This is a genomic window from Streptomyces lusitanus, from assembly GCF_042647945.1.
Lineage (GTDB): Bacteria > Actinomycetota > Actinomycetes > Streptomycetales > Streptomycetaceae > Streptomyces > Streptomyces pseudogriseolus.
The window spans coordinates 1-55,672 of the sequence record NZ_JBHRWL010000016.1 but is presented as its reverse complement, the minus strand read 5'-3'; the positions used below and the strand labels follow the sequence as shown (position 1 = coordinate 55,672).

Sequence of the window (55,672 nt, the reverse complement as noted above, 5' to 3'; positions counted from 1 at the left end):
GACGGCGGGCGGGGCGACCGTCAGGACCGCCGCGTTCTGCGCCTGGGTGTTGAGGCCGGGCTGGTCGAAGGTGTCCGGGACGGGCAGGTTGGTCCAGCGGTTGATCGGCCAGGCGATGACGACGGCGCGGCCGACGACCTTGTCGACGGGGACGAAGCCCTGGTTCTTGTCGGCCGTGTTGTAGCGGGAGTCCCGGGAGTTCTGCCGGTGGTCGCCCATGACCCAGATGTGGCCCTCGGGGACCTTCACCTTGAACTGGCCGCCCTGGTCGTCCTGGCTGCACGGGGTGTTGCCCGGGTAGACGTACGGCTCGTTGAGCGCCTTGCCGTTGACCTTCAGCGGGCCGGTGCCCTTGCACTCGATCGTGTCGCCTCCGACGCCGATGACCCGCTTGATCAGGTCCTTCTCCTCCGCGGACGGCATCAGGCCGATCCAGCTGAGGACCTTCTGGAGCGCGTTGGGGTCGGGCGTGGGCTCGCCGGCCAGCCAGTTGTCGGGGTCGTGGAAGACGACGACCTCGCCGCGCTCGGGCTCGGAGCCGAACCACGGCGTCAGCTTGTCGACCAGGACGCGGTCACCCTGCTGGAGGGTGTTCTGCATCGAGTCGGAGGGGATCGAGAACGCCTGGACGAGGAACGTCTTGATCAGCAGCGCCAGGACGAGCGCGATGCCGATGAGGATCGGCAGCTCCTTCCAGAAGGAGCGCTGCTGCTTCTTCGGCCGGTCCTTGTCCGTACCGTCCGGCGCCTGGCCGCCGGTCCGCGTCCCGTCCTCGTTCACTCCGCCGTCCTCGACCGCACGCTCGTCACTCCCGGAGAACGCGGCGTGGCCCGCGTCCGGGGCGCCCGGCCCCGCGGAGCCTCCGCGGTGCTCCTCGCCTCCCTGACCGGACCGTGCGCCTACCGCCACATCCCCCACGCCGACTCCTCACTCTCTGCCGCCGCCCGCGCCATGCCCGGCGCAGGCCCACCACTCCCATAACGAGCGGGAGTTCCGCAGGGCTCGGGAGCTGGACCATCTCTTCGGGTTGACCGGGATCGTCCGGGGCAACCCTATGCGACGACGGGGCGCGGGCGATCGACCCCGGCGCCGAGTCGGACACGGAGGCGTACGTCGTGGGCTCGTCGAGCGTGTTCCAGTGGCCGAGCGGCCAGGCGATGACCATGGCGCGGCCGACCACCTCGTCCTCGGAGACGGTGCCTCCGTAGTCGGTGTCCTGGTGGGAGCGGGAGTCCGCGGAGTTGGCGCGGTGGTCGCCCATCACCCACAGGCGGCCCTCCGGCACGGTGACGTCGAAGGGCGTCAGCGAGGGGGCGTTGCCGGGGAAGAGGTAGTCCTCGTCCAGCGGGACGCCGTTGACGGTGACGCGGCCCTGGGCGTCGCAGCACTGGACGCGGTCGCCGCCGACCCCCACGACCCGCTTGATCAGGTCCTTCTCGTTCTCCGACGGCAGCAGACCGATGAAGGTGAGGCCCTCCTTGATCTGCTTGATGCCGACCGGGTCCTCCTTCTTCACCGTGGTCCGCTCGTCCTGGAGCCAGCCGCCGGGGTCCTTGAACACGACGACGTCCCCGCGCTGCGGCTTGGAGCCGAACCAGGGGGTGAGCTTGTCGACGAGGACGCGGTCGCCGATCTGGATCGTCTGCTCCATGGAGCCGGACGGGATGACGAACGCCTGCACGAGGAACGTCTTCAGCACCAGCGCGATCAGGACGGCGACGCCGATGAGGAGGGGGATCTCCTTGACGGCGCTGCGCCTGCGGCGGCGCTTGACCTTGCGCTGGAGCTTGCGCCGCTCGGCGCGGGTGCGGCCGGACGAGGGGGAGATGGCCCGGCGGGCCCCGGTGGGCAGCAGGTTCTCGGCGGCGCTCGCCGGCACGCCGCGGGGCTTGCCGCGGTTACCCATGGCCGCCTCCCGTCGGAGCGGCCGCGTGCGCGGACACCTCCTGGGCCGGCACTCTCGCGTACGCGTCCGTGGGCTCCAGGCGGCCGGCGCGGCCGAACGGCCACACGACGCCTTCCGCGCGTCCGACGACCTTCTCCACCGGCACCATCCCGCCGCCGGGCGATCCGAGACGGTCACGTGAGTCGCTGGAGGCGGCGCGGTGGTCGCCGAGGACGAACAGCCGCCCTTCGGGCACGACGACGTCGAACCGCACCGTGGAGGGGCTGTCGCCGGGGAACAGGAAGCCCGACTCGTCGACCGACCGGCCGTTCACCCGGATCCTCCCCTCCCCGTCACAGCAGACGACATGGTCCCCGCCCACCCCCACCACCCGTTTGATGTAGTCGGCGTCACCGAAATACCCGGTGCCGTCGAACACAATCACGTCGCCGCGGGCCGGCCCGTCGCCGAAGGCGTATGCCAACTTGTTTACGAGAACGCGGTCCCCGACCCTCAATCCCTTCTCCATCGATCCGCTCGGGATCTCGAAGGGCCGCGCCACGAACAGGTTGACCGCCAGCAGGAACAGCAGGCAGAGCAGCAGGGTCGCCGTGACCCGCCCGCCGGGCAGCCGGTCCGTGATGCGCGACACCAACGCGGAACGCGACCGCCCCTCCGGCCCCGGCGTGCCCGAGGGGTCCTCGGGGGGCGGGGGGAGGGAGCGGTCGCGCTCCGTCGGCTGTGCTTCGGTGTCCATCGGGGCCAGATGCTATCCGGCCGCGATATGACGCCGGTAAAGCGCTCAGTTCTCGCGCTTCTCCTTGATCTTCGCGGCCTTGCCGCGCAGCTCACGGAGGTAGTACAGCTTGGCGCGGCGGACGTCACCCTTGGTGACGAGCTCGATCTTCTCCACGATCGGGGTGTGCACCGGGAAGGTGCGCTCGACGCCGACGGAGAAGGAGACCTTGCGGACCGTGAAGGTCTCGCGCACGCCGGAACCCTGGCGGCGGATCACCACGCCCTTGAACTGCTGCACACGGGAGCGGTTGCCCTCGATGACGCGCACGTGGACGTTGACGGTGTCGCCGGGACGGAAGTCCGGGACGTCGCTGCGGAGCGACGCGGTGTCGACGGAGTCGAGCAGGTGAGACATGTCGTCTGCTTTCTTCGCTGATGCCGCAGGTCATCAACGGCACTAGGGATCGGATCGGGCTGTGCGGTGCGGGGCGGGCGTCGTGTCCCCCTGCGGCAGGGGCGCTCGCCGGACGGCGCACAACAGCGGCCTATTCTTCCACGCCGCCGGTCCTGCGCCAAAATCGGCCGTACGGCTCCCCCGCGGGGTCCGGTTCCCAGCCGAGGATGGACAGCATCTCGCGGTCCTTCTTGTCGAAGGCCTTGGGATCGCAGCGCTCGATGAGGTCGGGGCGGTGCACGGTGGTCCGCCGCAGCGCCTCGTCGCGCCGCCAGCGGGCGATCTTCCCGTGGTGGCCGCTGAGCAGCACGTCCGGGATGTCCCGGCCGCGCCAGGACGGCGGCTTGGTGTAGACGGGGCCCTCCAGCAGGTTGGCCATGGCGCCGGGGGCGAAGGAGTCGTCGCGGTGCGACTCGGCGTTGCCGAGGACGCCCGGGAGCAGCCGCGCCACCGCCTCGGTGACGACCAGGACCGCGGCCTCGCCGCCGGCCAGGACGTAGTCGCCGATGGACACCTCGAAGACCGGCATGCGGGTGGCGTACTCGTCGACGACGCGGCGGTCGATGCCCTCGTAGCGGGCCGGGGTGAAGATCAGCCAGGGCCGTTCGGAGAGGTGGACGGCGAGTTCCTGGGTGAAGGGGCGGCCGCTCGGGGTGGGGACGATCAGGGCGGGCTCGTGCGAGCCGCGCTCGTACCCGTCCGCCAGGACCGAGTCCAGCGCGTCCCCCCACGGCTCGGTCTTCATGACCATGCCGGGGCCGCCGCCGTACGGGGTGTCGTCGACGGTGTTGTGCCGGTCGTACGTCCAGTCACGCAGGTCGTGGACGTGCACGTCGAGCTGTCCGCGGGCGCGCGCCTTGCCGACCAGGGAGACGTTCAGCGGGTCGAGGTACTCGGGGAAGATCGTGACGACGTCGAGCCGCATCAGGCGTCGTCCCCGGTCTCGGCGGCGGCGTCACGGGAGGAGGCGACCTCGGCGCGGTCGTCGATCAGACCGGGCGGCGGGTCGATGACCGCGCGCTGCTCCTCGAGGTCGATCTCGGTGACGATCTCCTCGACGAACGGCACGTACACCTCGGTGCCGTCCGGGCGTTCGACGACGAAGAGGTCCTGGGTGGGCAGGTGGGAGATCTCGGTGATGCGGCCGACCGGCTCGCCGTCCTTGGTGACGACGTCGAGGTCGATCAGCTGATGGTCGTAGTACTCGTCCTCGCCCTCGGGCAGTTCCTCGGGGTCGACGTCGGCGATCAGCAGGGTGTTGCGCAGCGCCTCGGCGCCGGTGCGGTCGTGGACGCCCTCGAAGCGCAGCAGCAGGCGGCCGCTGTGCACCCGGCCGCTCGCGATGGTGAGCGGCCCGGTGGAGGCCGGGTCGGTGGCCAGCACGGCGCCGCGGCCGAGCCTCAGCTCGGGCTCGTCGGTGCGGACCTCGACGGTGACCTCGCCCTTGATGCCGTGGGCGCGGCCGATGCGCGCGACTACCAGCTGCACGGTGTTCGTTCTCCTGTCGTGTGCCTACGGCATCACTTGATATACGACTGCGGGCCGGGGACGGCCCAGTGGCCCTCCCCGGCCCGAGCCGGTGCTGCTTACGGCGTCAGCGGACGTGGTCCACGTCGACAAGGTCGACACGGACACCGCGGCCGCCGATGGCGCCCACGACGGTGCGCAGAGCGCGTGCGGTGCGGCCGTTGCGGCCGATCACCTTGCCGAGGTCGTCCGGGTGGACCCGGACCTCGAGCACGCGCCCGCGGCGCAGGTTGCGCGAGGCGACCTGCACATCGTCAGGGTTGTCGACGATGCCCTTCACGAGGTGCTCGAGAGCCTCCTCGAGCATGCTCAGGCCTCGGTCGACGCAGACGAAGAGGACTCAGCGGAGGCCTCGTCCTTCTTCTCAGCCTTCTTCTTCTGGGTGATCGCCTCACCCTTGCCCTCGTCGTCGCCGCCGATCGCCTCGAAGGACGGGCGGGCGGGCTTCTCGGGCTGCTGCAGCAGAGGCGCCGGGGCGGGCTCGCCCTTGAACTTCTGCCAGTCGCCGGTCTTCTTCAGGATGGCGAGCACGGGCTCGGTCGGCTGGGCGCCGACGGAGAGCCAGTACGCCACGCGATCGGCGTCGACCTCGATCACCGACGGGTTGTACGTCGGGTGGTACTTGCCGATCTCCTCGATGGCCCGGCCGTCACGGCGGGTACGGGAGTCGGCGACGACGATGCGGTAGTGAGGCGAACGGATCTTGCCCAGACGCTTCAGCTTGATCTTGACTGCCACGGGAGTGGGTTCTCCTGGATTTGACGTGGTTGGGCACGGCGGGAAGGCCGCGTGGGGTTGCGGTACCCGAGTGCCCGATGGACGCGTCAGCCGGAGGAGAGAGGGGTCCTGTGCGGCTGTCGAGTACAGCTGACCATTGTGCCACACCCCGCGGGGCCGGACGGCCGCGGGGCGAGGGCACATGGGCACGACGAAGCGGCACCCGGCGCATGCTGCTGTTCGCGTCGGGTGCGCCCGGTGGTCGGCGGGGCTGGGACCCCGGCACCCACGAGGTGCCGGGGCCTCAGCTCGCCGCGACGACTTCCGGGATCCGGAACGGCTTTCCGCAGCCGCCGCAGACGATCGGCGCCTGCGCCAGCACGGACGGGACGACGCGCACGTTGCGGCCGCAGTCGCAGACCGCCTTCACGCGCACGCCGCCGCCGGACGAGCCGTGCCGCGCGGCCGGCCCGCGGAAGCTCCGGGCGGTGTCGCCCGCGGTCGCCGCCGTGTGCGCCTTGAGGGCGCGCTGGAGACGCTCCGTCGTCGGGCGGTAGCGGCGCTTCGCCTCGGGGGTGAGCGTGACCAGCGAGAAGCCGCTGCTCGGGTGCGGCTCCTCGGGGTGGTCCAGGCCCAGCTCCTCGGCGATGGCCAGGAACCTGCGGTTGTGGTACCGCCCGGCTCGGGACGTGTCGCGCACGCCGCGCGCGGCGGCGATGCCGTGGACTGCCTCGTGCAGCAGTCGCTCGAAGGAGAGTTCGTGCCCGCACGCGGACGACGACTCTCCGATCAGGGACTCGGGCGCGGCGAGATCGGGCAGTTCGGGGTGGTACCGCTGAATGTCGGCCCACGCCTCTGCCAGTTCTGCGGCGAGAACAGGTGGTGTCTGTGTCGTGCTCACGTAATGACAACGAGCCTGGGGGCCTCTGTGTTCCGATTCCGGGGCATCCCAAATAATTTGCACGTACCCGTCAGTTGCCGCTGATGCATCCTGACGACCACGGGTGCGCTGATCTGCGGAGGAGCCTCGCAGCTCACCGCAAGGTGGTGCGTAGGCTGACGTACGCCCCCGCGTGCGCCCGGTCTCCACGCGCCGGTGCGCGTGCGTCGCGCGGAGGCGCAAGAGACCTTTCGGCCGCCCTCGCGGCGGGAGGCGGCGTCCGGTGCGCCCGGAACGCCGTGACGGCCGAACCTACCGGGTCCGCCCCCGGCCCCGCGAACCGCCCCTCGTTCCGGCCCTCACTCCGGCGCTCATTCCGGCCCTCCTGCGCCCCGCCGCCGTTGGCCGGAACCGTCCCGTGGACGTCCGGGCCGTGGCGGGCCGGGCGGCCGCCGATTACCGGAATGTGAATTCTTGCCACTGGCACGAGCAAGTACCAAACGGCCGTCCCCTTCCACTGGACGACACGTCGAGGGCGGAGTTACCTGGCATACGGGGGGTGTGCGGGCGCACTGCACGGGGGCCAGGAAAACGGGCACTGCGGCAACTCTCGGCTGATTGGGGCGCTTACCTATGACACCTACGCTCGTGCGGCAGCACCCGTCACGCACGGGGGCGGCCCCGCGCGTGGACCTGCGGGCACGCGCGCGTGACTGGTCCGAGATCCAGGAGCGGATGCTCGTACCGCTCTACGAGGCGGTGTACGAGCGACTCGACGTGGGCCCGGCGACCCGGCTGCTGGGCCTCGGCTGCGGCTCGGGGCTGGCCCTGCTGATGGCGGTCTCCCGCGGCGCGGCGGTCACCGGTGTGGACACCTCGTCCGACCGGCTGGCTCTCGCGCGGGAGCGGCTGCTGCCGGACGAGCGGGACGCCCGCTCACAGCCGGACACCCGGATCGTGCAGGGCTCCCCCGCCGGGGCGGCCCGCACCGGCGCCGCCGGGTACTCCGTGGTGACCGCCTTCGAACCGATCGGGTGCCTCGCCGGCGACGCGGAGGGACTCGGGGAGCTGCTCGGCGAGGCGCTGCCGCTGGCCGGGCGCGGTGCGGCCGTGGTGCTGGCCGGCTGGGGCCCGCCGGAGCGCTGCACGACGTCGACGGTGCTGCGGGTGGCCGCCAAGCTGGCGGAACCGCTGCGGGGCGCGGACGCCTGGAGGCCCACCGAGCGCGACGACCTGGAGCGGGTCGCCGAGCGCGCGGGTCTGCGGCCCGACGGCTCCGGGCGGGTGGCCTGCCCGTTCGGCTACGCGGACGCGGACAGCGCCGTACGGGGCCTGAAGTCGACGGGCCTGTTCGACCCGGCGATCACCGCCACCGACCAGGTGCAGGTCGACAAGGAGCTGACCGAGGCGCTCCACCCGTACCAGCGGGCGGACGGCACCGTGTGGATGCCGAACGTGTTCCGGTATCTCGTCGCGCGCGTGCCCTGACGGGCACGGCCCGCAGACACGCCGCAGGGGCGCCTCCTCGGACGAGGAGAGCGCCCCTGCGGCGTGTGTGCGGGCCTCAGCCCGCATGCGTGCGCGGGCCTCAGCCCATGAACTTCTTGAACTCGTCGGGCAGCTCGAAGTCCTTGCCGCCCTGCTGCGGCAGACCGAAGGCGCTGCCGCCCTCGGCTGCGGCGGCGCGGCGCGCGGCCTCCTCCTGCTCCTGCTGCTTGCGCTTCATCGGGTTGCCGGAGCGCTGCTTGCCCTTGGCCTGCTTCTGCTTCTTCTTCGTACGGCCCGGACCGCCGCCCATGCCCGGCATCCCGGGCATCCCCGGCATGCCGCCGCCCTGCGCCATGCGGGACATCATCTTGCGCGCCTCGAAGAACCGCTCGACCAGGTTCTTCACCGCGCTGACCTCGACGCCGGAGCCCTTGGCGATACGGGCGCGGCGCGAGCCGTTGATGATCGTCGGCTCCTGGCGCTCGGCCGGGGTCATCGACTTGATGATCGCGGCGGTGCGGTCGACGTCCCGCTCGTCCAGGTTGTTGATCTGGTCCTTGATCTGGCCCATGCCGGGGAGCATGCCGAGCAGCTTGGAGATGGAGCCCATCTTGCGGACCTGCTCCATCTGGGCGAGGAAGTCGTCCAGGGTGAAGTCCTGGCCCTTCTTCGACGCCAGCTTGGAGGCCATCCGCTCGGCCTCTTCCTGGCTGAACGTCTTCTCCGCCTGCTCGATCAGGGTGAGCAGGTCACCCATGTCGAGGATGCGGGAGGCCATCCGGTCCGGGTGGAAGGCGTCGAAGTCGTCGAGCTTCTCACCGTTGGACGCGAACATGATCGGCTTGCCGGTGACCTGCCGAATGGACAGGGCGGCACCGCCGCGGGCGTCACCGTCGAGCTTGGACAGCACCACGCCGTCGAAGCCGACGCCGTCGCGGAAGGCCTCGGCGGTGTTGACCGCGTCCTGGCCGATCATCGCGTCGACGACGAAGAGGATCTCGTCGGGCGAAACCGCGTCCCTGATGTCCGCGGCCTGCTGCATCATCTCCTGGTCGATGCCCAGGCGGCCGGCGGTGTCGACGATCACGATGTCGTGGACCTTGGACCGGGCGTGGTCGATGGAGTCCTTGGCGACCTTCACCGGGTCGCCGACGCCGTTGCCCGGCTCGGGCGCGTAGACGGCGACGCCCGCGCGCTCGGCGACGACGCTGAGCTGGTTGACGGCGTTGGGGCGCTGGAGGTCGGCGGCGACCAGCAGCGGGGAGTGACCCTGGTCCGCGAGCCACTTCCCGAGCTTGCCCGCGAGGGTGGTCTTGCCGGCGCCCTGGAGACCCGCGAGCATGATCACGGTCGGGGGCTGCTTGGCGAAGCGGAGGCGGCGGGTCTCGCCGCCGAGGATCTGGACCAGCTCGTCGTTGACGATCTTGATGATCTGCTGGGCCGGGTTGAGCGCCTTGGAGACCTCGGCGCCGAGCGCGCGCTCCTTGACGTTCTTGATGAACGCGCGGACGACCGGCAGGGCCACGTCCGCTTCCAGCAGGGCGATGCGGATCTCACGCGCCGTGGCGTCGATGTCCGCTTCGCTCAGCCGGCCTTTTCCGCGGAGGTTTTTGAAGGTCGCGCTGAGGCGGTCGGAGAGAGTATCGAACACGGCGGCGTCGGTCCTCGGGGTCGGGGGCGATCTGGGCTGCCCTCCAGGGTATCCCGGCGGCACGGGTTGCCGGGATCCCCGGTTCAGGCGGTCCTCCGGAACGGTGACGCCCTCCAGGGGCGCGGGGAACTGCGCGACCAGCCCCAACGGCGCCGCGGACAGGCGAACGACCCGCGGCCCGGCGGCCGACACGCCTAGCCCCGCAACGTTTCCTCCAGCTTTCGCGCCACAGCCACCGCCTCCTCACCCGGCAGAGGCACACCCCGCTCCTGCGTCACATAGAACGCGTCCACCGCGTTCGCCCCCAGCGTGCTCACGTGCGCACTCCGCACCCGGACACCCGCGTCCTCCAGCGCCCGCCCGATGCGGAACAGCAGTCCCGGCGCGTCCTGCGCGCGGACCTCGATCACGGTGGCGTGCCGGGAGGCGGCCGGGGCGACCGTCACGCGCGGGGGCGGGGCGATGACCCCGCGGCGCCTCGGGTACGCGGCGTCGCGTTCGGCGAGGCGGCCGGAGATGTCGAGGCTGCCGTCCAGGGCGCGGACCAGGTCGGCGCGGAGCCGGGCGGCCTGCGGCAGTGAGCCGTACTCGGCGGCGACCCGCCAGTCCAGCAGCAGCACGGAGCCGTCGACGCCGTCGGGGAGGTCCAGGGAGCGCAGTTCGGCGGTGCGCACGGTCAGCCGGTGCATGGCGAGCACGCCGGCCACGGCGGGCAGCACGCCCTCCTGGTCGGGGACGGCGATCAGCAGCTCCACGCCGAGCGGTTCCGGGTCGTCGGAGGGTTCGGCGGGCGGCTCGGTCTGCGCCCGCAGGGACAGCACGGGGGCGCCGGTGGCGACGGCCTCCAGGGCGAGCCGCTCGTGCTGTGCGGTGGGCGCGGCCTCCTCGGGGCCGGGCGGAACCTGGCCTGCCAGCACGGCGGAGACCCGTTCGACCAGGTCGGCGACGAGGGAGGCGCGCCAGGAGGACCAGGCCGCCGGTCCGGTGGCGAGGGCGTCCGCCTCGGTGAGGGCGTGCAGCAGCTCCAGCGTGCCCGGGGATCGGACGGCCTCGGCGACGGAGCGCACGGTGGCGGGGTCGTCGAGGTCGCGCCGGGTGGCGGTCTCCACCAGCAGCAGGTGGTGGCGTACGAGGGTGGCGATCACGGTGACGTCCTCGGCGTCGAAGCCGATGCGGGCCGCGACGTCCCGGGCGATGACCTCGCCGGCCACCGAGTGGTCGCCTGGCCAGCCCTTGCCGATGTCGTGCAGCAGGGCGGCGACGAGCAGCAGGTCGGGGCGGCTGACGCGGCGGGTGAAGGCGGAGGCGCGCACGGCGGTCTCGATGAGGTGCCGGTCGACGGTCCACAGGTGGACGGCGTTGCGCTGCGGGCGGCAGCGGACCCGGTCCCAGTCGGGGAGCAGCAGGCTGATCAGCCCTTCGGCCTCCAGCGCCTCCCAGACGTCGACGGTGGGCCGGCCGGAGCCGAGGAGGGTGACGAGCTGTTCGCGGGCCTCGGCGGGCCAGGGTGTGGGCAGGGGGCGCGCCCCGGTGGCCATGCGCCGTGCGGCGTGCAGGGAGAGCGGGAGTCCGGCCTGGGCGGCGGCGGCCGCGGCGCGCAGCGGGAGCACGGGGTCGCGGTCGGGGCGCGCGGCGCGGGCGAGCACCACCTCGCCGTCGTGCTCGACGACGCCCTCGGCCAGCGGGGACCGCTCGGGCGCCGGCTTGCCTCCGCCCCACATGGCGCGCAGCCGGGGCCGCACCGCGCGGGAGCGCAGGACGCGGCCGACCTCGCGCCAGGTGACGTCGCCGGCGTAGGCGATGACCCGGGCGGACTCGTAGACCTGGCGGAGCAGGGCGTCGGCGTCGAGCAGGCCGAGTTCGGCGGCGACCTGGTCCTGTTCCTGGAGGGCGAGCCGGTCGGTGGCGCGTCCGGTGGTCAGGTGCAGGGCGTCGCGGACGTCGAGGAGGCGGCAGCGGGCCTCGGCGAGTCCTTCGCGGGGGGCGTCGGCGAGCCAGGAGGCGGCCACCGCGCGCAGGGCGGTGGCGTCGCGCAGCCCGCCGCGGGCCTCCTTGAGGTCGGGTTCCAGGAGGTACTGGAGTTCGCCGTGGCGTGCGGCGCGCTCCTCGCACAGCTCCCGCAGGGCGGGCAGCCGCTTGGGGGCCTGGTTGCGCCAGTCGGCGAGGACGGTGGTGCGCAGGGCGGTGGTGAGGCCGAGGTCGCCGGCGATGTGCCGGGCGTCGAGCAGACCGAGCTGGACCTTGAGGTCCTCGCCGGCGGTCCTGCGGGCCTCCACCGGGGTGCGGACGGAGTGGTCGAGGGCGAGGCCGAGGTCCCAGACCGGGTACCAGAGGCGGTCGGCGAGCGCGGACACGGTCTCGGGGGAGCTGCCGTCGTGGAGCAGCAGCAGGTCGAGGTCGCTGCGCGGGGAGAGTTCCGCGCGTCCGTAGCCGCCGACGGCGACGAGGGACACCCCGCGGGCTCCGGGGGCGCCGGCCGTGAAGAGTTCCGTGAGCCATGTGTCGGTGAGGGCGGCGAGGGCGGAACGGCGCGGCGGCCCGGACCGTGCCTTCTCGTTGAGAAGGCGCAGCCGGGCCGCCGCGTAGCCGCCGGGGCGCGAGTCCTCTGCCTGACCGTCCATGTCCGTCCTCGTCACCCGGCGACTCCTGTTCCGTGGGTCCGCTGTCAGAGCGCGTCCGGGCCGCGCTCGCCGGTCCGGACCCGTACGGCCGTCTCGACGGGGATGGTCCACACCTTGCCGTCGCCGATCTTGCCGGTGCGGGCGGCCTTGACCACGACGTCGACGAGCTGTTCGGCGTCGTCGTCCTCGACCAGGACCTCGATGCGGACCTTGGGCACCAGGTCGACGGTGTACTCGGCGCCGCGGTAGACCTCGGTGTGGCCGCGCTGGCGGCCGTAGCCGCTGGCCTCGGTGACGGTCAGACCGTGCACGCCGAAGGCCTGGAGGGCCTCTTTGATCTCGTCGAGCCGGTGCGGCTTCACGACGGCGGTGATGAGCTTCATGCGTCCACCTTCTTGCTCTCGGCCGGGGTGACGGGGGCGTTGGCCGGCGTACGGGCCGCGCCGCCGCCGGCGCCGCTGAAGTCGTATGCGGTCTCGGCGTGCTCGGCCTGGTCGATGCCGGCCACTTCCTCGTCCTCGGAGACTCGCATACCGATGGTCTTGTGGATCAGGAGGGCCAGGACCGCGGAGGCGACCAGGGAGTAGGCGAGGACGCCGAAGACACCGGCGCACTGCTTCCAGAACTGGTCGAGGCCGCCGCCGTAGAAGAGGCCCGCGACGTCGGACTGGCCCTTGCCGGTGGCGAAGAAGCCGATGAGCAGGGAGCCGAGGATGCCGCCGACGAGGTGGACGCCGACGACGTCGAGGGAGTCGTCGTAGCCGAACTTGTACTTCAGGCCGACGGCCATGGCGCACAGGACACCGGCGACGAGGCCGACCGCGATGGCGCCGAGCGGGGAGACCGCGCCGCCGGCCGGGGTGATGGCGACCAGGCCGGAGACCGCGCCGGAGGCGGCGCCCAGGGTGGTGAACGCGCCGTGGCGGATCTTCTCGTAGGCGAGCCAGCCGAGGACGGCGGCGCCGGTGGCGACCTGGGTGTTGACGAACATCAGCGCGCCGACGCCGTCGTCGTTGCCGAGCCAGGAGCCGGCGTTGAAGCCGAACCAGCCGAACCACAGCAGCCCTGCGCCGAGCATGACCAGCGGGAGGCTGTGCGGGCGCATCGGGTCCTTCTTGAAGCCGACGCGCTTGCCGATGACCAGGATCACGCCGAGCGCGGCCGCACCGGCGTTGATGTGGACCGCGGTGCCGCCGGCGAAGTCGATGACGCCCAGCTCGAAGGCCCAGCCGCCGGAGCCCCAGACCCAGTGCGCGACCGGGAAGTAGACGACGGTGACCCACAGTGCGACGAAGAGGGCCCACGCGGTGAACTTCACGCGGTCCGCGAGGGCGCCGCTGATCAGGGCGGGCGTGAGGACGGCGAACATCAGCTGGAAGACCAGGAAGACGAAGACCGGGATGGTGTAGCCGTCCCAGAGTTCGGTCAGGCCGATGTCGCTCAGCCCCACCCAGTCGGTGTTCCAGCCGACGAGGCTGCCCTTGTCGTCGCCGAACGCGACGGAGAATCCGTAGAGCACCCACAGGACGGTGACGATGCCCAGGCTGATGAAGCTCATCATCAGCATGTTCAGGGTGCTCTTGACCCGGACCATGCCTCCGTAGAAGAAGGCAAGACCGGGGGTCATGAGCATCACCAGGGCGGTACAGATGAGCATGAACCCTGTGTTGGCGGCGGACAGCGTGGGCGCGTCTGCTGCCAGGGTGATGGCTGGTGCCATCGGCGTCTCCTCGTCGTTGGTACGGCCCCGTGCGGGCGAAGCCTTGAGCGGATTGAGGGGTGGGCCGGCTGTGCGCCATGAGATTCGCGCAGCGCCGTTTCGGTGAAAGCCCCTCGTTGTTTCGCCGCCGTGACGAAGGCACCCGGCGTGTTACGGGTCGGTGAACCGCCGGATCCGGGGCGCGCCGATCGTTATCGTGGCGCAATCTTCGGTGTACGGCGGTGAGCCCCGGCCGGGGAGACACACGACCGGCCGCGGCCGGCCTTCCGAATGACTGGCATGGGGGAGCCGAGTCGGGCAGTTCGGGAGGGCCGGCCGCGGCCGGGGTCCAGGGGTTCTCGGTGGATCAGACCGCTTGGGCGGTCTCGGGCAGCTCGACCGCGAGCCGCTCGGTGAGTTCGACGACCTCGGCGAGCTCACCGAAGTCGCGTACGGCGGTGTCGACGGTCTTTCGGATACGAGTGTTGACGCGCTCGGACCGGACCTTCTTGGCCGCCTTGATGGCCTCGGTGGCGAGAAGCGTGCTCTGCTCGGGCTCGCGCTGGAGCAGATGGACCGTGGCCATGCCGATCAGGTTGAGGGCGTAGGAGCGCTGGTGCTCGCCGCCCTCCCCGCCGAACAGCTCCACGGCGCGCTTCATCAGCGGCTCGGCGAGCGAGGCGTAGGTGGGGCTGCGGCCGGCGACGTAGGCGAGGTCGCGGAAGGAGTGGCTGTTCTCCGCGTACAGCTCGGCCTCGGAGAAGAAGCGGATCCAGTCGGGGTCCGGCTCGTCCCACTCGTGGGCCTCGGCGAAGGTGTCCTCGGCCATGCGGACGGCGCGCTTGCAGCGGCCGGGCTGGCCCATGTTGGCGTAGGCGCGGGCCTCCATCGCATACAGCATGGACTGGACGCGGGGGCTCGCGCAGTCCCGGCTGCCGTACTGGGCGAGGTGGATGAGCTCCAGGGCGTCCTCGGGCCGGCCGAGGTGGATCATCTGGCGGCTCATGTTGGAGAGCACGTAGGAGCCGAGCGGCCGGTCGCCGGCCTCCTTGGCGGCGTGCAGCGCGAGCACGAAGTACTTCTGCGCGGTGGGCTGGAGCCCCACGTCGTACGACATCCAGCCGGCCAGCTCGGCGAGTTCGGCGGCGACCTTGAACAGCCGCTTGGTGGTGGCCTCCGGCTGGGGCTCCTGGAGGAGGTCGGTGACCTCGTGGAGCTGGCCGACGACGGCCTTGCGGCGCAGTCCGCCGCCGCACTGGGCGTCCCACTGCCGGAACATCACGGTGGTGGTCTCCAGCAGGTCCAGCTCCGGCTTGGAGAGCCGGCCGCGGGCGCGCGCCGAGGAGGGGGCGACGTCCGGCTCGGGCCTGGCCGGCGCGGCGGACGGGGAGGGGACGAGCCAGCGCTGCATGGGCTCGATGAGGGACGGGCCCGCGGAGAGGGCCAGCGAGCTCCCGAGGAAGCCGCGCCGCGCCAGCATGAGGTCGCTGCGCGAGAACTCGCTGAGCAGGGCCACGGTCTGCGGGCCCGTCCAGGGAAGGTCGACGCCGGTCGCGGAGGGTGCCGGGCGGGTGGTGCGCAGGCCCAGGTCCTCCACGGAGACGACGACGCCGAAGCGCTCGGAGAACAGCTCGGACAGGATGCGGGGGATGGGCTCGCGCGGGTTCTCCCCGTCCAGCCAGCGGCGGACGCGGGAGGTGTCGGTGGAGATGTGGTTGGCGCCCAACTGCCGGGCTCTGCGGTTCACTTGGCGGGCGAGCTCGCCCTTGGACCAGCCGCTGCGGACGAACCACGAGGTGAGCAGCTCGTTCGGGCGCTTCTCCGCACTCGCAGAACTGGTCCCGCCACCGCCGTTGCCGCTCACTGGAACGCCCCCATCCCTGAAGACCACTTGTCGCTGAGTGCGCCAAGCCCTATCAGAATGCCGGTAGTTGGGGCCGCCCGTCCGGCGGTTGCCACCCTTCGAACGGAAAGCCGAGTTGCCTCCGGCATACCCACGAGTGCATGTGCCCCATCCAAGCCGTGCACACACAGTAACCCTATGATCACCCGCCCCACCATGGCGGAACCTCAATCGCCACCATTCGCCACCCCTTCGAATGAACGCACCGTCGTCGTCCCGCGATTGACTTGACACAGGACAGACAAGAGCGGATGCAGCGGTGCACTCCGGGGCGCGCGACGCCCGTCGCACCACCCCGCGCACATCGAGGCGCTGGTTGGCGCAGGTCGCAGCGGGAAGCCGGAAACAGAGAGTCACGCACTGCGTCCGCTACGTAACCACCGGTGCGTCGGACCCGTTGGAGGGGGCATGGGCTTCACGATCGGTATCAGCCGGGGCATCCGTGACATCCGGTCCGGCTCGCGGCGGCGCGGCCGCTCCTCGGACGGCACGGTCGTGGCGGAGTACACGGGGCTGTGGGGCTGGGACGTGGTGCCCGGCGTCCGCGCCGTCGCCGGGTCCTGCTCCTGCGGCCGCACAGGCTGCCGGGCGCCGGGCGCCCACCCGTTGAGTCACGCGCCGGTGATCCGCGCGGGCGCGCCGCTGGACGAGGTCACCGCGCTCTGGTCGGAGTTCCCGGGCGCCTCGGTGATGCTGCCCGTCGGGCGGGTGTTCGACGTGATCGAAGTGGCGGAGCCCGCCGGGTGCCATGCCCTGGCGCGGCTGGAGCGGATGGGCCTGCCGGTCGGGCCGGTCGCCGCCACCCCGGACGGCCGGGCCCAGTTCTACGTCGCGCCGGGCGCCGCGGCGGCCCTGCCCGACCTGCTGTACCGCATGGGCTGGGACGACCCGGACGCCCTCGACCTGCGCGGCCTGGGACGCGGCACGCATGTCACGGCGCCGCCGTCGGACCGCGCCGGCCTCGGCCCGGTGCGCTGGCTGCGCTCCCCCGCCCTGGACTCCGCCTCCCGTCCGCCGGAGGCCCGGCTGCTGCTCGGCACGCTGGCGTACGTGGCGCACCGCTCGGGTTCCTGACCCCTTACGACGCCCCGGCACGGCGAAGCGCCCGTCCCCCGATCGGTTCCGGGGGCGGGCGCTTCCTCGCGTAGGGGGCCGGACGGCTCCGGGGGGTCACTCCCCCAGCAGGGCGTCCACGAAGGCCGCGGGCTCGAACGGCGCGAGGTCGTCCGCGCCCTCGCCGAGGCCGATCAGCTTGACCGGGACGCCCAGCTCGCGCTGGACGGCGACGACGATGCCGCCCTTGGCGGTGCCGTCGAGCTTGGTGAGCACGATGCCGGTGATGTCGACGACCTCGGCGAAGACCCGTGCCTGCACCAGCCCGTTCTGGCCGGTGGTGGCGTCGAGCACCAGCAGCACCTCGTCCAGCGGGGCCTGCTTCTCCACGACCCGCTTGACCTTGCCGAGCTCGTCCATGAGGCCGGTCTTGGTGTGCAGCCGGCCGGCGGTGTCGATGAGCACCGCGTCGGCGCTCATCTCCTTGCCCTCCTTGACCGCGTCGAACGCGACGGAGGCGGGGTCGCCGCCCTCCGGGCCGCGCACGGTGTGGGCGCCGACCCGCTCGCCCCAGGTCTGCAGCTGGTCGGCGGCGGCGGCACGGAAGGTGTCGGCGGCGCCGAGGACGACGGTGTTGCCGTCGGCGACCAGGACGCGGGCGAGCTTGCCGGTGGTGGTGGTCTTGCCGGTGCCGTTGACGCCGACGACCATCACGATGCCGGGGCCGCCGGCCGCGTTCTCGGTGTGCACGGTGCGGTCCATCTGGGGACCGACCAGCGTGATCAGCTCCTCGCGGAGCAGCCCGCGCAGTTCCTCGGGGGTGCGGGTGCCGAGCACCTTCACGCGCTCGCGCAGCCGCTCCACCAGCTCCTGCGTGGGCTGCACGCCGACGTCGGCGGTGAGCAGGGTGTCCTCGATCTCCTCCCAGGTGTCCTCGTCGAGGTGCTCGCGGGACAGCAGGGTGAGCAGGCCCTTGCCCAGGGCGTTCTGGGAGCGCGACAGCCGCGCGCGCAGCCGGACCAGACGGCCGGCGGTGGGCTCCGGGATCTCGATCTCGGGAGCCTCGGCGGCGGGCGGTTCCTCGATGACGACGGGACCGGCGCCCGCCGGAAGATCAACCTCCTCGATGGTGCGCCGCGGTTCCTCCCGCGGCGTCTCGGCCTCTTCGCCGACGTGCGGCTCGGCCGGCGGGGCGGTGATGTCGGGCGCGGAGGGCGGCGGCGGGGGCAGCGGCTTCTTGCGCCGGCTCCCGACGATCAGCCCGCCGAGCGCGCCGAGCACGACCACGGCGATGACTACAGCAAGGATGACGATGTCCATAACCCGTCCAGTATCAGCCATGCTCCCCCGCCCGCCCCCAACCGGACGCGCGCCCCGCCCCCTGACAACGCCGCAAGGAAACACACCCCCAGGGGGCGCGGGGAACCGCGCGCCAAGCCCCCACCCACCCGCACGGGCGACTCCACCCAGGGGCGCGGGGAACTGCGCGCTCAACCCCCACGCACCCGCACGGACCCACAAAAGCGCCGTCCCCCAGAAAAAGCGCCGCCCCGGCTCGGCGAAGGCCGAACCGGGGATGGCACACGAGGGGCAGGAGCAGCGGGGAGGAACCCCCACCCCTCGGGTCAAAGGAAGGGAGGAAGGGAGGAAGGGGCGTCAGCCCATCTCCTCCAACCGCTTGCCCTTCGTCTCCTTGACGAACTTCAGCACGAACGGAATCGACAGCGCCGCGAACACCGTGTAGATCACGTAGGTGACGGACAGGTTCCAGTCCGCCAGCGACGGGAAGCTCGCGGTGATCGCCCAGTTGGCGATCCACTGCGCGGCCGCGGCCACACCGAGCGCCGCCGCACGGATCCGGTTCGGGAACATCTCGCCGAGCATGACCCACACGACCACACCCCACGACAGGGCGAAGAAGAGGACGAAGACGTGGGCCGCGATCAGGGCCACCCAGCCCTGCGTGGCGGGCAGCTGGCCGTCGACGAGGTTCGAGGAGAACGCCCAGGCCTCGAGCGCGAGACCGATCACCATGCCGACGGAGCCGATGATGGCCAGCGGCCGGCGGCCGATGCGGTCGACGAAGATCATCGCGATGACGGTGCCGACGATGTTGATGATCGACGTGGTGAACGAGTAGAGGAACGAGTCCGACGGGTCGACGCCGACCGACTGCCACAGCGTGGCGGAGTAGTAGAAGGCGACGTTGATGCCGACGAACTGCTGGAACACCGACAGGCCGATGCCGATCCAGACGATCGGCTTGAAGAAGAAGCTGCCGCCGAGCAGGTCCTTGAAGCTGGACTTCTCCTCGCGGTGCATGCCGGTCTCGATCTCGGTGACGCGGGCGTCGAGGTCGATCCCGCTGCCCTCGACCTCCGAGAGGATCGTGCGGGCGCGCTCGTGCTTGCCGACGGAGATCAGGTAGCGGGGCGACTCGGGGATGGCGAAGGAGAGCAGGCCGTAGAGGACGGCCGGGACGACCATGACGCCAAGCATCAGCTGCCAGGCCTCCAGGCCGAGCAGCTCACCGCGCTGGTCGCCGTCGGCGGCGTTCAGGATGCCCCAGTTGACGAGCTGGGAGACGGCGATGCCGACGACGATCGCGGCCTGCTGGAAGGAGCCGAGCCGGCCGCGGTAGGCGGGCGGGGCGACCTCGGCGATGTAGGCCGGGCCGATGACGGAGGCCATGCCGATGGCGAAGCCGCCGACGACGCGCCAGAAGGCGAGGTCCCACAGCGCGAAGGGCAGTGCGGAGCCGACGGCGCTGACGGTGAAGAGGGCCGCGGCGATCTGCATGCAGCGGATGCGTCCGATGCGGTCGGCTATCCGGCCGGCGGTGGCGGCGCCGATCGCGCAGCCGATCAGCGCGACGGCGATGACCTGTGCGAGCGCGGCGGAGCCGATGTCGTAGCGGTCGCGGATCGCCTCGACGGCGCCGTTGATCACGGAGCTGTCGTAGCCGAAGAGGAAGCCGCCCATGGCGGCGGCAGCGGCGATGAAGATGACATGCCCGAGATGTTCGGGGTGAGCCGTCCGGGCTCCTGACGCTTGTGCCTGCGCGGTGCTGGTCACGTGTACTCCTCGGGCCACCGGCAACATCGCCGGATGGGGGGTCAGCCCTTCAAGGTTTCCGTCGTAGGCACCTGAAGGTAAAAACAACATTGTAGAGACTATGCCTTCAACTCTTGAAGTCAATAGCCCCTCGGCTGTGAGCTGGAAGACGTGAAACGGCCACCTGCACCCGCAGGCACTCATCAAAGGTTCACATCTTGAAGAGTTGGAGCCGATTCAGCGCAGGCGCTGACTGATGACCTTGGACACGCCGTCGCCCTGCATGGAGACGCCGTACAGCGCGTCGGCGACCTCCATGGTGCGCTTCTGGTGCGTGATCACGATCAGCTGCGAGGCCTCCTGGAGCTCCTGCATGATCCGGATCAGCCGCTGGAGGTTGGTGTCGTCGAGCGCGGCCTCGACCTCGTCCATCACGTAGAACGGGCTGGGCCGCGCCTTGAAGATCGACACGAGCAGGGCCACCGCGGTCAGCGACCGCTCGCCGCCCGACAGCAGCGACAGCCGCTTGACCTTCTTGCCCGGCGGACGCGCCTCGACGTCCACGCCCGTGGTGAGCATGTTGTCGGGGTCGGTCAGCACCAGGCGGCCCTCCCCGCCCGGGAAGAGCCGGGAGAAGACGCCCTCGAACTCCCGGGCGGTGTCCCGGTAGGCCTCGGTGAAGACCTGCTCGACGCGTTCGTCGACCTCCTTGACGACCTGGAGCAGGTCCGCGCGGGTCTTCTTCAGGTCCTCCAGCTGCTCGCTGAGGAACTGGTGGCGTTCCTCCAGCGCCGCGAACTCCTCCAGGGCGAGCGGATTGACCTTGCCGAGCTGCTGGTAGGCGCGCTCGGCCGCCTTCAGGCGCTTCTCCTGCTCGGCCCGGACGAAGGGACGGGGCTGGTTGCGCGGGTGCTCCGGGTCCTCCGGGAGCTGTTCGCCCTCGGCGGGGGGCGAGGGCGGCACGAGCTGGTGCGGGCCGTACTCCGACACCAGCCCCGCCGGTTCGACACCCAGTTCCTCCAGCGCCTTCGCCTCCAGCTGCTCCATCCGCAGCCGCTTCTCGGCGCCGAGTACCTCGCCCCGGTGTACTGAATCCGTCAACTTGTCGAGCTCGGCCTTGAGGTCGCGCCCCTCGGTGCGGGCGCGGGCGAGTTCCTCCTCGCGGCGGGCCTTGGCGGCCTCGGCGGCGGTGCGCTCCTCGGCGGCGCGGGCCAGGGACACCTCGACGTGCGCGAGCAGCTGGCGGGCGCCCGCGGCGACGGCGGCGGCGACCTCGGCCTCGTGGCGCAGCCGGGCGCGGCGCTGCCCGGCACGCGCGCGTGCCTCGCGTTCCGCGCGGGCGGCCCGGTCCAGGGAGTCGGCCCGTCCGGCGAGCCCCTTGACCCGCTCCTCGTGCGTACGGACCTGGAGGCGGGCCTCCATCTCGGTCTGGCGGGCGTTGGCCCCGTCGGCGGCGAGCCGGTCGCGCACGGAGGTGTCGGGCTCCTCCTCGTACGGCATCTCCTCGGCCGCCTCGAGCCGCTCGGCGAGTTCCTCCACCTCGGCGAGCGCCGTGTCGAGGGCGTCCTGCGCCCGTGCGGCGGCGGCCCCGGCGCGCTCGGCCTCACCGGCGGCGCCGCGTGCCTGGCCGGAGAGCCGGCCGAGCTGCTGGGCGACGGCGGACTTCTCCCGGTCGGCGGCCCGGCGCCGCTCCCCCAGCTCCTCGACGAGGGCCGCGCACTCCTGGCGCCGTACGCCCGCCGCCTCCTGCGCCTCGGCCAGCTCCTCGCAGCGCACCGCCAGCTCCTCCAGCTCGGCGGCGGCCTCGTCGACGGACGCCTGCACCTCCAGCAGGCTGGGCGCGCCGGCCGAGCCGCCGTGCGCGAAGTGAGCGCCGAGCAGGTCGCCCTCGGCGGTGACGGCGGTGAGGCCGGGCCGGGCGTGGACGAGTTCCTCGGCGTCCTCGAGGGTGCCGACGACGACGATGCCGTGCAGGAGCCGTCGTACGGCGGGCATGAGGTCGTCGGGACCCCTGACGAGACGCTCCGCCGCTACGGGGGTTCCGGAGGGAGCGGCGGGTTCGGGTGCGTCGGGGGTCGCCCCCGGCGTGGCGGCCGCGGCGGGCTCTTCCGGGAGGGACGGGCCGGCCAGGAGGAGGGCGGCCCGTCCCGCGTCCTGTTTGCGCAGCAGCCGGATCGCGTCGGCCGCCGCGGACGGGGAGGACACCGCCAGCGCGTCCGCCGCCGCGCCGAACGCGGCCGCGAGCGGCACCTCGTAGCCGGGGGTCACCGTCAGCAGTTCCGCGGCCGGGCCCAGCAGCCCGGTGAGGCTGTCCTTCGCCTCCAGCAGAGCGCCGGTGCCGTCCTTGCGGCGCAGGCCGAGCGCCAGGGCCTCGTGGCGTGCCTCGGTCGCTGCGCGTTTCCTCTCCACGGCGGTGACCGATTCGCGGGCGGCGGTGAGGGCGGCCTCGGCCTCGGCGAGCCGGCGCTTGGCCTCCTCGTGCCGCTCGGCGAGTTCCGCGTCGCCGGCGTCGAGGCCGTCGACCTCCGCCTGGAGGGCCTCGTACTCCTCCTGGGCGGCCACGGCGCGCGCCTGCGCCTCGTCGCGGGCGGCGGCGAGGCGTTCGATCTCGGCCTGGGCCGCGGCGGCGCGGGAGCGGGCGGCGCCCACCTGTCCTTTGAGCCGGGCGAGCCCTTCGCGCCGGTCGGCGATGGCGCGGGCGACGTCCTTCAGCCGGCGTTCCTCCTGGGCGAGTTCGCGCTCCAGTTCGGCCCGGTGGGCGACGGTGTCCTCGAGCGCGCGTTCGGCCGCCTCCAGGGCGGCCTCCAGCTCGGCCTCCTGCTCGCGGATGCGGGCGGCCTCGCGTTCCATGTCCTCGGGGTCCCGGCCGCGCCGCTCCTCGGGGGGCGCGGAGGTGGCGCTCTTCACGCGAGCGTCGGCGAGCGAGATGGTGCCGCGCACCCGTTCGGCGAGCTGGGAGAGCTCGTACCAGGTCTGCTGGGCGTTGTGCAGCCGCGGGGTGAGGCGGCGCACCTCGTCCTCCAGGAGGGCCTCGCGCTGGAGCGCCTTCTTCAGCTCGGCCTCGGCGGCCTCCTTGCGCTGCTTGAGGGCGGCCTCGTCGGCGATCTCGGCCTGGAGCGCCTCGCGCAGGGTGACGAGGTCGTCGGCGAGCAGGCGCAGGCGGGCGTCGCGCAGGTCGGCCTGGATGACGGCGGCCCGGCGGGCGACGGCGGCCTGGCGGCCCAGCGGCTTGAGCTGGCGGCGCAGTTCGTCGGTGAGGTCCTGCACGCGCGCGAGGTTGGCCTGCATCGCGTCCAGCTTGCGCAGCGCCTTCTCCTTGCGCTTGCGGTGCTTGAGGACGCCGGCGGCCTCCTCGATGAAGGCGCGGCGGCCCATGGGGTCGGCGTGCAGGACGGAGTCGAGCTGGCCCTGGCCGACGATGACGTGCATCTCGCGGCCGATGCCGGAGTCGGAGAGCAGTTCCTGGATGTCGAGGAGGCGGCAGGTGTCGCCGTTGATCTGGTACTCGCTGCCGCCGTTGCGGAACATGATCCGCGTGATGGTGACCTCGGAGTACTCGATGGGGAGGGCCCCGTCGGAGTTGTCGATGGTCAGGGACACCTCGGCGCGGCCCAGCGGCGGGCGGCCGGTGGTGCCGGCGAAGATGACGTCCTCCATCTTGCCGCCGCGCAGGGACTTGGCGCCCTGCTCGCCCATGACCCAGCTGAGCGCGTCCACCACGTTGGACTTGCCCGAGCCGTTCGGGCCGACGACGCACGTGATCCCCGGTTCGAACCGCAGGGTGGTCGCGGAGGCGAACGACTTGAAGCCGCGGAGGGTCAGGGCCTTGAGGTGCACGCCGCCGGACTCTACCCGCCGGGCATGTCTCACTCCATGAGCGTGCGGTTTCGCGGGTGAACGCGCAGGGCATGCCAGACGTTGAGAAGGTGAAAAGGTGCGCGGGACAGAGAGTGCGCCGCGCGGGGGTCGCGGGGTTCCCCGCGGGCGGACAGCCGGCTCAGCGGTGCGGACGCGGAGGGGTGGAAGAAAGAAGGGACGCCGGAGCGTCCCTTGCAGTTCTGACTGCCTGGCGGTGGTGACGGGCAAGCCCGACCACTGCGCTGCTGTTCGTGGAGCGTGCAGTGATCAGGTGAGCGCAGGCTCCGCCTGGTGTGCGTCAACGCTCTCCATGATCCTGTCGTGAGAAGCGGCAGCCTTCAGGGCGTCCTTCTCCGCCTGGATCCGCACGAGCTCGGATTCCAGGTCCTGGACGCGCTGCTGGAGCCGTCGCATCTCGGCGAGGAGTCGCGGGTCGGAGCCGCCGACGTAACCGAGAAGCGCCTTTGCCATGATGGATGGTCCTCCACAATGAGTGACCGACCGATGCGGTGTGGGTCGTGAGGGATTCGCACCCGCGGTGCTTGGCAGGCCTGGAGTTGTGCTGCCGTTCAGCCATGCCAAACAGCTAAGGTGCGCGGGGCTTTCAGCGTCTCACCAAAAAGTTTGAGGGTCAACACGATCACGCCCCGTATCGGGGGACAACCGGGTGCGTACGGCCGGACTGCGGCGGCGTCGCGTTCCTCGCGGGTCCTCGGGACGTGGCGGTCATCTTGGCGGGCGCACGTGCCACTGGCAAGCGGTTCGCCTCGATCACCAGGACTTTTTTACCCGCGGCCGGCGCACGGCGAGGGCCGCGCGAGCCTTGGTACGTGGGCCCGGCGGGCGTCGTCAGCGGATCGCGAAGCCGTCGTAGCCGCCGCGGGGTGTGTCCCAGATCTCGGTCACTCCGTCCACGCGTCCGGGCGTGTCGCCGTTCTGGAGCCACTCCAGCAGCCGGTCGCAGCGGTCGCGGGCGCCCTCGGCGACCACCTGCACCCTGCCGTCGCCGAGATTCAGGGCGAATCCCTGGAGTCCGCCGATCTCCAGCGCCTTGGCCCGGGTGAACCAGCGGAAACCCACGCCCTGGACGTGTCCGCGGACCCAGGCGACCAGTCGCACATCCTCGCTCATGCCTGCAACCTAACCGGACAAAGTCACACCGGGCACTCCACCCCCAGGCGTCATGCGGTAGCGTCGCCACCCATAAATCGCATATGAAACTCACTCGTTCGTGTGAGTTTCGTGATCGTCGAGTTTCGGGCTGGTCGCGAGACACGCCGACCGCCAGAACGAGGAAGGCCAGGACATGGGACGCCACCGACGCTCCGACGCCGGCCGCGCCGCCACGAGCCGCGCCGCCGGCGTCACCCACCCTGACGGCTCCTACGGTGAAGGCCTGGACCCGCGAGGCGCCGGCGCCGACGGCCCGCCCACGCTGGGCACGGCGCCGTACCTGAACCCGGAGGCCTACGCGGAGACGTACGCCCGCAGCGAGGCGTACCTGTACGCGACGGACGAGACCGCGGCGCCCTCCGGCGGCGCCGGCTTCGCCTCCGGCGGCTTCCCGGACGCCGGCCCCGGACCCGCCCCGGCCGCCGCGTACGCCTACGCGGCCCACACCGCGGAGACCGTCGCCGCCCCGACCGTCCCGGGCCCCCGCACCGCCGAGTACGACTTCACGGGCCGCTCCTTCGACGACGGCCCGGTCCCGGAGTGGGACGTGACGCCCCGGCCCCGCCCGGTCCGCGCCGCCCGTACCACCGCCGTGACCTCGTCGGTCGGCGCGGAGGACCGGCCCGCCAACGGGCGGCGCCGCAAGAAGAAGACGAAGGCCGCGACGCCGGTGCGCACCGGGCTGCTCGGCGTGTCCGCCGCCGTGGCCCTCGGCACGGTCGCGGTGGCCACCGGCGCGGTGCCGGGCCTGGAGAACTACAAGCTCGGCGGCGACCGCGGCCCCAGTGACAACGTGCAGGCCGGCGCCGGTGTGGCGACCAGCCTGCCGACCGAGCAGGGCGGCACGTCCGGCAGCGTCGAGACGCCGGGCCGCGACGCGTCCGTCCCCGCGAGCCGCGACGGCGGACGCACGGCCTCCCCGGCGCCCTCGGCATCCGCGTCCGCCCCGGCGGCGCCGACGAAGGCGCCCGAGGCGGAGAAGAAGACCCCGGAGAAGACGGAGTCCGCGGCGGCCCCGGAGAAGACCGAGGAGCAGGCGCAGGACCGCACGACGACGCCCGGCACCGAGCGGAAGGCGGGCGACCAGGGCCAGGGCAAGGGGCCCACCTCGGCCGAGGCCACCGCCGCCGTGGAGGTGCTGCGGCTGGTCAACGCCGAGCGCGCGAAGGTGGGCTGCAGCCCGGTCACCGCGGACAGCGACCTGACCGCGCTGGCCACGGCCTTCAGCAACGACATGGCCGGCCGCGGCTTCTTCGACCACACCGACCCCGACGGCGACACCCCGTGGGACCGCGCCCAGGCGGCCGGCATCAGCAACCTCGGCGGCGAGAACATAGCCCGCGGCCAGGCCGACGCCGAGGCCGTCATGCAGGCCTGGATGGACAGCCCCGGCCACAAGGCGAACATCCTCAACTGCGACTTCAAGACCCTCGGCGTAGGCGTCCACCTGGGCCCGGGCGGTCCGTGGTGGACGCAGAACTTCGGCTACTGACGCCCCCCTCGTCCGGCCCGGTGGCTACCAGGCCGGACGCGGGTCCCGTCGGTCCGGTGGGGTCTGTTCGGGGAGTTCGCGGTCCTCGTCCGTGCGGAGCAGGTAGCCCGGGCTCGGGGGGAACTCGTCGGTGGGCGGGGCCGGCAGGTGGAATCGCTGCGTGCGCGGCAGCGGCACCTCCACCAGCTTGCCGTCGTGCATCATCCACAGGCCGAAGCAGTCGTCGTCCTGGTCGTGGATGAGGACCTGGACGCTGTTCGGGCACGGCCACGGCAGTGACTCCAGGTGCCGCAGCAGCCCGGACCGCGTCCGCATCCGCTCGAACTCGACGGCCCAGCCGAGGCCGAAGGAGCGGCCCCACTGGCTCTCGATCGGCACGAACCGGCCCTGCCAGCTGCGCGTCCTGTCCTCCCGGGTCAACGGCTCCATGACCTCGTGGGCGTTGAGGGCCAGCACGACGACCTCCGCGAATGTACTCATGCCGGAGTATCGCGGAACCGCCGGTGTCCGTCGCAACCGATTTCGCCGCGCCGCCTCCACGGCGCTTTCCTGCAGTTAGCGCCACCCTTCAGCAGGCGCTGCTCTGAAGTACGCTGAGTCCATGACGACCACGCAGCCGGCCCCGGAGGACCGGGACCTTCCCTTCAACGTGTTCGCCAAGTCCTGCCCCTCCCGGGTGACGCTGGAACACGTGACCGGGCGCTGGGGGGCGCTGACGCTGGGGGCGCTGTACGAGGGGTCCCTGCGGTTCAACGAGCTGCGCCGGCGGGTCGACGGGGTCAGCGAGAAGATGCTGTCGCAGACCCTGCACGCGCTGGAGCGCGACGGGCTCGTGCACCGCGAGGCGCAGCTGACCAACCCGCCCCGGGTGGACTACGAACTCACCGAACTGGGCCGCGAGGTCGCCGAGCACCTGCTGGCCCTCATCCGTCTCCTCGAGGACCGTATGGACACCGTCATCGAGGCCCGTGAGCGTTACGACGCGGCGCGCGGCGCCCGCTGACAGCGCGGGCAGAAGTAGCTGGAGCGGTTCATCCACGCCCGTCGGCGCACCGGCGTCCCGCAGCGGCGGCAGGGCAGGCCCTCGCGGCCGTACGCGTCCAGGGAGCGGTCGAAGTAGCCGGACTCGCCGTTGACGTTGACGTAGAGGCTGTCGAAGCTGGTGCCGCCCGCGGCGAGGGCGGCGTTCATGACGTCCCGGACGTGGCCCAGCAGCTGGAGGGTGCGGGGGCGCGTGAAGCCGGCCGTGGGGCGCTCGTAGTGGATGCGGGCGCGCCACAGCGCTTCGTCCGCGTAGATGTTGCCGACGCCGCTGATCAGCGACTGGTCGAGCAGCGCCCGCTTGATGGTGGTGCGCTTGCGGCGCAGGGCCTGGTGGAAGGCCTCGTCGTCGAACAGCGGGTCGAGCGGGTCGCGGGCGATGTGAGCGATGACGTCGGGCAGGCCCTCGGGGGTGTTGTCGTGCAGCGACAGACCGCCGAAGGTGCGCTGGTCGACGAAGCGCAGCTCGGTGTCGCCCGCCGGGCCCTCGTCAGGGGACTGCGGCTCGGTGAAGCGGACGCGGATGCGCAGGTGCTTCTCGTCCGGGGCGGCGTGCGGCTGCATCAGCAGCTGGCCGCTCATGCCGAGATGGGCCAGCACCGACTGGTCCGTGTCCTCCAGCGGGAGCCACAGGTACTTGCCGCGACGGCGCGGGACGCCGATGCGGTGGCCCTTCAGCCGGTGCGCGAAGTCGTCCGGGCCGGCCAGGTGGCGGCGCACCGCGCGCGGGTGCAGCACCTCGGCGTCGGCGACGGTCCGGTGGGCGACCCACCGCTCGAGTCCGCGCCGTACGACCTCGACCTCGGGCAGCTCGGGCATGGCGTCCCCTCCCAGGACCGGTGGAACGAGCACCGAGCGCCCGCCCCGCTGCGGGGACGGGCGCTCGGGTCGCGCGTACGTACGTCAGTACACGTCGGTACCGCGTCGGTACCGACGTCAGGCGGAGGCCGACGGGGCGTCGGCGCTCTTGCCGGAGGCCTCGGCCTCGGCGGCCTGGACGACCTTTTCGGCCTCCTGAGCCGCCTTGGCCCGCTCGTCCGCCGCGGCCTTGATGGACCGCCACGCGGACTCGGCGGCCTGCTGCTCCGCCTCCTTCTTGCTGCGGCCGGTGCCGGTGCCGTACGAGACGCCTCCGACGCGGGCGGCAGCAGTGAAGGTCTTCTCGTGGTCGGGGCCGGTCTCCGTGACCAGGTACTCGGGAACGCCGAGCCCCTCGGTCGCGGTGAGCTCCTGGAGACTGGTCTTCCAGTCCAGGCCGGCTCCCAGGTTCGAGGACTTCTCGATCAGCGGGTCGAACAGGCGGTGCACCAGCTCCGCCGCCGATTCCAGGCCCTGGTCGAGATAGACCGCGCCGATCACCGCTTCCAGGGTGTCGGCGAGGATGGACGCCTTGTCCCGGCCGCCCGTTCCCTCTTCACCGCGGCCGAGCCGGATGAAGGAGCCGAGGTCGAGCCCGCGGCCCACCTCCGCCAGCGCACGCGAGTTGACCACCGCGGCCCGCAGCTTGGCCAGCTGGCCTTCGGGCAGGTCGGGGTGGGTGCGGTACAGCGTGTCGGTGACGACGAGGCCGAGCACGGAGTCCCCGAGGAACTCCAGCCGCTCGTTCGTCGGCAGACCGCCGTTCTCGTACGCGTAGGAACGATGGGTCAGCGCACGCACCAGAAGGGCGGACTCGACCTGGTAGCCGAGCCGCCCTTCCAGAAGCGTTGGGGACGAGGCCTGGTTGTCCGCAGAGTTTTTCTTCGGCGTGGACACAGTGCCTCTCACCAGCCGCTCAGACCTCGAGGACCTGGCGCTTGTTGTAAGTGCCGCAAGAAGGGCACGCGATGTGCTGCTGCTTGGGCTCGTGGCAGCGCTCGCACGCAACCAGGGTGGGGACCGCAGCCTTCCACTGCGACCGGCGGTGGCGCGTGTTGCTGCGCGACATCTTCCGCTTCGGAACAGCCACGGCTACTTCTCCTGCTTCTCGTCGACGCCGGCTTCGGCGCCGCTCATCTCGTCCTTCTCGCCGTCCTTCATGGTGCCGGCGAGTCCCTGCAAAGCCGCCCAACGGATGTCGACGGCGTCGTGATGGTGGTCCGGGTCGTCCGCCAGCCGTGCTCCGCACTCGGAGCACAGACCCGGGCAGTCTTCCTGGCACACCGGCTGCATCGGCAGTGCGAGCACCACCGCGTCGCGCAGCACCGGCTCGAGGTCGAACAGGCCGTCCTCGAGGAGGAGCCGGTCCTCGTCGTCCTCGGCGTCGTCGCCCGGTTCCGCGATCACGCGGCCCCGGTCGTCGGCGTCAGGGTACGAGAACATCTCCTGGAAGTCCGCTTCGAGCTCCAGCTCGAGCGGCTCCAGACACCTTACGCACTCCCCCTCGGCCTTGGCACGGGCGGTGCCTGTGACGAGCACACCTTCCATGACCGACTCGAGCCGGAGTTCGAGCTCCACCGGGGCGCCTTCCGGCACCCCTACGACCCCCGCGACACCGAGGTCCTGGGGAGCGTCGACCGTACGGGTCAGGCGCTGCAGCGCACCGGGCCGCCGCCCCAGCTCGTGCGTGTCGAACACGAGGGGGTTGCGGTGGTCGAGGCGGGCGTTCAGAGCCATTCCTGCTTTCGGTCTTCGAGCTCAGGGGTGTCGCTGCCGTACGGTGCGTCCCCGGGCAGCGTGGATCGCGGTCATACGCGCGACCGAAGAGCCAGGATACTGGACCTTTCGCTCTTGGCCCAATCCGCCCCTACAGGCCCCGCTCGCGCCGGTACGCCTCGAGCTGCTCGGGCGTGATCATGCTGGTGTCGAACAGGCTCGTCTCGTCCAGCGCGTACCCCTGCTGGGCCTGCTGCGGCACGTGCGGGGCGGCCTGGGCGGGGTCGTACGCCTGCTGGGCGTCGTAGCCCTGGTAGGCCGCGTACGGGTCGGCCTGCTGCTGCGCGTAGCCGCCGGCCTGGGCGTACGGGTCCTGGGCGCCGCCGTACTGCTGCTGGTAGCCGGCGTACGGGTCGGCCTGCTGCGCGTAGCCGTAGGCCGGCTCCGGCTGGGCGTACGGCTGTGTCTGCGGCTGCGGAGGCTGCTGGGGCTGTGGCGGCTGCTGGGGCTGCTGCTGGTCGGTCCTGCGGCCGCCCTGGGCGTCCTGCTCGGCGAGGGACGCCAGGTCGGCGAGGTAGTCGGCGTCGCTGGAGTGCTGGACGGTGCTGGTGTCGTCGGCCAGCGCGCCCAGGTCGTCGGTGGCGATCCGGCCGTGCAGCTTCTGCCGGCCGCGGCCGACCGCCTCCAGCGTCTTGGCGAGCACCGCCTCGAAGGCGCCGAGCTTGACGTCGACGTAGGCGTCGGCGTCGCGGCGCAGGGTCTCCGGGTCGTGGCTGCGCTCGGGGGCGTCCTCGTCCTCGTAGCCCTGCTCGTCCAGGCCGGGGCCGGTGCCGAGCAGCTTCTCGCGGCCGCGGCCGACGGAGCCGAGCGTCTTGGTGAGGACGACCTCGAAGTTGGCGAGCTTGGAGTCGACGTAGTCGTCGGCCTCCGCGCGGATCTCCTCGGCCTCCTGGCGGGCCTCGGCGAGGATCCGGTCGGCCTCGGCCTGGGAGCGGCGGGCGATCTCGGTCTCGGCGACCAGCGAGCCGCGCTGGGCGTGCGCCTCGGAGATGATCCGCTCGGCCTCCTGACGGGCCTGTTCGACCATCTGCTCCCGGCCGCCGATCAACTCCTCGGCCTGGGCGAGGGAGTCGGGCAGCGCCGCGCGCACCTCGTCGAGCATGGCGAGCAGTTCGGCGCGGTTGACCACGCACGACGCCGACATGGGCATCGACCGGGCACTGGAGACCGCGGCGACGATCTCGTCCAGCTTCTTCTGCACGTCCACCGTGTGCTCGCCACTCTCTACAGCTGTGTTGGAGACGGACGGGACGACTGTACGGCCACGGGGCGTCCGGTGGACACCGGACGCCCCCTCCGCCCCTGCCGCGGGGGCGTGTTCAGTCCTTGCGCAGGCGTTCGGTGAGCGCCGTCAGCACCTCGGCGGGCACCAGGTGGGAGACGTCACCGCCCCAGGCCGCGACCTCCTTGACGAGCGAGGAGGACAGGAAGCTGTAGGTGGGGTTGGTGGGGACGAACAGGGTCTCCACGCCCGAGAGGCCGTTGTTCATCTGGGCCATCTGGAGCTCGTAGTCGAAGTCGCTGACCGCGCGCAGGCCCTTGACGATGGCGGGGATGTCGCGCTGCTTGCAGAAGTCGACGAGAAGGCCGTGGAAGGCCTCGACCCGGACGTTGCCGTACTCGGCGGTGACACGGCGGATCAGGTCGATCCGCTCCTCGATCTCGAACAGGCCCTTCTTGGACTTGTTGATCATCACCGCGACGTAGACCTCGTCGTACAGCCGGGAGGCCCGGGCGATGATGTCGAGGTGTCCGTTGGTGATCGGGTCGAAGGACCCGGGACATACGGCGCGGCGCACTGGTGATTCCTCGCTCTCCGGTCCGGTCATCGTGCGTCTTCGCACGTAGAGGCGGCGCGACCGTACCAAAACGTTCCCTCGCCGTAGCGACGGGCCCGGAGCGCCTCGAAACCCGGCGGCCAGGCGAATTCCCCGCCTCTGGTGCTGCGCTCCACGGTGACGAGGGCGTCGTCGGCGAGCCACCCCCCGGAGCGGAGTGTGAGCAGAATCTCCCGGAGATCGCCGTCCGGGACGACGTAGGGCGGGTCGAGGAAGACGACGTCGTACGGCTGCTCCGGGGGCGCGGTGCGCACGATCTGTTCCGCTTTGCCCGGCCTCACCTCGGCGCCGGGGAGGCCGAGCGCCTTCACGTTCTCCCGGACGGTGCGCACCGCGCGGGCGTCGGCCTCGACGAGCAGCACGTGTCCGGCGCCGCGGGACAGGGCCTCCAGGCCGACGGCGCCGGAGCCGGCGTACAGGTCGAGGACGCGTTCGCCGTCGAGGGGGCCGCCGAGCAGCGACTGCCAGGTGGAGAGGAGCCCTTCGCGCGCCCGGTCGGAGGTGGGGCGGGTGCCCTGGCCCGGCGGGACGGCCAGGCGGCGTCCGCCGGCCGCGCCGGCGATCACGCGGGTCATGTCCTCGGTCCTTGTCGGTGGTGTTCCTGCGAACAGGTCGGCCGGTGGCCGGTCCCCAGTGTGTCAGCCCTTCTCCAGGTACTGCTCACGCTCCTCGTCCAGCAGGGCGTCCAGCGCCGTGCGCAGGGCGGGCAGGCGCTCCAGGTCCGGGTCGGCGGCGACGATCCGGGTGGCCTCCTCGCGGGCCTCGGCGATGACCTCCTCGTCGTCGATGACGGCGAGCATGCGCAGGCTGGACCGGGTGCCGGACTGGGCCTGGCCGAGCACGTCGCCCTCGCGGCGCTGTTCGAGGTCGATGCGGGAGAGTTCGAAGCCGTCGAGGGTGGAGGCGACCGCGGTCAGCCGCCGGCGGGCGGGGCTCGCCTCGGGCATCTCGGTGACCAGCAGGCACAGTCCGGGGGCCGAGCCGCGGCCGACGCGGCCGCGGAGCTGGTGCAGCTGGGAGACGCCGAAGCGGTCGGCGTCCATGATCACCATCACGGTGGCGTTCGGGACGTTGACCCCGACCTCGATGACGGTGGTGGCCACCAGGACGTCCGCCTCGCCGGCGGCGAACCGGCGCATCACGGCGTCCTTGTCGTCGGGCTGCATCCTGCCGTGCAGCACCTCCACGCGCAGTCCGGCCAGCGGACCCCGCGCGAGCTGCTCGGCGATGTCCAGGACGGCGAGCGGGGGCCGCTTCTCCGCCTCGTCCTCCGGGGTCTTCTTCTTCGCCTTGGCGCCGTCCTCCTCGTCGCCGATGCGCGGGCACACCACGTACGCCTGGTGGCCCTTGCCGACCTCCTCGCGCACCCGCTCCCAGGCACGGGCGAGGAAGTGCGGCTTGTCGGCGGCCGGGACGACATGGCTGGAGATGGGCGAGCGGCCGGCCGGGAGCTGGTCCAGGACGGAGGTCTCCAGGTCGCCGAAGACGGTCATGGCGACCGTGCGCGGGATGGGCGTGGCCGTCATGACCAGCAGGTGCGGCGGCTGCTTGCCCTTGCCGCGCAGGGCGTCGCGCTGCTCGACGCCGAAGCGGTGCTGCTCGTCCACGACCACCAGGCCGAGGTCGTGGAACTGCACCTTGTCCTCGATCAGCGCGTGCGTGCCGATGACGACGCCGGCCTCGCCGGTGGCCAGGTCGAGCAGGGCCTTGCGGCGGGCGGCGGCGCCCATGGAGCCGGTGAGCAGGACCACCTTGGTGGCGTTCTCCGCGCCGCCGAGCATCCCTCCCTCGGCCAGCTCCCCCATCATCTCGGTGACCGAGCGGTGGTGCTGCTGGGCGAGCACCTCGGTGGGCGCGAGCATCGCGGCCTGTCCGCCCGCGTCGACGACGGCGAGCATGGCGCGCAGGGCGACCAGGGTCTTGCCGGAGCCGACCTCGCCCTGGAGCAGGCGGTGCATGGGGTGGTCGGTGGCGAGGTCGGCGAAGATCTCCTCGGAGACCTTCCGCTGGCCCTCCGTGAGGGTGAAGGGGAGGCGGTCGTCGAAGGCGGCCAGGATGCCGTCGGGCCGCGGGCGGCGGGGCACGGCCGGGAGCTGCGCGTCGGCGTGCCGGCGGCGGGCGAGGGCGACCTGGAGGACGAACGCCTCGTCCCACTTGAGGCGGGCGCGGGCCTCCTCGATGTCCGCCTTGGTGTGCGGGCGGTGAATCTTGAGCAGGGCCTCGGGGAGCGGGACCAGCCCGCGGCCTTCGCGCAGGGTCTGAGGGAGCGGGTCGGCGGCCTCCTGGGCGCTCGGCAGGACCGTCTGGATCGCCTTGCCGATCTTCCAGGACTCCAGCTTGGCGGTGGCCGGGTAGAGCGGGATCAGGGCGCCGGCCCAGGTCTCGACGGCCTCCTCTGAGTCGGCGCGCAGCAACTCGTAGGCCGGGTGGGTGAGTTGGAGACGGCGGTTGAAGACGGAGACCTTGCCGGCGAACATCGCGCGGGTGCCCGGCAGGAGTTCCTTGTGCGGCTTGTGGACACCGGCGCCGAAGAAGACCAGCTGGAGCCGGCCGCTGCCGTCGGTGATCGTCACCTCCAGGCGCTGGCCCTTGCCGCGCGGGGCGCGGCTGGAGGCGAAGGTGTGCAGCCGGGCGTCGGCGACCTGCGCGACCACGGTGACGTGCTCGTCCATCGGCAGGTCGGCGAGGTGGGTGAGCTGGCCGCGCTCCTCGTACCGGCGTGGGTAGTGGTGCAGCAGGTCGCCGACGGTGTGCAGGCCGAGGTGCTCGGCCATCACCTTCGCGGTGGCGGGGCCGAGCACTTTCTTCAGTGGTTCGTCCAGTGCGGGCACGGCATCCATTGGACACCACTCCACTGACAGAGCGGGGACGGCGGGCCGCCTCCCCGGTGGCCGCCTCCCCGGTCGGCGCCGGACGGCGGCCGGGTCACTCGACGCCGATGAGCAGGACGGAGCCCTGCCGGCCGCCGTGGTAGGCGACCGTGTCGACGGCCAGGTAGCCCTCGCGCACCCGGGCCTCCAGGCGCTCCGCGACGGACTCCGGGGCGCCGTCGCCGACCACCAGGGTGACCAGCTCGCCGCCTGCCGCGAGCATGCGGTCCAGGACGGCCAGGGCGGTGTCGGTGAGGTCCTGGCCGATGACCGCCACGTCGCCGTCGACCAGGCCGAGGACGTCGCCGGCCTGGCAGATGCCGGCCATGGTCCAGGACTGCCGCTCGGCGACGGTGACCTCGGCGTAGCGGGTCGCCCCAGCGGCGGAGGTCATCGCCACCACGTCCTCGTCGAAGCGGCGCTCCGGCTCGTGCACCGCGAGGGCCGCGATGCCCTGCACCGCGGAGCGGGTGGGGATGAGGGCCACCCGCACGCCCTCCGCCCGTACCTGTTCGGCGGCCGCGGCGGCGGTGTGGCGCAGCTCGGCGTCGTTGGGCAGCAGCACCACCTCGCGCGCGTGGGCGCGCCGTACGGCCTGGACGAGCTCGCCGCTCGCGGGCGGTTCGCCGGGCCGGGCGAGTACGGCCGTGGCGCCGGCCTCCGCGTACAGGGCCGCCAGGCCCTCGCCGGGCACCACGGCCACCACGGCACGCTGGACGCGCTCGGCGGGCGTGCGCTCGGCCCCGCCGGCGTGCGCGTCCCCGGCGCCGAAGTGGGTGATCCGGATGCGGTACGGCCGCCCCGCCTCGACGCCCGCCTCCACGGCGGCGCCGGCGTCGTCGACGTGCACATGGACGTTCCACAGGCCGTCGCCGCCGACGACGACGAGTGAGTCGCCGAGGGCGTCGAGCCGCTCCCGCAGCCGCGCGACCGCCGCGTCCTCGGCCTCCAGCAGGTAGATCACCTCGAAGGCGGGGCTCCCGGCCTCGGATGTGGCGGGGGCGTCCGCGCAGGGTGCGGGGGATGTGTGCGCCGCCTCGACGCGCGCGTGCAGGGCCTCGCCGCGCGCGTGGAGGCCGGTTACGCGTCCCGCCGTGCCCCGGGGCGTCTCCCCCGTGAGCGTCTCCACCAGCGCCGCCAGGACGGTCACCAGGCCGCGTCCGCCCGCGTCGACCACGCCCGCGCGGCGCAGGACGTCCAGCCGGTCCGGGGTCTCGGCGAGCGCCGCGCGGGCGCCCTCGTGGGCGGCGCGGGCCACCGCACCGCAGTCGCCGTCGACGTCACCGGCCGCGTCGGCGGCGGCCGAGGCGACGGTGAGGACCGTGCCCTCCACGGGGTGCGCCACCGCCTGCCGGGCGGAGTCGGCCGCGTGCCGCAGGGCGAGCCCGAGGCCCCGTCCGTCGGCGTGCGCCGGGGCGTCGTCGCCGGCCAGCACCTGGGCCATGCCGCGCAGCAGCTGGGCGAGGATCGTCCCGGAGTTCCCGCGCGCGCCGATCAGCGCGCCGTGCGCCATCGCGCGCACCGCGTCGGCCAGGGTGGGGCCGGGATCCCTGCCGCCGGGACCCGTGGCGCCGGAATCCGTGCCGCCGGCCTCGTGACCCGCGAACACCGCCTCCACGGCCGTGGCCGCCGACTCCAGGGTCAGATAGAGGTTGGTGCCGGTGTCGCCGTCCGCCACGGGATAGACGTTGATCGCGTCGATCTCCTCGCGGGCCCGTCCGAGCGCGTCGAGCGCGAGACCGCACCAGGCACGCACCGCGAGAGCATCGAACGTCTGCGGCACCTGCGGCACCTGCGCCTCCTCGAGCTGCTGGACGTGGCACGCAGCGTAGACGGTGGGCCCCCGCCCGCCGGAAGAGGGCCGCAGGCGGGCCCGTGAGCTGGCATGCTAGTTTCGTTCTACGGGTGCAGCCGTTGTATGCTGCTCCGGTTGCCCGATCCGATCGGGCGTCTCCCCCTGGCAACGCCACTCAGATCCGCCGGCTCCTCGAGTCCTGGATCTGGATCCCGGCCTGCCGGGATCAACCGTAAGTGCATCTGAAGTCTTTGGAGTGACCCGTGGCTGCCAACTGCGACGTCTGCGGCAAGGGGCCGGGCTTCGGCAACAACATCTCGCACTCGCACCGCCGTACGTCCCGCCGCTGGAACCCGAACATCCAGCGTGTGCGTACCGTGGTCGGCGGGACGCCGAAGCGCGTGAACGCCTGCACCTCGTGCATCAAGGCCGGCAAGGTCTCGCGCTGACGCATTCGCTGAGCGCGCGGCCACAGCCGGTATCGCCGCAACGGGCCGGTCCACCTCAGGGTGGGCCGGCTTTTTGCTGTTCCCGGCTGGGTGAGGGCCCGAGGGTTCCTGTGCCCGGCACACGGTGGGCCTGACGGCCGGGTGACGCGTCCCTGAGTGCGGTCCGCCCGGCGCGATGAAGGCAGCGGTTGTCACGAACCCTGTCCGATCACGCCATCCGCGCCCGGCGCGCACCCGGGCGTCGGCCGGGCTCGGCCGCGTGGCGAGGTGCCGCCTGCGCCCACCCGTGCCGCCCCAAGCGGCACGACTGCCCGCAGACGGCAGGGCCGAGCGAGCCCCCACGCGGCCCGGACCAGGGAAGCGACCGAACACACCCGCCCCCGCCCCGCACCCAGGCGTCAGCCCGACTCCGCCACGCGCCGACGTACCGCCCGCGCCCACCCGTACCGCCCCAAGCAGCACGCATGCCCGCAGACGGCAAGGCCCGCCGGCGCCCGTCCAGGTGTCCTACGGCTCCTCGCGTCGCAGCGCCCAGCCGTGGTCCACGGGGCCGATCCCCCCGCCCAGGGCGAAGCCCGATGCCAGAGCCCCGGTGACGTACGTCTTCGCCGCCGTCACCGCCTCCGGGACCGAGCGGCCCAGGGCGAGGTACGAGGCGATCGCGGAGGCCAGGGTGCAGCCGGTGCCGTGGGTGTGGCGGTTGTCGTGGCGGGGGGCGCGCAGCCAGTGTTCCTCCGTGCCGTCCGTGAGGAGGTCGACGGCCTCCTCGGACTCGGCGCCGGCCAGGTGCCCGCCCTTGATCACCACCCAGCGCGGGCCGAACTCCAGCACGGCCGCCGCGGCCCGCCGCATGTCCCGCTCGGCGGCCACCCGTACGCCGGTGAGCTGCGCGACCTCGTCCAGGTTCGGCGTGACCACGGTGGCCACCGGCAGCAGCTTCGTGCGGACGGAGTCCAGCGCGGACGCCGCCAGCAGCGGGTCGCCGTGCTTGGAGACGCCCACCGGGTCGACGACCGCCGGCGCGTCCGTGCCGGCGAGCAAGTCGGCCACCGTCTCCACGAGTTCGGCCGAGGAGAGCATGCCGGTCTTGACCGCCTGCACCCCGATGTCGTCGACGACGCTGCGGTACTGGGCGCGTACCGCCTCCACCGGGAGTTCCCAGGCGCCCTGCACGCCGAGGGAGTTCTGCGCGGTCACCGCGGTCAGCACGCTCATCCCGTGCACGCCGAGCGCCAGCATCGTCTTCAGGTCGGCCTGGATGCCCGCTCCCCCGCCGGAGTCGGAGCCGGCCACCGTGAGCACCCGGGGCGGCGCGCTCATGACTCGATGTCCCCGAAGTGGTCCCAGCCGCCCTGGCTGGTCCAGGGTGCCCCGTCCACCGTCACCTGCGGCAGCGCGGACGGGTTGAGCACCTCCCCGATGACCTTCCAGCGGGCGGGCAGCTTCACGTCCGGCGGGAAGGTGGCCACGATCGCGTGGTCCTCGCCGCCGGTCAGCACCCACTGCATGGGGTCGACGCCGACGGCCTGCCCGATGTCGTTCATCTGCGAGGGGATGTCGATCGCGCCGGATCGGACGTCGATGCGGACCTTGCTGGACTCGGCGATGTGCCCGAGGTCGGCGATCAGTCCGTCGCTGACGTCGCACATGGCGGTCGCACCCAGCGCGGCGGCGGCCGGACCCGCGTGGTACGGCGGCTCGGGGCGCCGGTGCGCCTCGACGAAGGCGCGCGGGGAGCGGAAGCCGCGGGAGAGCACCGCGTGCCCGGCCGCGGACCAGCCGAGCCAGCCGGTCACCGCGACGATGTCGCCGGGCTGCGCCCCGCCCCGCGTGACGGGCTCCTGGTTGCGCAGGTCGCCGAGCGCGGTGATGGACACGGTGATGGTGTCGCCGCGGACGACGTCCCCGCCGACGACGGCCGCGCCGGCCACCTGGCACTCGTCGCGCAGCCCGTCCATGAGTTCGCTGGGCCAGGTCACCGGCAGTTCGGCGGGCACGACCAGGCCGAGCAGCAGGGCCGTCGGCACGGCGCCCATGGCGGCGATGTCGGCGAGGTTCTGGGCGGCGGCCTTGCGGCCGACGTCGTAGGCCGTGGACCAGTCGCGGCGGAAGTGGCGCCCCTCGACCAGGACGTCGGTGCTGGCCACGACGCGCCGGTCGGGCGCGGAGACCACGGCGGCGTCGTCGCCGGGGCCGACCCGGACCGCCGGGGTGGTGGTGAGACGGGAGGTGAGCTCCCTGATGAGCCCGAACTCCCCGAGCTCACCAACAGTGCCCTTCATGTCCCTTGCGCCCCTTCCATCCCTGTCCGTGCCCGGTCGCGGGTCGTCCCGGTCCTCGATACGGTCGAACCGACCGTCAACTTCTGCCGTGCCTGTACCCCGGCGCGCACACCCCGGTTCCCGCAGGTCTCCCCGCGACGAGCGGCGACGCGATACCGTGGCGTTCCTTTTCCCCACATGATCCTCGTGGCCGCCCTGGAGGTTCCGTGGTACAGGCGTACATCCTGATCCAGACGGAGGTCGGCAAGGCGTCGACCGTCGCCGATCTGATCGGCAAGATCCCTGGAGTCGTCCAGGCCGAGGACGTGACGGGTCCCTACGACGTCATCGTGCGCGCCCAGGCCGACACCGTCGACGACCTGGGACGCATGGTCGTCGCCAAGGTCCAGCAGGTGGACGGCATCACCCGCACCCTGACCTGCCCGGTGGTGCATCTGTAGCCCCCGTCTACCCTGTGCCGGTGAACTCCTTCCGCCACCGGCACGCCGTTTGCTCCGCACTCGCGGTGCTGATCACCGTCGCGGGCTGCTCCTCAGCAGACGACAGCGTGTCCGCGGCGGTTCCCAGCCCGGACGCGAAGGTCACCGGGCTGTGTCAGAACCTGGACAAGGTCCTGCCGGCGACGGTGGACGGTGAGAGCCGCGACGACCCCGAACCCGCGTCCGAACTGACCTCGGGCTGGGGCGGCGTGGCGATCATACTGCGGTGCGGTGTCGAACGGCCGCCGAAGATGACCGATCCGAAGGTGGCCAACGGCCAGGACGCCGACGCGGTGCCCGGCGGCGTCAACGGCGTCGACTGGCTGATGGAGCGGCGGGAGGACGGCGTCCAGCACTTCACCACCGCCAACCGCGAGGCGTACGTCGAGGTCGAGGTGACCGACGGGCGGGACAGCACGGGCGTGCTGATCGACCTGGCCCCGGCCGTGAAGGAGGCGATCCCCGAGGGGATCGCCTCCTGACGCGCGTGCGGGGTGCGGCTCGGCGCTGCTCCGGACGTTCAGCGCGGTCCGGTGCTCAGCGCGGTCCGGTTACTCAGCGCAGTCCGGTGGACCGGCGCAGCGCCGCCCGGATCAGCAGGTCGACGAGCTCCTGGTAGCTCACGCCGGTCGCCTGCCACATCTGCGGGTACATCGAGATGGGCGTGAAGCCGGGCAGGGTGTTGATCTCGTTGATCACGAACTCGCCGTCCTCGGTGAGGAAGAAGTCCGCGCGGACCAGGCCCTCGCAGGAGGCCGCGTCGAACGCCTCGACCGCGAGCCGGCGCACCTCGGCGGTCTCCTCGTCGGTCAGCGGCGCCGGCACGATGCCGGGCGTGGAGTCGATGTACTTGGCCTCGAAGTCGTAGTACGCGTGCGCGTCCGGCGGCGGGATCTCGGCGGGCAGCGAGGCGCGCGGCCCGTCCTCGAACTCCAGCACGCCGCACTCGATCTCGCGTCCGCGCAGCGCCGCCTCGACGATGATCTTCGGGTCGTGGCGCTGCGCCTCGGCGATCGCGTCGTCCAGTCCGGCCAGGCCGTCGACCTTGGTGATGCCGATGGACGAGCCGGCCCGGGCGGGCTTCACGAACAGCGGCCAGCCGTGCTCGCCGGCGAAGTCGACGATCCGCCTGCGGGCCGCCGCCTCGTCCCGCTCCCACTCGCGCGGCCGGATCACCAGGTACGGGCCGACCTTGAGCCCGAAGGAGGTGAACACCCGCTTCATGTACTCCTTGTCCTGGCCGACGGCCGAGGACAGCACCCCGCAGCCCACGTAGGGGATGCCGGAGAGTTCGAGCAGCCCCTGGAGGGTGCCGTCCTCCCCGTAGGGGCCGTGCAGCACCGGGAAGACCACGTCGACCTCACCGAGTGCCTTGGGCACCGATCCCGGCTCGCTGTAGACGACTTCGCGGTCCGCGGGGTCGACGGGGAGCACCACCGCGCCCTCCGCGGACTCGGCCAGCTGGTCGACGCTGGGCGTGCGGCGCTCGGCGATCGCCATGCGTTCCGGTTCGTCGGCGGTGAGCGCCCACCGGCCGTCCTGGGTGATGCCGATCGGCAGGACGTCGTACCTGGTCCGGTCGATGGCCTTGAGGACGGCGCCGGCGGTGACCACGGAGATCCCGTGCTCGGAGCTGCGCCCGCCGAACACGACGGCCACACGCGGCTTGCGCGACGGCGACTCGGGGCTCTGGGGGAGGTTCTCGGTGCTCATATCGCGACGAGCGTACCCGCTGCCGGAGCCGGGTCACAGCGCCCGCAACGCCGTGCGTGGGCCGAACGGAGGGGGCCGCCGCCCGGCCGCCGTCCGGCCGTCGCTCAGCGTCGTTCGGGCTTCGCGCTGCGCGACATCAGTTCCTTCAGGGCCACCTGAGGCGGCTTGCCCTCGTGCACGATCCCGACGACCGTCTCGGTGAGCGGCATGTCGACGCCGTGCCGGCGTGCCAGGTCCAGCACCGACTCGCAGGACTTGACGCCCTCGGCGGTCTGCCTGGTGACCGCGATGGTCTCCTGGAGGGTCAGCCCCTTGCCGAGGTTGGTGCCGAAGGTGTGGTTGCGGGACAGCGGCGAGGAGCAGGTGGCCACCAGGTCGCCCAGGCCCGCGAGTCCGGAGAAGGTCAGCGGGTCGGCGCCGAGCGCGACGCCGAGCCGCGTGGTCTCGGCGAGACCGCGGGTGATGAGCGAGCCCTTGGTGTTGTCGCCCAGGCCCATGCCGTCCGCGATGCCGACGGCGAGACCGATGACGTTCTTCACCGCGCCGCCCAGCTCGCAGCCGATGACGTCGGTGTTGGTGTACGGCCGGAAGTACGGGGTGTGGCAGGCGGTCTGGAGCCGCCGGGCGACCTCTTCGTCGGTGCAGGCGACCACGGCGGCGGCCGGCATCCGGGCGGCGATCTCGCGGGCCAGGTTGGGGCCGGTCACCACGGCGATCCGCTCCCGGCCGACCTTGGCGACGTCCTCGACGACCTCGCTCATCCGCATCGCGGAGCCGAGTTCGACGCCCTTCATCAGGGACACCAGCACCGTGTGCGGCGCGAGGAGGTCCCGCCATTGTGCGAGGTTGCCGCGCAGCGTCTGCGAGGGCACCGCGAGGACGGTGAAGTCGGCGCCGCGCGCGGCCTCGGCGGCGTCCGAGGTGGCCCGCAGGTTCTCGGGGAGTTCCACCCCGGGCAGGTAGTCGGGGTTGGTGCGGGTGGAGTTGACCGCCTCGGCGAGTTCGGGGCGCCGTCCCCACAGGACGACGTCGCAGCCGGCGTCGGCGAGGACCATGCCGAAGGCCGTCCCCCACGATCCGGTGCCGAAGACGGCCGCCTTGACCGGCGTGCTCATGTGCCCAGCCCCTCTTCCGGCACGGCCGCCCGGTCGCCCCGCGTCCGGTCCTGCCGGGGGGCGCGGTCCTGCCGCCGCTGTGCGTGCGTCCGGCGGCGCTGCTCCAGCCGCTCCGCGCGCGGGTCGTAGGGCGTGTCGGGGGCCTTCTCGCCGCGGACGTCCTCCAGCAGGCGGGTCACGGCGGCCATGATCACCTCCGTCGCCTCCTTGAGGAGCTCCGGTGTCATCTCCCGGTCGTAGAAGCGCGACAGATCGACCGGCGGGCCGGCCAGCACCCTGCTGGTCTTGCGCGGGAACAGCCGCGGCTTCCTGGCGTACGGCGGGAGCAGCTCGTTGGCGCCCCACTGGGCGACCGGGATCACCGGGCACTTGGTCTGGAGGGCGACGCGCGCGGCGCCGGTCTTGCCGGTCATGGGCCAGCCGTCCGGATCCCGGGTGAGGGTGCCCTCGGGATAGAAGGCGACGCACTCGCCGCGCTCCACGGCGTCGATCGCGGCGCGGAAGGCGCTCAGCGCGTCGGTGCTCTCGCGGTAGACGGGGATCTGCCCGGTGCCGCGCATCGCGGCGCCGACGAATCCCTTGCTGAAAAGCCCGGCCTTCGCGAGGAATCGCGGAACACGGCCGGTGTTGTACTGAAAGTGCGCGTAGGCCAAAGGATCGATGTGCGAATTGTGGTTCACCGCGGTGATGAATCCGCCCTCGGCCGGAATGTTCTCCATTCCGCGCCAGTCCCGCTTGAGCAGTACCACCAGCGGCGGTTTGCAGATCACCGCGGCGAAGCGGTACCAGAAGCCGATTCTGCGGCGCGGCACGAGTACACCTTCCTCTTAACGACGACAGGCCCAGGTCCCGGCCCCCTCAAGGCCGGGCGGGCCGCACAAGTGTCGCCCCGGGCCGCCGGTCTGTCGAGAACACCGTACGCCCGGTCCCCCGGCCGTCGGCCGCCCCGGGTGACAATGGCCGTGACAAGAGAGGGACGCAACACTCGTGCAGTGGACCTTGGTGGTACCCCTGAAGCCCCTGTCGCAGGCCAAGAGCAGGCTGGCGGACACCGCGGACGACGGTCTGCGGCCGGGTCTGGCGCTGGCGTTCGCGCAGGACACGGTGGCGGCCGCGCTGGCCTGCCCGGCGGTGCGGGATGTGGTGGTCGTCACCAACGACGCGCTGGCCGCCCGGGAACTGGCGGCGCTGGGCGCCGGCACCGTCCCCGACCTGCCACGGGCCGGGCTCAACGCCGCGCTCGTCCATGCCGCGACGGTGGCGGGCGCCGCCCGCCGCGCCGCCCCGGTGGCCGCCCTGAACGCGGATCTGCCGGCGCTGCGCCCGGCGGAACTGGCGCGGGTTCTGGAGGCGGCGGCGGAATTCCCGCGGTCCTTTCTCGCGGATTCCGCGGGGCTCGGCACGACCTTTCTGGCCGCGAGCCGCGGCCGTGAACTGCGTCCGCGATTCGGCGTGGATTCCCGCGTCCGGCACCGGGCGTCCGGCGCGGTGGAGCTCACGCTCGAGTCGGTGGACTCCGTACGGCAGGACGTGGACACCGGCGAGGATCTGCGGGCCGCGCTGGCCCTGGGGGTGGGTCCCCGCACGGCCGCGGCCGCCGCGCGGCTGACCGCCGGGCAGCAGTAGGCTGCCGCACATGCAGGCCACCGCGTACACCTACGACCCCGACAGCCGCAGCGGTCAGGTGCTGCTGGACGACGGCACCCCGGTCCCCTTCGACGCTGCGGCGTTCGACGCGGGCGGGCTGCGGCTGCTGCGTCCCGGGCAGCGGGTGCGGCTGGAGACGGAGGGCGAGGGCGCGTCCCTGCGGATCACGCTGGTGACGCTGCAGACCCTCTGAGCGCGGACGTGAGGGTCCGGACGGGTCCGGACGCACCGCGGGCCGGACTCCCGGGGGAGTCCGGCCCGACACGTGAGTACCGCTTGCCCGAAGGGGGAGGGGACGAGGCGTCCGCTACTTCTTGCGGGCGGTGGTCTTCTTGGCGGTGGTCTTGCGCGCGGTCGACTTCTTGGCGGGGGCCTTCTTGGCCGTCGCCTTCTTCGCCGGGGCCTTCTTCGCCGTGGTCTTCTTCGCGGCGGTGCTCTTGGCCGCGGCGGTCGACTTGGCGGGGGCCTTCTTCGCCGTGGTCTTGCTCGCCGTCGTCTTGGCGGTGGCCTTCTTGGCCGTGGTCTTCTTCGCGGCCGTCTTCTTGGCGGTGGCGGCCTTCTTGGCCGTGGTCTTCTTCGCCGCGGCCTTCTTCACCGTCGCCGAAGCGCCGCCGGTGAGGCTGCCCTTGGGCGCCTTCTTCACGGCGACCTCGCCGCCGCGCGGCAGCTTCTTCGAGCCGCTGACCAGGTCCTTGAAGCCCTGGCCCGCGCGGAAACGCGGGACGGAGGTCTTCTTGACCCGAACCCGCTCGCCCGTCTGGGGGTTGCGGGCGTAACGGGCCGGGCGGTCGACCTTCTCGAACGAACCGAAGCCGGTGACCGAGACCCGCTCCCCCGAGACGACCGCGCGGACGATGGCGTCGAGTACGTGGTCGACGGCGTCGGCGGCCTGCTGGCGGCCGCCCACCTTGTCGGCAATCGCTTCTACGAGCTGCGCCTTGTTCACGTCTTCCCCTTCGGAGACATCGCCAGAACGAATGTGTTCAAGCTTTTTCGCACGTTAGGCAGATATATACCGCAAATCAAACACGAAACGGGCTAATCACCCTTGTGCCGCAACGAACTCGGTTGTCCCGACCGGTTCAGCGTTCCTCGTCGGGGATCCGTCCCTCGTCGAGGTCCGCCAGGAACCGCTCCAGACGCCTTGCCGCACCGGCGAGATCGTGCTTGGCCGCGGCCGTAATGACCAACAGCTTCCGGGTCAGCGCCATCCGTACGCCCTCCGGGACTTGCAGTGCGCGCACCCTCGAGTGCGCTTCCTTGAGCCGGACCGCGACCGCCGTACAGAGCTGGAGTTGGCCGTCGTGTTCCATGCACAGATTGTGCCATCTGGGGCGAGTTGTCGCCTGCGCAGGGGGCAACTGCCGCGCCGGACGGCCGTCCGCACACACCCGGGATCCACGGCCACGTGACACGTGTACCCCGGCAACCACCTTCCTAACGTGGCAAGTTGGCGGCCCACAAGACGGCACGCGGAGCCGGACGGGTGCGAAGACGCCCGTACCCCCGATCGGTCCGATCGGGGGTACGGGCGGGGTGACGCGGTGGCCGAAAGTCGACCTCCGTCGAGGACTTCGGCCGGGCGCGGAGGTCAGGCCGTGAGCGTCCGCGGCTTGAACGACGGGCGCTTCGCCTCGTACGCGGCGATGTCGGCCTCGTTCCGGAGCGTGATGGAGATGTCGTCGAGGCCGTTCAGCAGCCGCCAGCGGGAGTTCTCGTCCAGCTCGAAGGGGGCGTTGACGCCCTCGGCGCGCACCTCGCGGGCCTCGAGGTCGACGGTGATCTCGGTGGTGGGGTCGGCCTCGGTGAGCTCCCACAGCGCGTCGACGGTCTTCTGGTCGAGGACGACCGTCAGCAGGCCGTTCTTCAGCGAGTTGCCGCGGAAGATGTCGGCGAAGCGGGAGGAGATCACGGCCTTGAAGCCGTAGTTCTGCAGCGCCCAGACGGCGTGCTCACGGGAGGATCCGGTGCCGAAGTCGGGGCCGGCCACCAGCACCGAGGCGCCCTGGCGCTCGGGCCGGTTGAGCACGAACTCGGGGTCCTTGCGCCAGGCCTCGAACAGCCCGTCCTCGAACCCGTCCCGCGTCACCTTCTTGAGCCAGTGGGCCGGGATGATCTGGTCGGTGTCGACGTTGCTGCGGCGCAGCGGGACGGCCCGGCCGGTGTGGGTGGTGAATGCTTCCATGACTGATCAGACTCCAGCGGGCGTACGGTCGGCGGCGGCGAGGTCGGCCGGGGAGGCCAGGTGGCCGAGGACCGCGGTGGCCGCGGCGACCTGCGGGGACACCAGGTGGGTGCGTCCGCCCTTGCCCTGCCGGCCCTCGAAGTTGCGGTTGGAGGTCGAGGCGGAGCGCTCACCGGGGGCGAGCTGGTCGGGGTTCATGCCCAGGCACATGGAGCAGCCCGCGTGCCGCCACTCGGCGCCGGCCTCCTTGAAGACCACGTCCAGGCCCTCGGACACGGCCTGGAGACCCACCCGCGCGGAGCCGGGGACGACCAGCATCCGTACGCCGTCGGCGACTTTGCGGCCCGCGATGACCTCCGCGGCGGCGCGCAGGTCCTCGATGCGGCCGTTGGTGCAGGAACCTACGAAGACGGTGTCCACGTTGATGGAGCGCAGCGGCTGTCCGGCCTCCAACCCCATGTACTCCAGGGCCTTTTCGGCGGCGAGCCGCTCCGAGGCGTCCTCGTACGAGGCGGGGTCGGGGACCGACGCGGAAAGCGGCGCGCCCTGGCCGGGGTTGGTGCCCCAGGTGACGAACGGCGACAGCTCGGCGGCCTCGATGACGACCTCGGCGTCGAACTCGGCGTCGTCGTCGGACCTCAGCGTCTTCCAGTAGGCGACGGCCGCGTCCCAGTCCTCGCCCTCGGGGGCGTGCGGACGGCCCTCGAGGTAGGCGAAGGTCGTCTCGTCGGGGGCGATCATGCCCGCGCGGGCGCCGGCCTCGATCGACATGTTGCAGATGGTCATCCGGGCCTCCATCGAGAGCTTCTCGATGGCCTCGCCGCGGTACTCCAGGACGTAGCCCTGGCCGCCGCCCGTGCCGATCTTCGCGATGATCGCCAGGATCAGGTCCTTGGCGGTGACGCCCTCGGGCAGCTCGCCGTTGACCGTGATCGCCATGGTCTTGGGGCGGGCCATCGGCAGAGTCTGGGTCGCCAGGACGTGCTCGACCTGGGAGGTGCCGATGCCGAAGGCCAGTCCGCCGAAGGCGCCGTGGGTGGAGGTGTGCGAGTCGCCGCACACCACCGTCATGCCGGGCTGGGTCAGGCCCAGCTGCGGGCCGACGACGTGCACGACGCCCTGCTCGACGTCGCCCAGCGGGTGCAGCCGGACGCCGAACTCGGCGCAGTTCTTGCGCAGCGTCTCCAGCTGGATCCGGGAGACCGGGTCGGCGATGGGCTTGTCGATGTCGAGGGTGGGGGTGTTGTGGTCCTCGGTCGCGATGGTGAGGTCGAGACGGCGCACCTGGCGGCCGTTCTTGCGGAGGCCGTCGAAGGCCTGGGGGCTGGTCACCTCGTGCAGCAGGTGCAGATCGATGAAGAGGAGGTCGGGCTCGCCCTCGGCGCGCCGGACGACGTGGTCGTCCCAGACCTTCTCCGCGAGTGTCCTACCCATCGCTTTCCCTCCGGCCGGCACAGTGCGCTCCGGCCCAACTAGAGATCTGTGGGACGGCGCCCGCGCCCCTGTCACCGGGCGTCCGCCGTCAGGCCCGGTGGTCCACGGGCCGCGTTGCTTCGTCCTTCAAGAGTGGCGCGTTCCACGGAAAATTGAACTTGCGTTTCACAGAGTGAGACGCAAGTATCGTTGCATGGACAACAGTAGCGGCGTCGGCGTTCTGGACAAGGCAGCACTCGTCCTGAGCGCCCTGGAGTCCGGCCCGGCCACCCTCGCGGGGTTGGTCGGTGCCACCGGACTGGCACGACCCACGGCCCACCGCCTTGCGGTGGCACTGGAGCACCACCGTCTGGTGGCGCGTGACATGCAGGGGCGGTTCATCCTCGGACCGCGCCTGGCGGAACTGGCCGCGGCCGCGGGTGAGGACCGGCTGCTCGCCACGGCGGGCCCGGTGCTGACGCACCTGCGCGACGTGACGGGTGAGAGCGCCCAGCTCTACCGCCGCCAGGGCGACATGCGCATCTGCGTCGCCGCCGCGGAGCGCCTGTCCGGACTGCGGGACACGGTACCGGTGGGCTCCACGCTCACCATGAAGGCCGGCTCGTCGGCGCAGATCCTCATGGCCTGGGAGGAGCCCGAGCGGCTGCACCGCGGCCTCCAGGGCGCCCGCTTCACGGCGACGGCCCTCTCCGGTGTACGGCGCCGCGGCTGGGCCCAGTCGATCGGCGAGCGCGAGCCGGGTGTGGCGTCCGTCTCGGCGCCGGTGCGCGGCCCGTCGAACCGCGTGGTGGCCGCCGTCTCGGTCTCCGGCCCCATCGAGCGTCTGACGCGCCACCCGGGCCGGATGCACGCCCAGGCCGTCATCGACGCCGCCGCCCGCCTGTCCGAGGCGCTCCGGCGCTCCTGAACGCCCTCTCCTGTCCACCGAACCCGCCCCGTGGGAACGGGCCCGCCTCAACGCCGCGGCGGATCCGTTCCCCGGTCCCCGGGCACACGCCCCGGAACGCCGAAAGCCCCCCACCGAAGTGGAGGGCTTTCGCCGACGTACCCCCGACCGGATTCGAACCGGCGCTACCGCCTTGAGAGGGCGGCGTGCTAGGCCGCTACACAACGGGGGCGTGGATCACACGTTTCCGCGGATCCTGCTGGTCTACCTGGACTCGAACCAAGACTAACTGAACCAGAATCAGTCGTGCTGCCAATTACACCATAGACCAATGATGGTTTAGACCAGTCAGTACCCCCGACCGGATTCGAACCGGCGCTACCGCCTTGAGAGGGCGGCGTGCTAGGCCGCTACACAACGGGGGCCCTAGCGATCCTGCATCAAGGACAGTGGGAGCTACCCTTGCTGTCCTCGCGGGAAGGATCTGTACCCCCGACCGGATTCGAACCGGCGCTACTGCCTTGAGAGGGCAGCGTGCTAGGCCGCTACACAACGGGGGCTTTGCGGATGAGATCCGCGGTGCAGATGAGCTCTGCGAGCTGGCCTACCTGGACTCGAACCAAGACTAACTGAACCAGAATCAGTCGTGCTGCCAATTACACCATAGGCCACTGGAACGCAAGCCCCGAGGGGGATTTTGTTCTAGTTCTGCGCTTCGGGGCTCCGGCCTTCCGGCCCGCTCCCCGCGGCGCAGGAAGAACATTACCCGAAGGACGACGACGCTCCAAAACGAGTATCGCCGCGCAGCAGGGCGGGCAGTTCGGCGAGGGACGCGATGCGGCGCGGACCGGCCGGCGGGTCGAGGGCCGCGTGGGTGCCGGCGCGGTCGATCCACACCGAGAGCAGCCCGGCCTCGGCGGCGCCCCGGCCGTCGATCTCCGGGTGGTCCCCGACGTACGCGACCTGCTCCGGGGACAGCGCGAGGGCCTCGCAGGCGGCCAGGAAGGCGCCCGGCTCCGGCTTGGACACGCCCAGCTCGGCGGCGCACAGGATCGCCTCGAACCGGTCGTGCACGCCGAGCACCCGCAGCTTGCGGTCCTGCACGCGCAGGCTGGAGTTGGAGAGCACGGCGTGCCGGTGGCCGGCGGCGAGGGCGTCGAGGACGGGCAGCACGTCCGGGAACAGGCTCCAGGCGGACTCGTAGTGGACCAGGTAGCGGTCGAACCAGTCGTCCGCCTCCGTGTCGGTCAGCTCACGGCCGAGGAACACCCGGATGCGGTCGCGGCGCTGGGTGTCGAAGTCCACCTCGCCCGCGGCGAACCGCGCCCACTGCTGCTCGGTGATCTCCCGCCAGCGTGCCAGCCCCTCCTCCACGGAGCCGTACCCCGCGAGCAGCCCCTCGGCGACGAGGTGGGCGCGCATACCCTCCCGGTCGGCGGAGGTGTAGTCGAACAGCGTGTCGTCGACGTCCCAGACCACGGCGCGGATGTCCATGCCACCGACCGTACCCGGACGGGCCGGAGCGCACCGGGCAACACCGGGGAACACCGGGGAACACCTGGGGGGCGGCCCCCGGACACGTCCGGGAGCCGCCCCCGCACGGCGGGTGAGGTCAGCCGGCCAGCTTCGCCAGGGCGGCGTCGACGCGGGCCAGGGTCTTCTCCTTGCCCAGCACCTCGAGGGACTCGAAGAGCGGCAGGCCGACGGTGCGGCCGGTGACGGCGACGCGGACCGGGGCCTGGGCCTTGCCGAGCTTGAGGCCGTGGGCCTCGCCGGCGGCCAGGACGGCCTCCTTCAGCGACTCGGCGGAGGTCCAGTCGGCGGCCTGAAGGTTCTCCCGGGCGGTGCGCAGCAGGGCGTCGGAGCCCTCCTTCATCGCCTTGTTCCAGGACGCCTCGTCGAAGACCGGCTCCGGCAGGAACAGGAAGTCGACGTTGTCGGTGATCTCGGAGAGCACCTTGAGGCGGGTCTGCGCGTGCGGGGCGACGGCCTGCCACTTGGCCTCGTCGAAGGCCTCCGGCGCCCAGGGGGCGTGGGGGGCCTGGAGCCAGGGGCGGCAGCGCTCGGCGAAGTCCTTCACGTCGAGCATGCGGATGTGGTCGGCGTTGATCGCCTCGCACTTCTTGAGGTCGAAGCGCGCCGGGTTGGGGTTGACGTCGGTGACGTCGAAGGCGGCGACCATCTCGTCGATCGAGAAGACGTCCTGGTCGGCGGAGAGCGACCAGCCGAGCAGCGACAGGTAGTTGAGCAGGCCCTCGGGCAGGAAGCCGCGCTCGCGGTAGAGGTTGAGCGAGGACTGCGGGTCGCGCTTGGAGAGCTTCTTGTTGCCCTCGCCCATCACGTACGGCAGGTGGCCGAAGGCGGGGATGTCCTTGGCGACGCCCAGCTCGATCAGCGCCTTGTACAGCGCGATCTGGCGCGGGGTGGAGGAGAGCAGGTCCTCGCCGCGCAGGACGTGGGTGATCTCCATCAGGGCGTCGTCGACCGGGTTGACCAGCGTGTACAGCGGGGCGCCGTTGGCACGGACGATGCCGTAGTCCGGCACGTTCTCCGGCAGGTAGGTGATCTCGCCGCGGACCAGGTCCGTGAAGGTGACCGGCTCGTCGGGCATCCGGAAGCGGACGATGGGCGTACGGCCCTGCGCCCGGTACTCCTCGACCTGGGCGCCGGTGAGCTCGCGGCAGTGGCCGTCGTAGCCGGACGGCTTGCCGGCGGCGCGGGCGGCCTCGCGGCGGGTGTCCAGCTCCTCCTGCGAGCAGTAGCAGTGGTAGGCGTGGCCCGCGTCGAGCAGCTTGCGCGCGACGTCCTGGTAGATGTCCATGCGCTGCGACTGGCGGTACGGCGCGTGCGGGCCGCCGGTCTCGGGGCCCTCGTCCCAGTCGAAGCCCAGCCAGCGCATCGCGTCGAGCAGCTGGGTGTAGGACTCCTCGGAGTCGCGGGCCGCGTCGGTGTCCTCGATGCGGAAGACCAGGGTGCCGCCGTGGTGCTTGGCGAACGCCCAGTTGAACAGGGCGGTGCGGACCAGGCCCACGTGGGGGTTACCGGTGGGCGAGGGGCAGAAACGGACGCGTACGGGGGAGCCGGATGCGCTAGCCACGCTTGACAACCTTGTTGGTGAGAGTGCCGATGCCTTCGATGGTGACGGCGACCTCGTCGCCGACGTGCAGGGGGCCGACCCCGGCCGGGGTGCCCGTGAGGATGACGTCGCCCGGGAGCAGGGTCATGGCCTCGGAGATGTTGACGACCAGGTCCTCGATGGAGTGGATCATCTCGCTGGTGCGGCCGAGCTGGCGCTGGTCGCCGTTGACCGTGAGCTGGATCGTCAGGTCGGACGCCGTCCCGACGTCCAGTCCGGTCTCCACCCAGGGGCCGAGCGGGCAGGACGTGTCGAAGCCCTTGGCCCGGGCCCACTGCTTCTCCCGCTTCTGGACGTCGCGCGCGGTGACGTCGTTGGCGCAGGTGTAGCCGAAGATCACGTCCTTGACGCGCTCGCGCGGGACCTCGCGGCAGAGCCGGCCGATGACCACGGCGAGTTCGGCCTCGTGGTGCACGTCCTGGGAGAAGGAGGGGTACTGGATCTCGTCGCCGGGGCCGACGACCGAGGTGGCGGGCTTGAAGAAGGCGAAGGGGGCGTCGGGCACCTCGTTGCCCAGCTCCTTCGCGTGGTCCGCGTAGTTGCGCCCGAAGGCCACCACCTTGTTGGGGAGCACCGGGGGCAGCAGCCTGACCTTGCTCACCGGGACCTTGGTGCCGGAGAGCTCGAAGTCCGCGAACGGGATGCCCTTGATGATGTCCAGGACGAGCTCGTCCTGCTTCTCGCCCTCGACCGCGCCGAAGGCGACGTTCCCGTCGATGGAGAATCTGGCGATGCGCACGGGATGCTGGTCCCCTTGACTGAAGCGGCTGGAGTCTGACGCTCCAGGCTAGCGCGCAGGGGTCCGGGCCCGGCGCACCGACGAGGGGCGCCCCACCGCGGCCGGCGGGGCGCCCCTCGTCGGTGCGCGGCGCGCGTTGAGCGTTTCGCGGCGGCCGCGCGTATGCACCGCTGTCAGTTCGCGGTGCCGGCCGTGACCGGGATCTCCATGAGGATGGTGCGCTTGGGGTTGGCCGTCTGGGCCGGGAGTTCGACGGGGTGCTCCTGCTGGACCGGCTTCTGCAGTTCGCCGGCACCGTCGAGGTGCGCGAGCGTGGTGCGCCGCGGGTTGGCGATCTTGTGGAACATCGTCGTCGTCTTCACTGTTTACTTGACCCTGTCCTGTTCACGGGCGCCCCGAGGGGCCGGGAAGACCCTCGGACGGGCGCGGGTTGTCAGTTCTGCCGTCCCTGTAAAGCGTCAGGCTAAACATTCAATTCCCGGCGGCCCGGGGCCGGGAGACGTGATCACCGTGTGAGTTTCCTCACGATAGGAATGACATTCCGGACATCCCGGGCGCGCTCCACGGCGACCGGAATCGGACATTGACTCCCTGAAGCGACCATTCCGCTCCTGATCATGCCGACTGGGACACCCCCCGGACCCCGTCGGTCCGCGCCGGTATGTCCGATATGGCGAAGATCCCGCTCTACGACTGGTGATCCAGCGGACACGGGGTGTCACGTATGTCACGGGTAAGCCCACGGGCCTTGTTGGAGGTCCTGCACTGTGCTGGAATCTCACGGACCGCCGCAGGGATCGAGCCGGCGCACAGGGGGCGCGACCACGCGCCGAGCGGCGGCGAGATGGGGGGAACCGGCGCCGGACCATCACGACCACCACGGGGGCGTATTCAGGGCGCCCCTATGACGCCGACACCGTGCCTCGCCGTTCACGCGGAGGGGCGCCTGGTTCAGAGGTTGCGACGCTAGTGCAGGGACGTTTCAAGAGGGATGGCAGCGCTTCGGCGGAGCCGGAGCCGCAGGGCGGGACTGGCCCCAAGGCCGTCAGCTCCTCGCCCCAGCACGCCCAGAGCCAGGGACCGACCCCGCCCGGAAGCAGCGGTACGGGCGCGTCGTCCGCACCCGCAGCTCCGCCGGTCGCCCCCGCCGGTCCGGCCGGCCCGGGTTCGCGAATAGCCCTGCGCAACTGGCGGATCTCGACCCGCCTGGTGTCGCTGCTCGCGCTGCCGGTGGTCGCGGCCACCTCGCTCGGCGCGCTGCGTATCCAGCAGTCGATGGACGACATCCAGCAGCTCGACAACATGAAGCTGCTGACGGACATGACCAAGCAGGCCACCGAGCTGGCGCACGCGCTCCAGGAGGAGCGCGACCAGTCGGCCGGTCCGCTCGCGCACGGCGGCAAGGGCACGGACTTCTCGGTCAAGGGCTACCGCGAGAAGACCGACCGCGCGATGTCGAACTTCCTCGACAGCTCCGAGGAGATCGACGCCGCGAGCAAGGACGGCAACCTCAAGGGCGTCCGCGACAACCTCGTCCAGCTGGCCGGCGACCTGAGCGAGCTCGCCAAGATCCGCAACACGGCGTTCCAGCAGGAGGACAACTCGACGCAGACCGTCGAGGGCTACCACCGCCTGATCGAGAACCTGATCGACCTCTCGCAGGACATGGCGGAGGCGACCAGCAACCCCGACATGATCCAGCGCACGCGTGCCCTGGCGTCCTTCTCCGCCGCCAAGGAGTACGCGTCGGTCCAGCGCGCCGTCCTGGCCGCCGCGCTGCCCGCCAGCAACACCACCAAGGGCAATCTCAACGAGAACGACCGGCTCTACGCGCAGTCGGCCCTCGAGAGCCAGAAGTCCGAGGTCCGCGCCTTCAAGAGCATCTACGGCGAGGACTCCGCCGCCGAGCTGCTGCTGCCCATCGAAGAGGGCAACCCGACGATCCAGGCGACCGACGAGTACGCCGGCCGCGCGGTGGCCTCCGAGTTCGGTCTGCAGTCGGTGGGCGCGCGCTCCTACCGGGACTGGCTGGACGACAGCTCCACCAAGATCCAGCAGATGAAGAACATCGAGCTCAGGCTGCTCGAGGAGATGGAACAGAAGGCCCGAGAGCTGCGCAACGCCACCGAGCGCGACGCCTTCATCTCCGGTGCGCTGATCCTCATCGTGCTCGGTGTGTCCCTGGTCGGCGCCTTCGTCGTGGCCCGGTCCATGATCCGGTCGCTGCGCCGCCTGGAGGAGACCGCGACCAAGGTCGCCCAGGAGCGCCTGCCCGACCTGGTCAAGCAGCTCTCCGAGTCGGACCCGCAGGACGTCGACACCACCGTCGAGTCGGTCGGTGTGCACTCCCGGGACGAGATCGGCCGAGTGGCCGCGGCGTTCGACGACGTGCACCGCGAGGCGGTCCGCCTCGCCGCCGAGCAGGCCCTGCTGCGGGGCAACGTCAACGCGATGTTCACCAACCTCTCGCGCCGCTCCCAGGGTCTGATCCAGCGCCAGCTCTCGCTGATCTCCGAGCTCGAGTCCCGCGAGGCCGACCCGGACCAGCTGTCCTCGCTGTTCAAGCTGGACCACCTCGCCACGCGTATGCGCCGTAACGGTGAGAACCTCCTCGTCCTCGCGGGTGAGGAGCCCGGCCGCCGGTGGACCCGCCCGGTCCCCCTGGTCGACGTGCTCCGCGCCGCCGCGTCCGAGGTGGAGCAGTACGAGCGCATCGAACTGGCCGCGGTGCCGTCCACCGAAGTGGCCGGACGCGTCGTCAACGACCTCGTGCACCTGCTCGCCGAGCTGCTGGAGAACGCGACCTCGTTCTCCTCCCCGCAGACCAAGGTCAAGGTCACCGGTCACGCCCTGCCCGACGGCCGGGTGCTGATCGAGATCCACGACACCGGTATCGGTCTGTCGCCCGAGGACCTCGCGGCGATCAACGAGCGGCTCGCCTCGCCGCCCACCGTGGACGTCTCCGTCTCCCGCCGCATGGGTCTGTTCGTGGTCGGCCGTCTGTCGCAGCGCCACGGCATCCGGATCCAGCTCCGCCCGTCCGACTCCGGCGGTACGACCGCGCTGGTCATGCTGCCCGTCGACGTCGCCCAGGGCGGCAAGAAGCCGCAGGGCAAGCCCGGTCAGCCGGGCGGCGCGGGCGGTCCGGCCGCCGCGCAGGCCGCCGTCGACGCCGCCACCGCGCGGCGCTCCGTCCGTACCGTCACACGAAGGCTCACACATGGCCGCACCCGTTG

53 protein-coding genes and 5 tRNA genes (1 of these 58 cut by a window edge) are annotated in these 55,672 nt (G+C 71.9%); 11 read left to right on the top strand and 47 right to left on the bottom strand.

The genetic code is table 11. The features are described 5' to 3' along the window. From lepB (ACFOSY_RS23300) to ACFOSY_RS23260, 9 genes are all read right to left on the bottom strand, one after another. On the bottom strand, nt 1-918 hold the 5' portion of the coding sequence (lepB, locus tag ACFOSY_RS23300; RefSeq protein ID WP_394310014.1) for a signal peptidase I. 51 nt of this gene lie to the left of the window's left edge; the window shows 918 of its 969 coding nt (coding positions 1-918); its start codon is at nt 916-918; its stop codon lies off the left edge, out of view. Continuing rightward, nucleotides 806-1,906: a signal peptidase I gene (lepB, locus tag ACFOSY_RS23295; protein ID WP_394310012.1), complete on the bottom strand. Its 1,101-nt coding sequence runs from the start codon at nt 1,904-1,906 to the stop codon at nt 806-808. Before lepB (ACFOSY_RS23295) ends, lepB (ACFOSY_RS23300) begins: the two co-directional genes overlap by 113 nt. Further along, nucleotides 1,899-2,642, bottom strand: a complete 744-nt coding sequence (gene lepB, locus ACFOSY_RS23290; RefSeq protein ID WP_394310010.1) for a signal peptidase I — start codon at nt 2,640-2,642, stop codon at nt 1,899-1,901. Before lepB (ACFOSY_RS23290) ends, lepB (ACFOSY_RS23295) begins: the two co-directional genes overlap by 8 nt. A 45-nt stretch (nt 2,643-2,687) precedes the next feature. Further along, on the bottom strand, nt 2,688-3,038 hold the full coding sequence (gene rplS / locus ACFOSY_RS23285) for a 50S ribosomal protein L19 (RefSeq protein ID WP_006130445.1): 351 nt from the start codon (nt 3,036-3,038) through the stop codon (nt 2,688-2,690). 130 nt (nt 3,039-3,168) lie between these two features. Next, on the bottom strand, nt 3,169-4,002 hold the full coding sequence (trmD, locus tag ACFOSY_RS23280) for a tRNA (guanosine(37)-N1)-methyltransferase TrmD (RefSeq protein WP_394310006.1): 834 nt from the start codon (nt 4,000-4,002) through the stop codon (nt 3,169-3,171). Then, complete coding sequence (gene rimM, locus ACFOSY_RS23275; RefSeq protein WP_394310004.1) at nt 4,002-4,565, bottom strand: ribosome maturation factor RimM; 564 nt, start codon at nt 4,563-4,565, stop codon at nt 4,002-4,004. Before rimM ends, trmD begins: the two co-directional genes overlap by 1 nt. 106 nt (nt 4,566-4,671) lie before the next feature. Beyond that, complete coding sequence (locus ACFOSY_RS23270; RefSeq protein ID WP_003973401.1) at nt 4,672-4,911, bottom strand: RNA-binding protein; 240 nt, start codon at nt 4,909-4,911, stop codon at nt 4,672-4,674. Between the two features lie 2 nt (nt 4,912-4,913). Then, nucleotides 4,914-5,342 (bottom strand): 30S ribosomal protein S16, encoded by a 429-nt coding sequence (rpsP, locus tag ACFOSY_RS23265; RefSeq protein WP_394310000.1) that lies wholly within the window; start codon nt 5,340-5,342, stop codon nt 4,914-4,916. A 283-nt stretch (nt 5,343-5,625) separates the two neighbouring features. Beyond that, the gene (locus ACFOSY_RS23260; protein WP_356790044.1) at nt 5,626-6,222 is read right to left on the bottom strand and encodes a hypothetical protein; all 597 of its coding nucleotides are present in this window, start codon (nt 6,220-6,222) and stop codon (nt 5,626-5,628) included. 612 nt (nt 6,223-6,834) lie between these two features. Between ACFOSY_RS23260 and ACFOSY_RS23255 the strand changes: the two genes are divergently transcribed. Then, a complete protein-coding gene (locus ACFOSY_RS23255) occupies nt 6,835-7,689 on the top strand; it encodes a methyltransferase domain-containing protein (protein WP_394309998.1) in 855 nt (284 codons plus the stop codon). A 100-nt stretch (nt 7,690-7,789) separates the two neighbouring features. Here the strand turns inward: ACFOSY_RS23255 and ffh are convergent, their stop codons facing one another. From ffh to nsdA, 5 genes are all read right to left on the bottom strand, one after another. Then, complete coding sequence (gene ffh / locus ACFOSY_RS23250) at nt 7,790-9,340, bottom strand: signal recognition particle protein (RefSeq protein ID WP_394309996.1); 1,551 nt, start codon at nt 9,338-9,340, stop codon at nt 7,790-7,792. A gap of 194 nt (nt 9,341-9,534) precedes the next feature. Continuing rightward, entirely contained in the window at nt 9,535-11,961 is a 2,427-nt protein-coding gene (locus ACFOSY_RS23245) for a [protein-PII] uridylyltransferase (protein WP_394309994.1), read from the bottom strand. Between the two features lie 44 nt (nt 11,962-12,005). Further along, nucleotides 12,006-12,344 carry a P-II family nitrogen regulator gene (locus ACFOSY_RS23240; RefSeq protein ID WP_006130453.1) on the bottom strand — a complete coding sequence of 113 codons (339 nt, stop codon included), beginning with the start codon at nt 12,342-12,344 and terminating at the stop codon, nt 12,006-12,008. Beyond that, nucleotides 12,341-13,681 (bottom strand): ammonium transporter, encoded by a 1,341-nt coding sequence (locus tag ACFOSY_RS23235; protein ID WP_394309991.1) that lies wholly within the window; start codon nt 13,679-13,681, stop codon nt 12,341-12,343. The genes ACFOSY_RS23240 and ACFOSY_RS23235 overlap by 4 nt, the downstream gene beginning before the upstream one ends. Before the next feature lie 346 nt (nt 13,682-14,027). Next, nucleotides 14,028-15,524 carry a transcriptional repressor NsdA gene (gene nsdA / locus ACFOSY_RS23230; RefSeq protein ID WP_394309985.1) on the bottom strand — a complete coding sequence of 499 codons (1,497 nt, stop codon included), beginning with the start codon at nt 15,522-15,524 and terminating at the stop codon, nt 14,028-14,030. A gap of 447 nt (nt 15,525-15,971) precedes the next feature. Between nsdA and ACFOSY_RS23225 the strand changes: the two genes are divergently transcribed. After that, a complete protein-coding gene (locus ACFOSY_RS23225) occupies nt 15,972-16,637 on the top strand; it encodes a bifunctional DNA primase/polymerase (RefSeq protein WP_394309983.1) in 666 nt (221 codons plus the stop codon). A 96-nt stretch (nt 16,638-16,733) separates the two neighbouring features. On the opposite strand, the gene ftsY is transcribed toward ACFOSY_RS23225, so the two are convergent. The 5 genes from ftsY to ACFOSY_RS23200 form a co-directional block, all read right to left on the bottom strand. Continuing rightward, nucleotides 16,734-17,936 (bottom strand): signal recognition particle-docking protein FtsY, encoded by a 1,203-nt coding sequence (ftsY, locus tag ACFOSY_RS23220; RefSeq protein WP_394309981.1) that lies wholly within the window; start codon nt 17,934-17,936, stop codon nt 16,734-16,736. A 336-nt stretch (nt 17,937-18,272) separates the two neighbouring features. Then, nucleotides 18,273-19,691 carry a sugar porter family MFS transporter gene (locus ACFOSY_RS23215; protein WP_394309979.1) on the bottom strand — a complete coding sequence of 473 codons (1,419 nt, stop codon included), beginning with the start codon at nt 19,689-19,691 and terminating at the stop codon, nt 18,273-18,275. 216 nt (nt 19,692-19,907) lie between these two features. Continuing rightward, nucleotides 19,908-23,507 (bottom strand): chromosome segregation protein SMC, encoded by a 3,600-nt coding sequence (gene smc, locus ACFOSY_RS23210; RefSeq protein WP_394309977.1) that lies wholly within the window; start codon nt 23,505-23,507, stop codon nt 19,908-19,910. Between the two features lie 288 nt (nt 23,508-23,795). Continuing rightward, nucleotides 23,796-23,999, bottom strand: a complete 204-nt coding sequence (locus tag ACFOSY_RS23205; protein WP_006130460.1) for a hypothetical protein — start codon at nt 23,997-23,999, stop codon at nt 23,796-23,798. Nucleotides 24,000-24,377: 378 nt separating this feature from the next. Further along, on the bottom strand, nt 24,378-24,659 hold the full coding sequence (locus tag ACFOSY_RS23200; protein WP_394309974.1) for an acylphosphatase: 282 nt from the start codon (nt 24,657-24,659) through the stop codon (nt 24,378-24,380). Nucleotides 24,660-24,834: 175 nt separating this feature from the next. Between ACFOSY_RS23200 and ACFOSY_RS23195 the strand changes: the two genes are divergently transcribed. Then, nucleotides 24,835-26,193: a CAP domain-containing protein gene (locus tag ACFOSY_RS23195; protein WP_394309972.1), complete on the top strand. Its 1,359-nt coding sequence runs from the start codon at nt 24,835-24,837 to the stop codon at nt 26,191-26,193. A gap of 24 nt (nt 26,194-26,217) precedes the next feature. On the opposite strand, the gene ACFOSY_RS23190 is transcribed toward ACFOSY_RS23195, so the two are convergent. Beyond that, nucleotides 26,218-26,673 (bottom strand): hypothetical protein, encoded by a 456-nt coding sequence (locus ACFOSY_RS23190; protein ID WP_394309970.1) that lies wholly within the window; start codon nt 26,671-26,673, stop codon nt 26,218-26,220. A 121-nt stretch (nt 26,674-26,794) separates the two neighbouring features. On the opposite strand from ACFOSY_RS23190, the gene ACFOSY_RS23185 reads away from it, so the two are divergent. After that, nucleotides 26,795-27,196, top strand: a complete 402-nt coding sequence (locus ACFOSY_RS23185; protein WP_394309967.1) for a winged helix-turn-helix transcriptional regulator — start codon at nt 26,795-26,797, stop codon at nt 27,194-27,196. On the opposite strand, the gene mutM is transcribed toward ACFOSY_RS23185, so the two are convergent. The 9 genes from mutM to ACFOSY_RS23140 all read right to left on the bottom strand — a co-directional run bounded on the left by mutM (nt 27,169) and on the right by ACFOSY_RS23140 (nt 36,368). Next, entirely contained in the window at nt 27,169-28,053 is an 885-nt protein-coding gene (mutM, locus tag ACFOSY_RS23180; RefSeq protein ID WP_394309965.1) for a bifunctional DNA-formamidopyrimidine glycosylase/DNA-(apurinic or apyrimidinic site) lyase, read from the bottom strand. The two genes, ACFOSY_RS23185 and mutM, sit on opposite strands and share 28 nt — an antisense overlap. Before the next feature lie 117 nt (nt 28,054-28,170). After that, nucleotides 28,171-28,989, bottom strand: coding sequence for a ribonuclease III (gene rnc / locus ACFOSY_RS23175; RefSeq protein ID WP_394309963.1), 819 nt, complete (start codon nt 28,987-28,989; stop codon nt 28,171-28,173). Between the two features lie 19 nt (nt 28,990-29,008). Continuing rightward, nucleotides 29,009-29,182 (bottom strand): 50S ribosomal protein L32, encoded by a 174-nt coding sequence (gene rpmF, locus ACFOSY_RS23170; RefSeq protein ID WP_003951102.1) that lies wholly within the window; start codon nt 29,180-29,182, stop codon nt 29,009-29,011. Between the two features lie 2 nt (nt 29,183-29,184). Continuing rightward, nucleotides 29,185-29,829 carry a YceD family protein gene (locus ACFOSY_RS23165; protein ID WP_006130467.1) on the bottom strand — a complete coding sequence of 215 codons (645 nt, stop codon included), beginning with the start codon at nt 29,827-29,829 and terminating at the stop codon, nt 29,185-29,187. A gap of 130 nt (nt 29,830-29,959) precedes the next feature. Further along, nucleotides 29,960-31,075 (bottom strand): ATP synthase F0 subunit B, encoded by a 1,116-nt coding sequence (locus ACFOSY_RS23160; RefSeq protein WP_394309959.1) that lies wholly within the window; start codon nt 31,073-31,075, stop codon nt 29,960-29,962. 112 nt (nt 31,076-31,187) lie between these two features. After that, the gene (gene coaD / locus ACFOSY_RS23155; protein ID WP_394310053.1) at nt 31,188-31,667 is read right to left on the bottom strand and encodes a pantetheine-phosphate adenylyltransferase; all 480 of its coding nucleotides are present in this window, start codon (nt 31,665-31,667) and stop codon (nt 31,188-31,190) included. A 26-nt stretch (nt 31,668-31,693) separates the two neighbouring features. Continuing rightward, the gene (gene rsmD / locus ACFOSY_RS23150) at nt 31,694-32,281 is read right to left on the bottom strand and encodes a 16S rRNA (guanine(966)-N(2))-methyltransferase RsmD (RefSeq protein ID WP_394309957.1); all 588 of its coding nucleotides are present in this window, start codon (nt 32,279-32,281) and stop codon (nt 31,694-31,696) included. A 63-nt stretch (nt 32,282-32,344) separates the two neighbouring features. Continuing rightward, nucleotides 32,345-34,546 carry an ATP-dependent DNA helicase RecG gene (recG, locus tag ACFOSY_RS23145; protein WP_394309955.1) on the bottom strand — a complete coding sequence of 734 codons (2,202 nt, stop codon included), beginning with the start codon at nt 34,544-34,546 and terminating at the stop codon, nt 32,345-32,347. 85 nt (nt 34,547-34,631) lie between these two features. After that, complete coding sequence (locus tag ACFOSY_RS23140) at nt 34,632-36,368, bottom strand: DAK2 domain-containing protein (RefSeq protein ID WP_394309953.1); 1,737 nt, start codon at nt 36,366-36,368, stop codon at nt 34,632-34,634. A 266-nt stretch (nt 36,369-36,634) separates the two neighbouring features. Between ACFOSY_RS23140 and rpmB the strand changes: the two genes are divergently transcribed. Then, on the top strand, nt 36,635-36,820 hold the full coding sequence (gene rpmB, locus ACFOSY_RS23135; RefSeq protein ID WP_003993230.1) for a 50S ribosomal protein L28: 186 nt from the start codon (nt 36,635-36,637) through the stop codon (nt 36,818-36,820). A 507-nt stretch (nt 36,821-37,327) separates the two neighbouring features. Here the strand turns inward: rpmB and thiD are convergent. Next, nucleotides 37,328-38,140 (bottom strand): bifunctional hydroxymethylpyrimidine kinase/phosphomethylpyrimidine kinase, encoded by an 813-nt coding sequence (thiD, locus tag ACFOSY_RS23130; protein ID WP_394309947.1) that lies wholly within the window; start codon nt 38,138-38,140, stop codon nt 37,328-37,330. Further along, complete coding sequence (locus ACFOSY_RS23125; protein ID WP_006130474.1) at nt 38,137-39,102, bottom strand: thiamine-phosphate kinase; 966 nt, start codon at nt 39,100-39,102, stop codon at nt 38,137-38,139. Before ACFOSY_RS23125 ends, thiD begins: the two co-directional genes overlap by 4 nt. A gap of 206 nt (nt 39,103-39,308) precedes the next feature. Between ACFOSY_RS23125 and ACFOSY_RS23120 the strand changes: the two genes are divergently transcribed. After that, on the top strand, nt 39,309-39,542 hold the full coding sequence (locus tag ACFOSY_RS23120; protein ID WP_004983019.1) for an Lrp/AsnC family transcriptional regulator: 234 nt from the start codon (nt 39,309-39,311) through the stop codon (nt 39,540-39,542). Nucleotides 39,543-39,562: 20 nt separating this feature from the next. Then, nucleotides 39,563-40,063, top strand: a complete 501-nt coding sequence (locus ACFOSY_RS23115; RefSeq protein WP_394309943.1) for a DUF3515 domain-containing protein — start codon at nt 39,563-39,565, stop codon at nt 40,061-40,063. A gap of 73 nt (nt 40,064-40,136) precedes the next feature. Here the strand turns inward: ACFOSY_RS23115 and ACFOSY_RS23110 are convergent, their stop codons facing one another. From ACFOSY_RS23110 to ACFOSY_RS23100, 3 genes are all read right to left on the bottom strand, one after another. Then, on the bottom strand, nt 40,137-41,294 hold the full coding sequence (locus ACFOSY_RS23110) for a D-alanine--D-alanine ligase family protein (protein ID WP_394309941.1): 1,158 nt from the start codon (nt 41,292-41,294) through the stop codon (nt 40,137-40,139). A gap of 104 nt (nt 41,295-41,398) precedes the next feature. Then, nucleotides 41,399-42,409 (bottom strand): NAD(P)H-dependent glycerol-3-phosphate dehydrogenase, encoded by a 1,011-nt coding sequence (locus tag ACFOSY_RS23105; RefSeq protein ID WP_394309939.1) that lies wholly within the window; start codon nt 42,407-42,409, stop codon nt 41,399-41,401. After that, on the bottom strand, nt 42,406-43,221 hold the full coding sequence (locus ACFOSY_RS23100; RefSeq protein WP_394309937.1) for a lysophospholipid acyltransferase family protein: 816 nt from the start codon (nt 43,219-43,221) through the stop codon (nt 42,406-42,408). Before ACFOSY_RS23100 ends, ACFOSY_RS23105 begins: the two co-directional genes overlap by 4 nt. Nucleotides 43,222-43,396: 175 nt before the next feature. On the opposite strand from ACFOSY_RS23100, the gene cofC reads away from it, so the two are divergent. Continuing rightward, on the top strand, nt 43,397-44,035 hold the full coding sequence (cofC, locus tag ACFOSY_RS23095) for a 2-phospho-L-lactate guanylyltransferase (protein ID WP_394309935.1): 639 nt from the start codon (nt 43,397-43,399) through the stop codon (nt 44,033-44,035). Nucleotides 44,036-44,045: 10 nt separating this feature from the next. Then, entirely contained in the window at nt 44,046-44,249 is a 204-nt protein-coding gene (locus tag ACFOSY_RS23090) for a hypothetical protein (protein WP_006130482.1), read from the top strand. A 114-nt stretch (nt 44,250-44,363) separates the two neighbouring features. Here ACFOSY_RS23090 and ACFOSY_RS23085 read toward each other — a convergent pair whose 3' ends face one another. The 4 genes from ACFOSY_RS23085 to leuC all read right to left on the bottom strand — a co-directional run bounded on the left by ACFOSY_RS23085 (nt 44,364) and on the right by leuC (nt 47,675). Further along, complete coding sequence (locus ACFOSY_RS23085) at nt 44,364-45,002, bottom strand: HU family DNA-binding protein (RefSeq protein WP_394309932.1); 639 nt, start codon at nt 45,000-45,002, stop codon at nt 44,364-44,366. A gap of 136 nt (nt 45,003-45,138) precedes the next feature. Continuing rightward, on the bottom strand, nt 45,139-45,369 hold the full coding sequence (locus tag ACFOSY_RS23080; protein ID WP_031065334.1) for an SCO5555 family protein: 231 nt from the start codon (nt 45,367-45,369) through the stop codon (nt 45,139-45,141). Nucleotides 45,370-45,647: 278 nt separating this feature from the next. After that, nucleotides 45,648-46,241, bottom strand: a complete 594-nt coding sequence (gene leuD, locus ACFOSY_RS23075) for a 3-isopropylmalate dehydratase small subunit (RefSeq protein ID WP_394309930.1) — start codon at nt 46,239-46,241, stop codon at nt 45,648-45,650. A gap of 6 nt (nt 46,242-46,247) precedes the next feature. Beyond that, nucleotides 46,248-47,675, bottom strand: coding sequence for a 3-isopropylmalate dehydratase large subunit (gene leuC, locus ACFOSY_RS23070; RefSeq protein ID WP_394309928.1), 1,428 nt, complete (start codon nt 47,673-47,675; stop codon nt 46,248-46,250). 193 nt (nt 47,676-47,868) lie between these two features. Here leuC and ndgR point away from each other — a divergent pair, with 193 nt between their 5' ends. Continuing rightward, nucleotides 47,869-48,582, top strand: coding sequence for an IclR family transcriptional regulator NdgR (ndgR, locus tag ACFOSY_RS23065; protein WP_394309926.1), 714 nt, complete (start codon nt 47,869-47,871; stop codon nt 48,580-48,582). A 138-nt stretch (nt 48,583-48,720) separates the two neighbouring features. On the opposite strand, the gene ACFOSY_RS23060 is transcribed toward ndgR, so the two are convergent. From ACFOSY_RS23060 to ACFOSY_RS23020, 9 genes are all read right to left on the bottom strand, one after another. Continuing rightward, nucleotides 48,721-48,793: transfer RNA gene (locus ACFOSY_RS23060), tRNA-Glu, on the bottom strand. A gap of 27 nt (nt 48,794-48,820) precedes the next feature. Next, nucleotides 48,821-48,892 (bottom strand) — tRNA-Gln (locus ACFOSY_RS23055). A gap of 21 nt (nt 48,893-48,913) precedes the next feature. Then, nucleotides 48,914-48,986: transfer RNA gene (locus tag ACFOSY_RS23050), tRNA-Glu, on the bottom strand. Between the two features lie 62 nt (nt 48,987-49,048). Beyond that, nucleotides 49,049-49,121 (bottom strand) — tRNA-Glu (locus ACFOSY_RS23045). A gap of 39 nt (nt 49,122-49,160) precedes the next feature. Further along, nucleotides 49,161-49,232 (bottom strand) — tRNA-Gln (locus ACFOSY_RS23040). A gap of 91 nt (nt 49,233-49,323) precedes the next feature. Then, a complete protein-coding gene (locus ACFOSY_RS23035) occupies nt 49,324-50,055 on the bottom strand; it encodes an HAD family hydrolase (protein WP_394309924.1) in 732 nt (243 codons plus the stop codon). 118 nt (nt 50,056-50,173) lie between these two features. After that, nucleotides 50,174-51,658, bottom strand: a complete 1,485-nt coding sequence (gene gltX / locus ACFOSY_RS23030; protein ID WP_394309922.1) for a glutamate--tRNA ligase — start codon at nt 51,656-51,658, stop codon at nt 50,174-50,176. Continuing rightward, nucleotides 51,651-52,436: a fumarylacetoacetate hydrolase family protein gene (locus tag ACFOSY_RS23025; RefSeq protein WP_394309920.1), complete on the bottom strand. Its 786-nt coding sequence runs from the start codon at nt 52,434-52,436 to the stop codon at nt 51,651-51,653. The genes gltX and ACFOSY_RS23025 overlap by 8 nt, the downstream gene beginning before the upstream one ends. Before the next feature lie 173 nt (nt 52,437-52,609). Then, nucleotides 52,610-52,798 (bottom strand): hypothetical protein, encoded by a 189-nt coding sequence (locus tag ACFOSY_RS23020; RefSeq protein ID WP_394310060.1) that lies wholly within the window; start codon nt 52,796-52,798, stop codon nt 52,610-52,612. A 607-nt stretch (nt 52,799-53,405) separates the two neighbouring features. On the opposite strand from ACFOSY_RS23020, the gene ACFOSY_RS23015 reads away from it, so the two are divergent. Then, a partial coding sequence (locus ACFOSY_RS23015; RefSeq protein WP_394309917.1) for a sensor histidine kinase occupies nt 53,406-55,672 on the top strand: 2,267 nt, incomplete at its 3' end.

Bases quoted from the DNA above. Each gene is read 5' to 3' on its own strand.
- lepB (WP_394310012.1), bottom strand. From the start codon at position 1,906: ATGGGTAACCGCGGCAAGCCCCGCGGCGTGCCGGCGAGCGCCGCCGAG.
- lepB (WP_394310010.1), bottom strand. From the start codon at position 2,642: ATGGACACCGAAGCACAGCCGACGGAGCGCGACCGCTCCCTCCCCCCG.
- rplS (WP_006130445.1), bottom strand. From the start codon at position 3,038: ATGTCTCACCTGCTCGACTCCGTCGACACCGCGTCGCTCCGCAGCGAC.
- trmD (WP_394310006.1), bottom strand. From the start codon at position 4,002: ATGCGGCTCGACGTCGTCACGATCTTCCCCGAGTACCTCGACCCGCTG.
- ACFOSY_RS23270 (WP_003973401.1), bottom strand. From the start codon at position 4,911: ATGCTCGAGGAGGCTCTCGAGCACCTCGTGAAGGGCATCGTCGACAAC.
- ACFOSY_RS23255 (WP_394309998.1), top strand. From the start codon at position 6,835: ATGACACCTACGCTCGTGCGGCAGCACCCGTCACGCACGGGGGCGGCC.
- ACFOSY_RS23245 (WP_394309994.1), bottom strand. From the start codon at position 11,961: ATGGACGGTCAGGCAGAGGACTCGCGCCCCGGCGGCTACGCGGCGGCC.
- ACFOSY_RS23240 (WP_006130453.1), bottom strand. From the start codon at position 12,344: ATGAAGCTCATCACCGCCGTCGTGAAGCCGCACCGGCTCGACGAGATC.
- ACFOSY_RS23235 (WP_394309991.1), bottom strand. From the start codon at position 13,681: ATGGCACCAGCCATCACCCTGGCAGCAGACGCGCCCACGCTGTCCGCC.
- ACFOSY_RS23225 (WP_394309983.1), top strand. From the start codon at position 15,972: ATGGGCTTCACGATCGGTATCAGCCGGGGCATCCGTGACATCCGGTCC.
- ftsY (WP_394309981.1), bottom strand. From the start codon at position 17,936: ATGGACATCGTCATCCTTGCTGTAGTCATCGCCGTGGTCGTGCTCGGC.
- ACFOSY_RS23205 (WP_006130460.1), bottom strand. From the start codon at position 23,999: ATGGCAAAGGCGCTTCTCGGTTACGTCGGCGGCTCCGACCCGCGACTC.
- ACFOSY_RS23200 (WP_394309974.1), bottom strand. From the start codon at position 24,659: ATGAGCGAGGATGTGCGACTGGTCGCCTGGGTCCGCGGACACGTCCAG.
- ACFOSY_RS23195 (WP_394309972.1), top strand. From the start codon at position 24,835: ATGGGACGCCACCGACGCTCCGACGCCGGCCGCGCCGCCACGAGCCGC.
- ACFOSY_RS23190 (WP_394309970.1), bottom strand. From the start codon at position 26,673: ATGAGTACATTCGCGGAGGTCGTCGTGCTGGCCCTCAACGCCCACGAG.
- ACFOSY_RS23185 (WP_394309967.1), top strand. From the start codon at position 26,795: ATGACGACCACGCAGCCGGCCCCGGAGGACCGGGACCTTCCCTTCAAC.
- mutM (WP_394309965.1), bottom strand. From the start codon at position 28,053: ATGCCCGAGCTGCCCGAGGTCGAGGTCGTACGGCGCGGACTCGAGCGG.
- ACFOSY_RS23165 (WP_006130467.1), bottom strand. From the start codon at position 29,829: ATGGCTCTGAACGCCCGCCTCGACCACCGCAACCCCCTCGTGTTCGAC.
- rsmD (WP_394309957.1), bottom strand. From the start codon at position 32,281: ATGACCCGCGTGATCGCCGGCGCGGCCGGCGGACGCCGCCTGGCCGTC.
- recG (WP_394309955.1), bottom strand. From the start codon at position 34,546: ATGGATGCCGTGCCCGCACTGGACGAACCACTGAAGAAAGTGCTCGGC.
- thiD (WP_394309947.1), bottom strand. From the start codon at position 38,140: ATGAGCGCGCCGCCCCGGGTGCTCACGGTGGCCGGCTCCGACTCCGGC.
- ACFOSY_RS23125 (WP_006130474.1), bottom strand. From the start codon at position 39,102: ATGAAGGGCACTGTTGGTGAGCTCGGGGAGTTCGGGCTCATCAGGGAG.
- ACFOSY_RS23110 (WP_394309941.1), bottom strand. From the start codon at position 41,294: ATGAGCACCGAGAACCTCCCCCAGAGCCCCGAGTCGCCGTCGCGCAAG.
- ACFOSY_RS23105 (WP_394309939.1), bottom strand. From the start codon at position 42,409: ATGAGCACGCCGGTCAAGGCGGCCGTCTTCGGCACCGGATCGTGGGGG.
- ACFOSY_RS23090 (WP_006130482.1), top strand. From the start codon at position 44,046: ATGCAGGCCACCGCGTACACCTACGACCCCGACAGCCGCAGCGGTCAG.
- ACFOSY_RS23080 (WP_031065334.1), bottom strand. From the start codon at position 45,369: ATGGAACACGACGGCCAACTCCAGCTCTGTACGGCGGTCGCGGTCCGG.
- leuD (WP_394309930.1), bottom strand. From the start codon at position 46,241: ATGGAAGCATTCACCACCCACACCGGCCGGGCCGTCCCGCTGCGCCGC.
- leuC (WP_394309928.1), bottom strand. From the start codon at position 47,675: ATGGGTAGGACACTCGCGGAGAAGGTCTGGGACGACCACGTCGTCCGG.
- ndgR (WP_394309926.1), top strand. From the start codon at position 47,869: ATGGACAACAGTAGCGGCGTCGGCGTTCTGGACAAGGCAGCACTCGTC.
- ACFOSY_RS23035 (WP_394309924.1), bottom strand. From the start codon at position 50,055: ATGGACATCCGCGCCGTGGTCTGGGACGTCGACGACACGCTGTTCGAC.